Raw genomic sequence first — 56,749 nt, forward strand, 5'->3', positions numbered from 1 at the left:
CTGCCCCCGTGGTCGATGACGGCGCCGGGGAACACCTCCGGGGGGATGCAGTGGGCGAGGACCCGGGCGGCCTCGGCCACGTCCGCGACGGTGACGGCGCGTCCCTCGCGGAGCAGTTCGGCGGCCGCGTCGACGAGCGCCCGGCGGGTGCGCAGCTTCTGGTTGCGCCTGCCGTCCTGCGCGCCCCCCGCGCTCCCGGCACTCCCCTCCATGATGAGAGTCCCCTCTTGTCGTGAGAAACTTCTCTCATTACGGTAGCACTGTCTCATTACGGGGGCCGCGGGCTCTGCGAGGAGCGCGCGGCGTGACGAGAGAGGGGGCTCCCGACCATGGGCTCCATGACACCCGCCGACATGGAAGCGCTGATCCAGGCGCACATGAGCGCCGAGGAACGCGGTGATCCGGAGGGTTCGGTCGCCGTCTACACCGACGACATCGAGCACGACGTCGTCGGCGACCCGAACGGTCCCAAGCGCGGCATCCCGGCGGCGCTCGACTTCTACCGGCAGCTGTGCAAGGACTTCCGCGCCGAGAGCGAGGAGCGGACCCGCACCTACTATTCCGACGACGCCGTCACCATGGAGAACGTGATGACGGGCACCGTTCCGGGCTCCTTCCTGGGAATCCCGGGCGGCGGCCGCCGGATCGCCTTCCGGATCCTGCACGTCTTCGAGTTCCGCGACGGCCGGATCTCCCGGGAGAACGTGTGGCTGGACGGCGCCTCGGTGGCCGCCCAGCTGACGGCTCCCGCGTAGCACCCCGGCGCCGGCCGCCGCCCGTGCGGCCGGCGCCAACTCCCGCGCGTGCACGGCGCCATGACCTCACCTTCGCGGTGCCATTGGTCCCACCTCTGGTGGTTTACGCCATTCGCGCGCCTTGCCTTGACCGTCCCCGAACCCCCTCTTATGGTCGCGCTAACACAGGACGTCCGACGTCTCCTTTCCAGACCCCACGCTGGAGGTACCGTTGCGCGACGAGGCGAGCCACGCCCGCAGGACGTTCCTGAAACACACCGGTGCGCTGGGCGCGGCAGCCGCCCTGCCGTCCCTGGCGGCGTGCGGCCCCAGGTCCACGATCGACCTCGGCGGCGACGGCTCCGACCGCACCCTCACGGCCGTGATCGGCTACGGCAACGACGGCAGCTGGGACCCCACCCAGACGGCGTCCGCGTTCGCGATGGCCGCCAACAACCACATCTACGAGGGCCTGGCCGACACCGACCCGATCACCCGCGCCCCCTACCCGGCGCTGGCGACCCGGCTGCCCGCCGACGCGAAAGCCATCACCTGGCGGTTCACCCTGCGCCCGGGCGCCACCTTCCACGACGGCAGGCCGGTCACCGCCGACGACGTGGTCTTCGTCTTCGACCGGATCCTCGACCCGGGCACCCAGACCCTCGCCCAGGGCTTCTTCGCGAGCTGGCTCAGGGAGGCCCGCAAGGTCGACGCCCGGACCGTCGACCTGGTCCTCAGGTTCCCCTTCCCGGACGGGATCGCCCGCCTCACCCTCGCCAAGATCATGCCGGCGCACGTGTTCTCCCGGCCCGGCGCCTGGGACGACGCGGTCAGGGGACTGGCGATCGGCTCGGGACCGTACCGGCAGACCGGGCACCATCCGAAGTCGAACACCACCTTCGCCGCGTACGACCGCTACAACGGCCCCCGCGGACCCGCCTTCCGGAAGATGAACTGGCTGACGATCGTCGACGCCGCCTCGCGCGTGGCCAGGATCTCCGGGGGCGACGCCGGCGCCCAGATCTCCGACAACATCCCGTACGCCAACATCCCCCGCCTCGAACAGGGCGGGCTGTCGGTCGGCGGCGGCGCCGGGATGAACAACGCGTTCCTGATGTTCAACACCCGGCACAAACCCTTCGACGACGTCCGGGTCCGGCAGGCCCTGCACTACGCCATCGACAAGCGGAAGATCGTCGAGGTCGCCCTCAAGGGCCACGGAAAACCCGCGAGTTCGTTCCTGAACGAGACCAACCCCGCCTACCGGCCCGCGAAGACGGTCTACGACCACGACCCGGCGAAGGCACGGGCCCTGCTGAAGGCCGCCGGGGTCAGCGGCCTGCACGTGAACATCCTCGCCGTCAACGTGAGCTGGCTCGTCGACTGCCTGCCCACCATCAAGTCGTCCTGGGACGCGATCGGCGTCGCCACGACCCTGTCCCCCCAGGAGACCACGGCCGTGTTCACCAAGATGGACCAGAAGCAGGACTACCAGGTCGTCGCCGCCGTCTCGAACCCCAACCAGTTCGGCCTCGACGCCGACCTGATCATGCACTACAACTACGGCCCCGAGAACCTCTGGACGGGCTACGCGCGCTGGTCGGACAACGCTGTCGCGAAGCAGCTCTTCAAGGACATGGACGCGGCCACCCGCGAACCGGACCCGGACAAGAAGACGACGATGATCCAGGACTACATCGACGTCGTCGCCGAACAGGCGGTCCTCTACCCGGTCGTCCACAACGAGCTGATCACCGCCTGGGACCCGCGCAGGCTCACCGGCATAAGGGCCCAGCCCTACCCCGGCATCAACGTCCTCACCGCCAAGTGGGCCTGACGGCATGACCGCCGTCCTGCGCATCCTGCTGCGCCGCACCGCCCTGCTGGTGCCGCTGCTGCTCGGCATCGCCCTGTTCGTGTTCCTGGTGATGCGCTTCTCCGACGTCGACCCGGCGTCCGCGTTCTTCCAGGGCGCCAACCCCACCCCGCGACAGCTCCACGACTTCCGGGAGCGCAACGGCCTCCTCGACCCCCTGCCCCTGCGCTACGTCCGCTTCGTCGGCGGCCTGCTCCACGGCGACCTCGGCACCAGCGCGCTCACCCGCACCCCGGTCCTCGACCAGGTCCTCACCGCCCTGCCGCTCACCCTCCAGCTGACCTTCCTCGGCCTCGGCATCGCCGTCGTCCTGGCGCTGGCCGCAGGCGTCACCGCGGCCATCCACCGGGACCGGGCCGCCGACCAGGTCATCCGTGTCCTCTCCCTGGTCGGGGTCGCCGCCCCCGCCTTCTGGCTGGCGCTGCTGATGATCCAGTATCTGGCCGTCGACCGGGGCTGGTTCCCGTCCGGCGGCTACATCAACCCCGAGGACTCCGTCACCGGCTGGCTGCGGACCATGGCCCTGCCCGCCCTCGCGCTCTCCCTCCCGGTGGCCGCCCAGCTCACCCGGATCGTCCGCACCTCGGTGGTCGAGGAACTCGACAAGGACTACGTCCGCACCGCGATCGGCAGCGGCCTGCCGCCCCATGTCGTGGTCGGCCGCAACGTGCTCCGCAACGCTCTCGTGAACCCCCTGACCGTGCTCGGCCTGCGCGTCGGCTATCTCCTCGGCGGCGCCGTCGTCATCGAGACCGTCTTCGCCCTGCCCGGCATGGGCAAGCTGATGATCGACGCCGTCCAGAACGGCGACCCCGCCGTGGTCCAGGGCGTCGTCCTCACCACCGCGACCGGCTTCGTCGTCGTCAACCTCGTCATCGACATCCTCTGTCTGCTGGTCAACCCGCGCCTGAGGGAGGCCGCATGACGACGACCACCCGCGCCGCACTCTCCGCGGCCCTGGCCCGCCCCGGTGTACGCCTGCGCAGGCTGTCGCCGTCGTCGAAGGCGGCCCTCGTCTTCCTGGCCGTGGTCGTCCTGGCGGCCGCCCTCGCCCCCCTCCTCGCCCCCGCCGACCCCCTCGCGCAGCAGGCCCCCGCCGACGGCACCGGCCACCCCTCCGCCGGCCACTGGATGGGCCAGGACAGCCTCGGCCGGGACGTCCTCAGCCGGCTGATGTACGGCGCCCGCTGGTCCCTCGCGATCGGCCTCGGCGCGACCGCCCTGGCCCTGGTCGCCGGAGCCCTCCTGGGAGCCCTCGCGGCGACCTCCCGCAGGGCCGTCGACGAGACGCTGATGCGCTGCCTGGACGTGGTGATGGCGTTCCCCGGCATCGCCCTGGCCGCCGTCCTCGTGGCCGTCTTCGGCGGCGGGATCACGGTCCTGATCTGCGCGATCGCCTTCCTGTTCACCCCTCCGGTGGCCAGGGTGGTCCGGGCGAACGTCCTCGACCAGTACGGCGAGGACTACGTCACCGCGGAACGCGTGATCGGCGCCCGCACCCCGCACATCGTCGTCCGCCACGTGGCGGTCAACTGCCTCGCCCCCGTCCTCGTCTTCTGCACGGTCCAGGTCGCCGAGGCCATCGTCTTCGAGGCGTCCCTGTCCTTCATCGGCGCCGGCGTACGGCCCCCCGACCCGTCCTGGGGCAGCGTCATCGCGGACGGCAAGAACATGGTCCTGACGGGCGGCTGGTGGGCCACCCTCTTCCCCGGCCTGCTGATCCTCCTCACGGTCCTCTCCCTGAACATCCTCTCCGAGGGCGTCTCGGACGCGTGGGCGTCACCGGCGGGCAGGGAGGTGGAGCCGACGGAGCCCGCGGAGGTACTTGAGCCGGGGGAGGCCCTGGAGCTGCCTTCACTGACCGAAGCCGCCGAACGGCTACGGGCCCGTGCCCGCCCGCTGCCCTCCCATGAGGGACCACCGGTGCTCTCGGTGAAGAACCTTGCGATCGGCTTCACCGACCGCCACCGGGGCGTGAACATCGTCAATGGCATCAGCTTCGAGGTCCATCCCGCCGAAGTCCTGGGCCTGGTCGGGGAGTCCGGCTGTGGCAAGTCCCTGACGGCCCTGACAATCATGGGCCTGCAGCCGAAGACGGCGAGAGTGACGGGGCGGATCGATTTTCATCCCGGTGAGGTGACGCGCCCCAAAGGGGCGCGGGGCTGTACCGAATATGCGGCTACCGCCGCGCGGGCGCGATCAACCCCCACCGCCCCGCACCCGCCCATCGACCTGACCACCCCCCACCCCCGCCTCCTCGGCCACGAGATCGCGATGGTCTACCAGGACGCCCTGTCCTCCCTGAACCCCTCCATGACGGTCAACGCCCAGCTGAAGCAACTCACACGGCGCGGCGGCCACCGGCCACCCGCCGAGCTCCTCACCCTCGTCGGCCTCGACCCCACCCGCACGCTCCCCGCCTACCCCCACGAACTCTCCGGCGGCCAGCGCCAGCGCGTCCTCATCGCGATGGCCCTCTCCCGCGACCCCCGCCTGATCATCGCCGACGAACCGACCACCGCCCTAGACGTCACCGTCCAGGCCCAGGTGATGGAACTCCTCCTCCGCCTCCGCGAGGAACTCGGCTTCGCGCTGGTCCTCGTCTCCCACGACCTCGCTCTGGTCGCGGACGTCACCGACCGGGTGGTGGTGATGTACGGCGGCCAGATCGTCGAGTCCGGCGTCACCGCGGAGCTGGTGGGCGCCCCCACCCACCACTACACGCGCGGCCTGCTCGGCAGCGTGCTGTCGCTGGAGTCCGGGGCCGCGCGGCTCACCCAGATCAGGGGTGTGGTGCCGTCCCCCGCCGACTTCCCGGCGGGCTGCCGCTTCAGCGACCGCTGCCCGGCGGCGAGCGGGATCTGCCGTACGACACCACCGGCCCTCGTCGGCAGCCCCGTCCACACCGCGGCCTGCCACCACCCGGCCGTCGACCTGGCGGCCAGCACGGAGGCGGTGACATGAGCGCGGTGCAGCTGTCCGGCGTCCACGTGGTCCACCGGGCCCGCGGCGGGGGCCTGTTCGGCCGGGACCGGGTGTACGCGCTGACCGGCGCCGACCTCACCGTGGCGGCCGGTGAGACGGTCGGGGTGGTCGGTGAGTCGGGGTGCGGGAAGTCGACGCTGGCGAAGGTGCTGGTGGGGATTCAGCGGCCGACCGCCGGCACGGTCACCTTCCGCGGCCGGGACCTGTGGGCGATGACACCGGGCGAACGCCGGTCGGCCGTCGGCGCGAGCACCGGCATGGTCTTCCAGGACCCGTCTACGGCCCTCAACCGCCGGCTGCCGGTACGCCGTATCCTCCGCGACCCGCTGGACGTGCACGAGCGCGGCACGAAGGCCGAACGGGAGGACCGGGTAAGGGAGTTGATGAGCCTGGTCGGGCTGCCACGGGCCCTCGCCGAGGCCCTGCCCGGGCAGCTCTCCGGCGGCCAGCGGCAGCGCGTCGCGATCGCCCGGGCCCTCGCCCTGGACCCCGACCTGGTGGTGGCGGACGAACCGACCAGCGCGCTGGACGTCTCGGTCCGCGCCCAGATCCTCAACCTCCTGCTGGACCTGCGCGAACGCCTGGGCCTCGCCCTGGTCTTCGTCTCCCACGACATCCAGACGGTACGGCGGATGAGCGACCGGGTGATCACCATGTACCTGGGCCGGATCGTCGAGGACACCCCGGCCGCCGACGTCACCGACCACGCCCTGCACCCGTACACCCGGGCCCTGTTCTCGGCCACCCCGGGCCTGCTGAACCCGATCGACCCCATCCCGCTCACCGGTCCGGTCCCCTCGGCGACCCGGCCGCCGTCCGGGTGCCCGTTCCGCACCCGCTGCTGGCGGGCGGACGACGAGTGTGCCGTCCGCATGCCTGACTTCACGGCCGCGTCACGTCCCGGTCACCGCTACCGCTGTCACCATCCGTTGGAGGAGGACCAGCCGAGCCGCAGCCTGCCCAGGGAGACCAGATGACGCTTCCCACCCCGCTGACCGGTGTCGTACCGCCCGTCTGCACGCCCCTGACACCGGAACGCGAGGTGGACGTCCTCTCCCTGCGCAGGCTTGTCGACCATCTGACGGCGGCCGGTGTGGACGGCCTGTTCGTGCTCGGGTCGACATCGGAGGCGGCGTACCTGACGGACCGGCAGCGCAGGCTGGTCACGGAGACGGTGGTCTCGCAGGTGGCCGGGCGGCTCCCGGTCCTGGCGGGCGTCATCGACATGACGACCCCCCGGGTCCTGGACCACGTCACGTCCGTCACGACGGCGGGCGCGGACGCGGTCGTCGTCACCGCCCCCTTCTACACCCGCACCCACCCCGCCGAGATCGCCCGCCACTTCCGCCTGGTCGCCGGCCGGTCGCCGGTCCCGGTGATCGCCTACGACATCCCGGTCGCCGTCCACACCAAGCTCCCCGCCGACCTTGTTCTCGAACTGGCCGGCGCCGGGGTGCTGGCCGGGCTGAAGGACTCAAGCGGCGACCTGGCGGGCTTCCGCGAGGTCGTCACGGGCAGCAGGGGCCTGTCCGGCTTCAGCGCGCTGACGGGTTCCGAGCTGACCGTCGACTCGGCCCTCGCGCTGGGCGCCGACGGAGCGGTACCGGGCCTCGCCAACGTCGACCCGGACGGCTACGTCCGCCTCCACCGCCTCTGCCGCGCGGGCGACTGGGAGCGGGCGCGGGCGGAACAGGAGCGGCTGTGCGGTCTCTTCCGGATGACCGGCGTAGGGAACCCGGCCCGGATGGGCGGCAGCTCGGCGGCGCTGGGCGCGTTCAAGGCGGCGCTGCACCTGCGCGGGGTGATCGACTGCCCGGCCACCGCCGAGCCCCAGGTGCCGTTGTCGCAGGAGGAGACGGAGTGCGTGGCGAAGTACCTCGCGGGAGCGGGCCTGATGTAGCCGGGCAGAGGCCTTCCGGGGCCCCGGGACAGACTCCGGCCGAGTCTAGGCACGCAGCGCCACATCGGTGATGCGAAGCGTGAAATTCCCAGGGGCGGGGGAGCCAGGTGAGGTGAATGCGATGAACCTCCCCATCGGCTCCTGTGCCGTCGACACCCGTACCGGACGGCTGGGCATCGTCATGGGCCACGAGGGCCCCTACGTGCAGTTGCGGCCGTACGGGGGAGGACGGGAGTGGGACGCGCACCCGGACGCCGTACGCGTCGCCACCCAGGCCGAACGGCTCGGCGCGGCCACCGCCCACGCCAACGCCCGCAGCCGCGGCGAGGCCCCCTGAAGGTTCCCTTGCCTCCGTTGCCCGACGGCCCCCGCCGCCGGCAGGGCAGAATAGGGCCATGAGCCTGTTCCGCGACGACGGCATCGTGCTGCGCACCCAGAAGCTGGGTGAGGCGGACCGGATCATCACGATGCTCACCCGCGGACACGGCCGGGTACGGGCGGTGGCCCGTGGGGTGCGGCGGACCAAGTCGAAGTTCGGGGCCCGGCTGGAGCCGTTCTCCCATGTCGACGTGCAGTTCTTCGCCCGCGGGAGCGAGCTGGTCGGGCGCGGGCTGCCGTTGTGCACGCAGAGCGAGACCATCGCGCCGTACGGCGGCGGGATCGTCACCGACTACGCGCGGTACACCGCCGGCACGGCCATGCTGGAGACCGCCGAGCGGTTCACGGATCACGAGGGCGAGCCCGCGGTGCAGCAGTACCTGCTGCTGGTGGGGGCGCTCAGGACCCTGGCCCGCGGCGAGCACGCCCCGCATCTCGTCCTCGACGCCTTCCTGCTGCGCTCCCTCGCCGTCAACGGCTACGCGCCCAGCTTCGACGCCTGCGCCAGGTGCGGCATGCCCGGCCCGAACCGCTTCTTCTCGGTCGGCTCCGGCGGCACCGTCTGCGTCGACTGCCGGGTGCCCGGCAGCGTCGTACCCTCGCCGCAGACCCTGGTTCTGCTCGGCGCGCTGCTTACGGGAGACTGGGAGACCGCGGACGCGGCCGAGGCACGGTACGTCCGGGAGGGCAGCGGGCTGGTGTCCGCCTATCTGCACTGGCATCTGGAGCGCGGACTGCGCTCGCTCAGGTATGTAGAGAAGAGCTAGAGGGAGACGAGAAGCACATGGTCGTACGCGGGATCCTGGGGCGCCAGCGCCGCGAGTACAGGACGCCGGAGCCGCACCCGTCCGGCGCCCGCCCGCCGAAGCTCCCGGGCGAGCTGGTCCCGAACCACGTCGCCATCGTCATGGACGGCAACGGCCGCTGGGCGAAGGACCGCGGGCTGCCGCGCACCGAGGGGCACAAGGTCGGCGCCGAGCGCGTCCTCGACGTCCTCCAGGGCTCCATCGAGATCGGCGTCCGCAACATCTCCCTCTACGCCTTCTCCACCGAGAACTGGAAGCGCTCGCCCGAAGAGGTCCGCTTCCTGATGAACTTCAACCGCGACTTCATCCGCAAGACCCGCGACCAGCTCGACGAACTCGGCATCCGGGTGCGCTGGGCGGGCCGGATGCCCAGGATGTGGAAGTCGGTCGCCAAGGAACTCCTGGTCGCCCAGGAGCAGACCAAGGGCAACGACCTGCTCACCCTGTACTTCTGCATGAACTACGGCGGCCGGGCCGAGATCTCCGACGCGGTGCAGGCGATCGCCGAGGAGGTCAAGGCAGGCCGGCTCGACCCGTCGAAGATCAGCGAGAAGACCATCCAGAAGCACCTGTACTACGGGGACATGCCGGACGTGGACATGTTCCTGCGGCCCAGCGGCGAGCAGCGCACCTCCAACTACCTGCTCTGGCAGAGCGCTTACGCCGAGCTGGTCTTCCAGGACGTCCTGTGGCCCGACTTCGACCGCCGCGACCTGTGGCGGGCGTGCCTCGAATACGCCTCCCGCGACCGGCGGTTCGGCGGAGCCATCCCCAACGAGGAGCTGCTGGCCATGGAGGGCCGCACGGAGGAGAACCCCTCCGGCATCTGACGGTCACGCGCCGTTCACGAGGGCCGTCGAGGATGCGGAAGATCCATCCCCGGCCCCCCCCGGTCTCCCGCCTCTGGAACGGTCCTCATGAAGCGCGTCATCCCCGTCCTGACCCTCGGCGCCCTGCTCCTCACCGCGCTGCCGGCGCACGCCGCGGACGCCGGGCTCACCCACCGTGACAGCTACGGCACCAAGGCCGTGTACTCCCCCGGGCAGAACCCGCGCACCTACCAGCAGCCGCCCGCCGGTTACACCGCCGTCTTCACCGAGAACGTCTCCCGGCACGGTTCCCGCTCCGCGACGGACGGCGAGGACGGCGACATCGTCCTCGCGCTCTGGAACCAGGCCGAGGCCGACGGCCAACTCACCGCGCGCGGGAAGAAGTTCGGCCCGGACGTGCAGGCCCTCGAAGCGGCCATGAGCGCGATCGGGTACGGCAACCTCAGCGGCCGCGGCAAGGACGAACTCCGCGCGACGGCGGTCCGCCTGGAGAAGCGCCTGCCGTCCCTCTTCTCCGCCATCGCCGCGAACGGCGAGAAGATCGACGTCGTCAGCTCCGGCCAGGGCCGCGCGGTCGACAGCGGTACGGTCTTCTCCACCGCCCTCACCGACGCCGACCCGGCGCTGAAGTCCTCCCTCGGCACCGCGCGCGTCGACAAGAACCTCCTCTACTTCCACAAGTCGGCCGGCGGCGCCGACTACCAGAAGTGGCTGGCGAGCGACGAGCGCCTCGCCTCGACCCTGAAGGCGGTCACCGACCAGCCGGCCTCGCACCGGGCCGCTGCCCGCGTCCTGGGCAGGATCTTCAAGCCGGCGTTCGTGCAGCGCATCGTGAACGGCGAGTTCTCCACGACCGCCGACGACATCACCGCCGCCACCGCCGTCTACAACCTCTACGCCATCGCGCCCGCCATGAGCGAGGAGAGCCCGGACGGCAAGGGCTGGGACTTCGACCGCTACATCGCCCCGCGCGACGCGGCCTGGTTCGGCTACCTCAGCGACGCCGAGGACTTCTACGAGAAGGGCCCGAGCTTCTCGGACAGCGACATCACCTACAAGATGGCGGACGTCCTCCTCGACGACTTCTTCAAGCAGGCCGAGGCCAAGCGGGACGGCACCAGCACGCTGGGCGCGGAGCTCCGCTTCACCCACGCCGAGGAGATCATTCCGCTGGCCGCGCTGATGCAGCTGCCGGGCAGCGGGAAGGCGGCGACGCCGGGCGAGACGTACACGTACGCGAACAACGCGTGGCGCGGTGCCGAGGTCGCCTCCCTCGCCTCCAACATCCAGTGGGACGTCTTCAAGAAGGGCGACGACTACCTGGTGCGGATGCTCTACAACGAGAAGGAGATCCCCTTCAAGGCAGGCTGCAAGCCGATCTCGAAGCACAGCAGGTTCTACGACCTGAACGAACTGGAGCGCTGCTTCGGGAGGAGCTGACCGGCGCCGGCTGTAGCGCCCCTTCAGGGGCGCGGGGAACTGCGCGAGCAACCCCCACCGGCCCGCGGCCGAACACGACGGCTCACCCCGCGGCGCACCCCGCGCAGTCCGCACACGTACCGAAGATCTCCACGGTGTGCGCCACATTCACGTACCCGTGCTCGGCCGCGATGGCCTCCGCCCACTTCTCCACCGCCGGCCCCTCCACCTCCACCGCCTTGCCGCACACGCGGCAGACCAGGTGGTGGTGGTGTTCGCCGGTGGAGCAGCGGCGGTACACCGACTCGCCCTCGGACGTGCGCAGGACGTCGACCTCACCGGCGTCGGCCAGCGACTGCAGCGTGCGGTACACCGTGGTGAGGCCGACCGAGTCGCCCTTGTGCTTGAGCATGTCGTGCAGTTCCTGCGCGCTGCGGAACTCCTCGACCTCGTCCAGGGCCGCCGCCACGGCTGCCCGCTGGCGGGTCGAGCGGCCCTTCACGGGCGGTCCAGCGGTCGTCACCGGTTGCCTCCTCACATCACTGCCTCTGCCGGGCCATTGTGCCAGCCCAGATCGAGGGCAGTCAGACGCCGACCTCGTCGGCGGCCCCCCGGGTGGCCGGAATCGCGCACTCCGCCGGGTCCCCGGCGGGCCGGTGCGCGGCGGCCGCGCGGGCGCGTCGGCGGGCCAGCGGGGCGGCCAGCGCGGTCAGCAGGACGAACGCGGCGATGGTCAGCAGCACGATGGTCGCACCGGGCGGAACGTCCTGGTAGTACGAGGTCACCGTGCCGCTGATCGTCACGGTCACCCCCAGCGCCATCGCGATCGCGAGCGTCGCGGTGAAGCTCCGGGTCAGCTGCTGGGCGGCCGCCACCGGCACCACCATCAGCGCCGACACCAGGATCAGCCCGACGACCCGCATGGCCACGGTCACGGTGACCGCGGCCGTCACCGCCGTGAGCAGGTTCAGCGCCCGGACCGGCAGGCCGGTGACCCGGGCGAACTCCTCGTCCTGGCTGACCGCGAAGAGCTGCCGGCGCAGACCGAGGGTGACCACGACCACGAACGCGGCCAGGATCGAGATCGCGGTCACGTCGGACGGGGACACCGTCGAGAGCGAGCCGAACAGGTACGAGCTCAGGTTGGCGTTGGAGCCGCCCGGGGCGAGGTTCACGAACATCACGCCGCCGGCCATACCGCCGTAGAAGAGCATGGCGAGGGCGATGTCGCCGCGGGTCTTGCCGTACCAGCGGATCAGTTCCATGAGGACCGAGCCGAGTGCGGAGACCGCGGTGGCCATCCACACCGGCGAGGTGTTCAGCAGGAAGCCGAGGCCGACGCCGGTCATCGCGACGTGCCCGATGCCGTCGCCCATCAGGGGCTGGCGGCGCTGGACCAGGTAGATGCCGATCGCGGGGGCGGTGACGCCGACCAGGACGGCGGCGATGAGCGCCCGCTGCATGAAGGCGAAGTCGAGGAGTTCCATCAGCTCAGCAGTCCCGTGCGCAGTGGCGTGTGCTCGTGGGGGTGGACGTGGTCGTGGCCGGGGAGGGCGTGTTGGCCGACGGCGCGCGGGGGCGGGCCGTCGTGCAGGACGCAGCCGTCGCGGAGGACCACGGCCCGGTCGATCAGTGGCTCCAGCGGGCCCAGTTCGTGCAGGACGAGGAGGACCGTGGTGCCCTGGGCGACCTGTTCGCGCAGGGTGGCGGCCAGGATCTCCTGGCTGGCCAGGTCGACGCCCGCCATCGGCTCGTCCATGATCAGCAGTTCGGGCTCGGCCACCAGCGCGCGGGCGATCAGCACCCGCTGGTGCTGGCCGCCCGAGAGCGCCTCGACGTTGTCCCTGGCCCGGTCCGCCATGCCGACCAGCTCCAGGGCGTGCCGCACGGCCGCGCGGTCGGCCTTGCGGAAGAGGCCGAAGCGGGTGCGGGAGAGCCGGCCGGAGGAGACGATCTCGGTCACGGTCGCCGGGACCCCGCCGGCGGCGGTGGTGCGCTGCGGGACGTACCCGATGCGCCGCCAGTCCCGGAACGCCCTGCGCTCGGTGCCGAACAGTTCGATCTCGCCGGCGCTCAGCGGTACCTGCCCGATGACCGACCGGATCGCCGTCGACTTGCCGGAGCCGTTCGCGCCGAGCAGCGCGACCACCTCGCCGCGGTGCACGGTGAGGTCGATACCGCGCAGGACGGGGCGTGCGCCCAGTTCGGCGCGGACACCGCGCATCGCTATGACGGGCTCGCCGGTCGTCATCTCGTCGTCTCCCGTCATGCGGCGCCCAGTGCCTGCCGCAGGGCCTTGAGGTTGGCTTCCTGGACCGCGAAGTAGTCCTTGCCGCGGGACTTGGCCGTGATGCCCTCGATCGGGTCGAGGACGTCCGTCTTCAGTCCGGCGTCGGCGGCGATGGTCTTGGCGGTCTTGTCGCTGACGAGCGTCTCGTAGAACACGGTGGTGACGCCGTCGGCCTTGGCCATGGTCTCAAGGTCCTTGACGCGGGCCGCGCTCGGCTCCGACTCCGGGTCGAGGCCGTTGATGGCCTCCTCGGTCAGGCCGTAGCGCTCGGCGAGGTAGCCGAAGGCGGCGTGCGTGGTGATGAAGACCTTGGACCTGGTGTGCGCGAGGCCGTCCTTGAACTGGACGTCGAGCGCGTCCAGCTGCTTCACCAGGGCGGCGGTGTTCTTCTTGTAGTCGGCCGCGTGGTCCGGGTCGGCCTTCTCGAAGGCCTTGCCGACGCCCTCGGCGACCTGGGCGTAGCGCACCGGGTCGAGCCAGATGTGGGGGTCGAGGCCGGACAGCTCCTCGTTCTTGGAGGTGTCGTGCGAGGCGGCGTGCCCGCCGACCTCGTTGCCGTGCTTCTCCAGCGTCGTGAGGGAGGCGGCGTCGATCTTCGTCTTCAGCCCGGACTGGGCGACCGCGTCGTCCACGGAGGGCTGGAGGTTCTTCAGGTAGAGCACCGCGTCGGACTCCTGGAGCATCGCCGTCTGCCGGGCGCTGATCTCCAGGTCGTGCGGCTCCTGGCCGGGCTGGGTGAGACTGGTGACGTGGACGTGGCTGCCGCCGATCCGATCGGCGAGGTAGGCCATCGGGTAGAACGACGCGACGACGTCGAACTTGCCGGTCTGGGCCGCCGTGGCGTTGCCGCCGCAGGCAGTGAGGGTCGCTATGCCGAGTGCGGTGACGGTGGTCGCGGCGGCCGCGGGTATGAGGCCTCGTCGTACGTTCATGAGAGTCATTTTCAACAAATATGGAAACCGTTGTCAACAAGCTCGGGTGAGAGGCCGGTAAGCGATACCGATTTGGTTGAGGGGGAGCCCCCGCCGGTAACCTGAAGCATTCGCTCTGAAGCATTCTCGCTTCGTCGCCCGTCGTCGTAATGAAGAGAGCACCGTGGCCGCCGACAAGATCGACACCATCGTCAGCCTGAGCAAGCGCCGTGGCTTCGTATTCCCGTGCAGTGAGATCTACGGCGGCCAGAAGGCTGCCTGGGACTACGGACCGCTGGGTGTCGAGCTCAAGGAGAACCTGAAGCGCCAGTGGTGGCGCTACATGGTGACGTCGCGCGAGGACGTGGTCGGTATCGACTCGTCCGTCATCCTGGCCCCCGAGGTCTGGGTGGCCTCCGGTCACGTCGCCACCTTCACGGACCCGCTGACCGAGTGCACCGCCTGCCACAAGCGGTTCCGCGCGGACCACCTGGAGGAGGCCTACGAGGCCAAGCACGGCCGCCTCCCGGAGAACGGCCTGGCGGACGTGAACTGCCCGAACTGCGGCAACAAGGGCCAGTTCACCGAGCCCAAGCAGTTCTCGGGCCTGCTCTCCACCCACCTCGGCCCGACCCAGGACAGCGGCTCCGTCGCCTACCTGCGGCCCGAGACCGCGCAGGGCATCTTCACCAACTTCGCCCAGGTACAGACCACCTCGCGCCGCAAGCCGCCGTTCGGCATCGCGCAGATGGGCAAGTCCTTCCGCAACGAGATCACGCCCGGCAACTTCATCTTCCGCACCCGCGAGTTCGAGCAGATGGAGATGGAGTTCTTCGTCAAGCCGGGCGAGGACGAGAAGTGGCAGGAGTACTGGATGGAGCAGCGCTGGAACTGGTACACCGGCCTGGGCCTGCGCGAGGAGAACATGCGGTGGTACGAGCACCCGAAGGAGAAGCTCTCCCACTACTCCAAGCGCACCGCTGACATCGAGTACCGCTTCCAGTTCGGCGGCAACGAGTGGGGCGAGCTGGAAGGCGTCGCCAACCGCACCGACTACGACCTGAACGCCCACTCCAAGGCCTCCGGCCAGGACCTGGCCTACTACGACCAGGAGGCCCAGGAGCGCTGGACGCCGTACGTCATCGAGCCCGCGGCCGGTGTCGGCCGCGCGATGCTGGCGTTCCTGCTCGACGCCTACGTCGAGGACGAGGCGCCGAACGCCAAGGGCAAGATGGAGAAGCGCACGGTGCTCCGCCTGGACCACCGGCTGGCCCCGGTCAAGGTCGCGGTGCTCCCGCTGTCCCGCAACCCCGAGCTGTCCCCGAAGGCCAAGGGCCTCGCCCAGGCGCTGCGCGGGCACTGGAACATCGAGTTCGACGACGCCGGTGCGATCGGGCGCCGCTACCGCCGCCAGGACGAGATCGGTACGCCGTACTGCGTGACCGTCGACTTCGACACGCTCGAGGACAACGCCGTCACGGTGCGCGAGCGCGACTCGATGAAGCAGGAGCGGGTCTCTCTGGACCAGATCGAGGGTTACCTCGCCGGGCGCCTGCTGGGCTGCTAGGTCCGCGGTCCATACGCCTTGTCGCCCACCCTCCCATCCGACTCGGTCGGCTGGGAGGGTGGGCGTTCTGGTTCCCTACAGGTCCAGGTCCGCGTAGAGCGCCGCGTGGTCGGAGGCTTCCGTCGTCTTCGACTTCACGGTGTCGAAGTGCTCGATCCCCCTCGCGTAGATCCCGCGTGTCTCCAGACCGACGGACTGCACCTTCTCCCACAGCGCCGGCGGGAAGAGCAGGTAGTCGATCTTGTCGTGTTCGCTGCGGCACTCCCCGTGGGTGCCGGGCTTTCCGTGGTAGGTGCGGTGGCTCATCGCGTCCCGCAGGCCGGTGTCCCGCAGCACCTCGGCCGCTTCGCTGTCCGGTTCGTCGTTGAGGTCCCCCGCGACCATGACGCGGTCGGTGCGCTCCAGCGCCTCCCGGTAGATCTCCGCGACCCGCTTCGCCTGGGCCAGCCGCAGCTCGGGATCGTCGTGGAACTTGCTCTTGAGGTGGTTGCCGAGAATCACCAGGGGGGTCCCGTCGAGCTGGATCTCGAACTCGGGACAGTCCCGGCTGAACAGGTTCTTGTCGGGCTGCTCCGGGTCGGTGTCGAAGATGTGGGACCGCACCGAGGTGATGGGGTGGCGGCTGAGGATCCCGATGTCGATGCCCCGGGGATCGTTGCCGTCGATCAGCATGTCGTAGGGGTACGGCCGCCTGCCGAGCGTCTCGCCCAGGACCTGCGTGTTGAAGCGCTCCAGGGTGAGCCGGTCCTCGACCTCCACCGTGAGCAGGACGTCGGCGTCGATCTCCGCCACCACCCGGCCGGTGTTGTGCACCACGCTCATGTCGAGGTCGTCGTAGCCGAGTTCGGCCCAGCCGGTCCAGGAGCCGCGGCCGCCGGCGACGATCTCGATGTGCGGGTCGTTGTCCGGTCCGGACTTCTCGAACAGTCCGCTCGGCTTGCGCTCGAAGTCCTTGCCCGGACGCAGCTCGTTGATGAAGATCGCCGGCGGGTCCTTCGGGTTGCTGTCGTAGGCCTTGTACGCCTTGATGAGCGCGGCGATCTTCTTCTTGTCGTCCTCCCGGTACTCCGGCAGGTCGAGCAGGGTGACCAACTGGGCGAAGTCGTCGAGGACTTTCTCGCGCTCGGCAGGGTTGGAGAGCTGGAAGGCCGTGGGCCGGCGGAAGAGGTTCTCCATGTTGAAGGTGGCGATACGGATGCTCATCGAGGGCCTCCTCGGCGGCGCGAGTGCACCGCGCGGCCGACGGCAGGCGCCGCCTGGGACACTGCGCGCCGACAGCTCCATTCTCCGGGCCGGACCGGGACCTGTCGAACGGAGGACGGCCGCCGGTCGGCCCCTCGGCTCGGCCCGGGCCTCGCCGGAATGCCCGGCGGGCGGTTCAACGCCCTTGAAGAGACTTCACGTTGTCGCCGAAGGTCCAGTTCTTCGAGCCGTCCCAGTTGATCGACCAGGTCATCAGGCCCTTGAGGGAGGTGCCGTAGTGCTTCCAGGCCTGGGAGACCAGGGACGGTGACATGTAGCCGCCGCCCGCCCCGGACTGCGCGGGCAGGCCCGGGACCTGCTTGTCGTACGGCACCTTGACCGTGGTGCCCTGTACGACCAGCCCCTTGTTGAGGCAGTCGGTCTGCGCGGTGAAGCCGGCCACCGTGCCGGCCGAGTAGGAGTCGCCGGAGCAGCCGTACATGCTGCCGTTGTAGTACTGCATGTTGAGCCACCAGAGGCGGCCGTTGTCGGCGTACTTCTTGATGATCGGCAGGTAGGCGCCCCAGATCGAGCCGTAGGTGATGCTGCCCCCGGTGACGTACGCCGTCTCCGGGGCCATCGTGAGGCCGAAGTTGGACGGCATCTGGGCGAGGATCCCGTCGATGATGCGGACCAGGTTGGCCTGGGAGGTGGAGAGTTGGGTGATCGACCCGCTGCCCACCAGGCCGGTCTCGATGTCGATGTCGATGCCGTCGAAGTTGTACTTCTTCAGGATCGGGACGATCGTCGAGACGAACTTGTCGGCCACGGTGGAGGAGCTGAGGTCGATGCCCGCGGCCGCGCCGCCGATCGACAGCAGGATCGTCTGGCCGGAGGCCTTCGCCGCGCACATCTCCGCGGGCGTCGCCACCTTCACGCCCGTGTCCATGCCGTCCTCCCAGAGGGCCGTTCCGTCGGAACGGATCACGGGGAAGGCCGCGTTGATCACGTTGTAGCCGTGGGTGGCGATCGCGGAGTTGGTGATCGGGGTCCAGCCGAAGGGCGGGTGGACGCCGTTGGCGGAGCCGTCCCAGTTCTCCCAGTAGCCCTGGAGGACCTTTCCGGCGGGCCGTGACTTCACGGCGCAGGTGTCGGCGGCGGAGGCGGAGCCGGCGGCGGGGAGCTGGACGAGTGTCGCGGTCGCGAGCGCTGCGGCGAGCAGGGCGAGCGTGCGGCGGATCATGCGGGGCCTCCCGGTGGGGTCGGGGTGGGGCGCACGGGTGTCGTAGTCATGACAATGCTCGTGGTCCAGACCTCCCGTCAATAGGTCTGGACCAATCAGGGCAACTATGGAATGACAGATATTGAAATCTGTCAGCTGTCATGCAAGGGTGGAGCCATGACGACGCACACCCGCTCCCTCGGATCCACCGGCCCCCGGGTCTCCGCCCTCGGCCTCGGCTGCATGGGCATGTCCGCGCTGTACGGCGAGGCCGACCGCGCCGAGTCGATCGCCACCGTCCACGCCGCCCTCGACGCCGGCCTGACCCTGCTCGACACCGGCGACTTCTACGCCATGGGCCACAACGAGATGCTGATCGGGGAGGCCCTGCGCACCGCCCCCGCCGCCCTCCGGGAAAAGGCGCTGACCAGCGTCAAGTTCGGCGCCCTGCGCGACCCGGACGGCGGCTGGAACGCCTACGACGGCCGCCCGGCCGCCGTGAAGAACTTCGCCGCCTACTCCCTCCAGCGCCTCGGCGTCGACCACATCGACGTCTACCGGATCGCCCGCGTCGACCCGGACGTGCCGATCGAGGAGACGGTCGGCGCCATCGCCGAGCTGGTCGAGAAGGGGCACGTCCGGCACATCGGGCTGAGCGAGGCGAGCGTGTCGAACATCCGGCGGGCCGCCGCCACCGCGCCCATCTCGGACCTCCAGATCGAGTACGCGATCATCACCCGCGACATCGAGCGGGAGATCCTGCCGACCACCCGTGAGCTGGGCATCGGCATCACCGCGTACGGTGTGCTCTCCCGGGGTCTGATCTCGGGTCACTTCACCCGCGACCGGCAGCTCGGCGCGGGCGACTTCCGGGCCTTCTCACCGCGCTTCCAGGGCGAGAACCTCCAGCACAACCTCGACCTCGTCGAGGCGCTGCGCAAGATCGCGGACGAGAAGGGCGTGACCGTCGCGCAGATCGCCATCGCCTGGGTTCTCTCCCGCGGCGACGACATCGTGCCGCTCGTCGGCGCCCGCACCCGCGAGCGGCTCGCCGAGTCCCTGGGCGCGCTGGACGTCACCCTGGACGCGGCCGACCTGGCGGCGATCGAGGAGGCCGTACCGGCGGACGCGGCGGCGGGCACCCGCTACCCGGCCGCGCAGATGAGCCATCTCGGCACCGAGCACTGACCGCGGCGCCAGGTACCGTCTAGGCCATGGCAGCGACGTCCCCGACCCCGACCCCGGCCCTGACCGCCGAGCGCATCCTCGAGGCGACCGAGGAGGTGCTGCGCCGGCACGGCCCGGCCAAGGCCACCGTGGTGGACGTGGCGCGCGCGCTCGGTGTCAGCCACGGCAGTGTCTACCGGCACTTCCGGACCAAGGCGGCGCTGCGGGAAGCGGTGACGAAGAGGTGGCTGGACCGCACCTCGGCGCAGCTGTCCAGCATCGCGGCCGGGGCGGGGGACCCGGAGACCCGGCTGCGCGACTGGCTGCAGGCACTGTTCGACGCGAAGCGGCGCAAGGCCGGCGCCGACCCGGAGCTGTTCGCCACCTACATGGTGCTGGTCGACGAGAACGGCCCGGCGGTCACCGAGCACATCGCCGACCTGACCGGGCAGCTGACCGGGATCATCCGGGACGGGGCCGGGACCGGTGTCTTCACCGTGCCCGACCCCGCCGCCGCGGCCCGGACCGTCTTCCAGGCCACCGGCCGCTTCCACGACCCGGGCTATGCCCGCGAGTGGGTGCGGCCGGAGGCCGAGGCGGACTTCGGGTCGCTGGTGGAGCTGCTGCTGCGGGGCCTCAGCTCACGTTGACCGTCACGGTCGGGGAGTAGACCTTCTTGCCGACCGCCGAGACCCGCAGATGCTCGGCGCCGGGGTTGTTCAGCTTCGCGGTCAGCGAGTACGAGCTGCCGTTCTTGACCTTCGCGGTCGCCTTGAGCGGGATCCACTTGCCGCCCTTCTGGTGCTGGAGCACCAGGGGCCAGCCCACCCTGAGTCCACTGGTGCGGCCGGTGAAGGTCACCGGGTCACCGACGCCGACCGAGGTCTTGTCCGCCTTGATCGAGATCGAGGACATGGTGGAGGGGCTCGGCTTCGGGTTCGGCCTGGCGCTCATGCTGGGCGACGGGGCCGGTTTGGCCCCGGTGGCGAGGGCCCCGGCGGTACCGGCCGACAGCAGGGCCACGGAGAGCGCACCGGCGGCGAGGGCACGGGAGATCTGGCGCTGGGTGGTGTGCATGGACGTACTCCTGTCGAGTGACGGGGGGACTCGACAAGGGTTGGCCGGGTCGCGCCCGGCGGCGACCCGGGCGGCCTCGGAAGCGGGTGGGCGCCGCCCCTCGGTTCGGCAAAGTCCGCAGGTGGCGACGGGCGCTCTGACCTCGCGCTTCCGCCCCGGAGGCTCACCCGAACGGCGTAATGCGCGGCCTAGGCGGTGACCCGCCAGAAGTCCCGCATCAGCGGGGTCGGCGTCGGGCTCGTCATGGCCGTCTGGGTCATGAGGACCGTGACCGTACCGGTGGCCGGGACGATGTGCGCGGTGGTGCCGGTGCCGCCGACCCAGCCGTAGCGGCCGGGCACCGACCAGGGGTCGGCCGGGGTGACGTCGACCTGGCCGCCGTACCCCCAGCCCTGGCCCTCCAGGAAGAGGCAGGCGTTGTCGCGCTGGGCCGCCGTCAGGTGGTTGGTGGTCATGCGGCTGACCGAGGTGGGGGAGAGCAGGCGGCGGCCGTCCGGGGCGGCGCCGGCGTTCAGCAGCAGCCGGCCGAACGCCAGCCAGTCGTCGGCCGTGGCGACCAGGCCGCCGCCGCCCGAGTGGAAGCGCGGCAGGCGGCTCCACGCGCCGTCCGGGGTGTCCGTCAGGCGCAGGGAGCCGTCCTCGGCGGGGGCGTAGGAGGAGGTGAAGCGGTGCCGTTTCGACGCCGGCACCTCGAACGCCGTGTCCCGCATGCCCAGCGGCTCGAAGATCCGCTCCGCCAGGAAGTCGGGGAGCGTACGGCCCGACACCCGGGCGACCAGGATGCCCTGGAGATCGGACGAGGTGCCGTACAGCCAGGCCTCGCCCGGCTGGTGGAGCATCGGCACCCGGGAGAGCAGGTCCAGCCAGGTGTCCTGGTCCGGCCAGTCCTGGAGGGCGCGGCCGTCCCGCTGCACCGTGAACAGCGCCTGCACGGCGGGCAGGGCGAAGTCGTCGGGGAAACCCCAGCCGGTGCGGGAGCTGAGCAGGTCCTCGACGGTGACCGGGCGGTCCGCCGGCACCACGTCGTCGACGGGGCTCGCGGGCGTACGGACCACCATCGGCTTCGCCAGCTCCGGAAGCCACTCGGCCACCGGGTCGCCGAGCCCGATCCGGCCCTCCTCCACCAGCATCAGCACCGCGGCGGCGGTGATCGGCTTGGTGATCGACGCGATGCGGAAGACCGAGTCCCGGGCCATCGGGGCGGACCCCTCGACGCCGGTGTGCCCGACGGCCACCGCCTCGACGTCGGCGCCGCGGGCGACGAGCCCCACGGCTCCGGGGACGGTACCGGCATCGACATGGCGGCGCAGGGTGGCATGCAGCGGGGACACGGTCATCGGTCGTCCTTCCGGTGGGCGCGGTCTCGGGCAGTACGACTCCCGCGCCGCCGGAAAGTCATCGCGAGGGCTCGGCGCCCGCGGGATCCACCGTGGCCTGGTGGGCCTCGGCGAGATGCTCCTCCGCCTTCAGCCAGGGCAGGAACTGCGCGCCCTTGCGCCAGCCGCAGGTGTCGCATCGGATTGTCCGCTGCACACCCGTGCGCTGCACCCGGACCACGTGTTCCCGGCCGTGCTGGTCCCAGCGGCTGACCTTGCTCTCGTCGATCTGCGACATGACGCCTCCGGAGTCTGTGCCCGATCCGCTGTCCGGTACGTGTCGACGGCGGGCCGACGGCAAGGAGTGTGCAGCAAGACCAACATCAACGGGGATTTCTTCACCGGGTTTTAGCGAGGACGCCCCCGGAGTTCACACGGCGGACAAGGTGCCTTGTGCGCCTCCCCGTGCCAACCGCCGGATCATGAGCCGGACTTGGTGTAACGGTGGAAACCCTGGACAGGGCATTGACCCTGGCTCAAGATGAAAGCGACCTTGTGTGAAGCGGCCACCGGCACGGAGAGGCGATGCTGCCGGATCCTCAACGTTTCCTGGCCGTTGCCGGCCGCCGGATCGCCCGCGCCGAGGGCGCGGAGCAGGCCGTCCATGAGCTGTACCGCGTGACGGTCCCGGACCTGGCGGACGGGATGTTCGTCTACCTCGGCGACCGCCCGCCGGGCCGGTCCGAGCCGGAGCGCCTTCAGTTGGACGGGGTGCCCCCCGAACTCGGCGGCACCATGGGCGGAACGCCCCCGCCGTCGGCACCGGTGGCGCCCGACGGTGCGCTCGCCGCGCTCCTGCGGTGCGGCAGGGCGCGCGGCCGGGGCCCGGACGGCGTGGACGAGGCCCTCGGTGAACTCCTCGGGACGGGGGTCCGGCTCCCGCAGGGGAACCGGGTCCTGCTCGCCCCGCTGCGCGCCCCCGACGCCGTCGTGGGTGTGGCGGTGTTCCTGCGGCGCCCGGACCGAGAGGACTTCGTGGAGGACGACATCGCCCTGGCCGACGCACTGTCGGCGCAGACCGCGCTCGGCGTGCGCGAGGACACCCTCGGGTCCGGGCCGCCCGCCGCGCCCAAGGCCCCGGACGAGGACCGCCTGCGCTACGTCGGCGCGGCCACCCGGCGGATCGCCCGCGGCTTCGACACCGACGAGATCGTGCTCGGCCTGTGCCGGGCCGCCGTACCGACGTACTCCGACGCGGCCCTCGTCTACCTGCGCGACCCGCTGCCGGTCGGCGACGAACGGCCCGCCGGCCCGGCCGTGCTGCGGCTGCGCCGCACCGACCGCCTCAAGGGCCCCGGCGCCGAGGGCCTGGTCTGGCCCGCGGAGACGGTGGACGACGAGCAGGACGACCTGGACGCCTCCGACTGGAGCGAGGTGGTGCCCGGCGGCGCCCTCGCCGAGGTGCTCCGCGGGGTCCGGCCGGTGTTCGCCGACACCCCGCCGACCCGCGCCGCACTGGGCGAACTCGTCGGCGCGGACAGCGCGCTGAACGACTGGGTCGGCTCCCACGCGATCCTCGCCCCGCTGCGCGGCCGCCGCCGGGTCACCGGCGCGGTCGTCTTCCTGCGCCGGCCCGAGCGCCCGGCGTTCGAGCCCGCCGACCTCCTGGTCGCCGCCCAGCTCGCCACCCACACCGCGCTCGGCGTCGACAAGGCCGTCCTGTACAGCAGGGAGGCCTTCATCGCCGACCGGTTGCAGCGCGCGATGCTGCCGCACTCCCTGCCCCGGCCCACCGGCGTCCGGCTGGCGGTGCGCTACCTGCCCGCCGCCGAGACCGCCCGCGTCGGCGGCGACTGGTACGACGCGATCCCGCTGCCCGGCAGCCGGGTGGCGCTGGTCGTCGGCGACGTCATGGGCCACTCCATGACCTCGGCCGCCGTCATGGGCCAGCTGCGCACCACCGCGCTGACCCTGGCCGGCCTCGACCTGCCCCCGCAGGAGGTGCTGCACCACCTCGACGAACAGGCCCAGCGGCTCGGCACCGACCGCATGGCCACCTGCCTGTACGTCGTCTACGACCCCGTCTCGCACCGCATGACCATCGCCAACGCCGGCCATCCGCCGCCGATCCTGCTCTACCCGGGCGGCAAGACGGAGGTCCTCACGGTGCCGCCGGGCGCCCCGATCGGCGTCGGCGGCATCGACTTCGAGGCGGTCGAGCTGGACGCGCCCACCGGGGCCACCCTGCTCCTCTACACCGACGGCCTGGTCGAGTCCCGGCTGCGCGACGTGTGGACCGGCATCGAGCAACTGCGCGAACGGATCGCCGCCACCGCCCAGCTGACCGGGCCCGACCGGCCCCCGCCGCTGGAAGCCCTGTGCGACGAGGTGCTCGACATGCTCGGGCCGGGTGACCGCGACGACGACATCGCGCTGCTCGCCGCCCGCTTCGACGGCATCGCGCCGAGCGACGTGGCGTACTGGACCCTGGAGCCGGAGGTCGGCGCGCCCGGCCGGGCCCGCCGGCTCACCCGGCAGGCCCTGGCGGGCTGGGGCCTGGAGGACCTCACCGACACCGCCGAACTGCTGGTCAGCGAGATCGTCACCAACGCCGTACGGCACGCCTCCCGCCCGATCAGCCTGCGGCTGCTGCGCACGGACGTGCTGCGCTGCGAGGTCGGCGACGACGTGCCGCAGCTGCCGAGGCTGCGCCAGGCCAAGGCCACCGACGAACACGGCCGCGGGCTTTACCTGGTGCACCGGCTGGCGCGGCGCTGGGGTACGACCCGGCTGGGCACCGGCAAGATCGTGTGGTTCGAACTGGGCGGCAGTGGCGGCTGAGTGCGCCGCTGGGGGTGCCGCGATATGCCGTCCGGCGGCTGCGGCGCCGTTGTGGCTGGTCGCGCCCACGCGGCGGTAGCCGCATATCGGATACGGCCCCGCGCCCCTTACGGGGCGCTTTGCGGGGCGGTCAGTTCACGGTGCGGGGCAGGCGCAGGCTGAGCAGGCCGGTCACCACCGTCAGGCCCAGCTGGACCAGCAGGGTGATGATCAGGGCGTCCCGCACGCCCTGGTGCGGGACCAGGGAGAGGAACAGGGTGCCCAGGGTGGCCACGCCGAGGGCGAGCGCGGACTGCTGGGTGGTGACCATCACGCCGCTGCCCACCCCGGCCCGCGCGGGCGGCACCTCCGACATCACCAGCCGTAGTACGTTGGGGAGTTGCAGGGCCTGACCGGCACCGGCGATCGCGACCCCGGGCAGCAGCCCGGCGAAGTCCAGGTGCGGCCAGTCCCGCCGGGCGGCGAGCACGATGAGCACGATGCCGACCGCCTGGATCACGGACCCGGCGGTCACCACCCGGCTGCCGTACCGGGCGATCAGCCGCGGCCCGGCGAGCGAGACGAACAGGAAGACGACCGCCATCGGGGCGAGCGCCATCCCGGCCGGGACCGGACCCAGGTGCTCGCCGCTCTGCAGGGCCACGGCGATCACGAACATGAACCCGCTGAACCCGATCGAGAACGGCAGCATCAGCACCAGACCCCGGCGCAGCGAGGCGAGTTCGAACAGGCTCGGCGGCACCAGCGGCGTACGGCCCGCCCGGTCTGCGCGGCGCTCCACGGCGTAGAAGGCGACGGCCACGCCCGGGAACGCGGCCAGCGACAGCCAGGTCCACAGCGGCCAGCCCGCCGCCCGGCCCTCGGTGAGCGGGGCGAGCAGGGCGAGGAGAGAGGCGGCGAGGAGCACGGTTCCGGGGCCGTCGACGGGCTGGGGCTGCTGCGACTTCGTCTCCGGTACGAACCGGGCGCCGAGCACCAGCCCGACGACCACGACCGGCACGTTGACGAGGAACACCGAGCGCCAGCCGGTGCCCCAGATGTCGGCGGCGACCAGCACTCCGCCGAGTATCTGCCCGGCCACCATGGAGAGGCCGGCGGTGGCGCCGTACAGGCTCATGGCCCGGGCGCGGCGGCCGCCGCCGGTGGCGGCCTGGATGGTGGCGAGGACCTGCGGGAGCATCGCGGCGGACGCGGCGCCCTGGGCGACCCGGGCCGCCACCAGCGTCCAGGCGCTGGGCGCGAGTCCGCAGGCCAGCGAGGTCAGTCCGAACGCGGCCATGCCGCCGAGGAAGAGCCGGCGGCGCCCGAACAGGTCGCCGAGCCGGCCGCCGAGCACCAGCAGCACGGCGTAGGCGACGCCGTACCCGGCGACGACGAGTTCCAGGACCGCCTCGCCCGCGTGCAGGTCGGCGCCGATGGTGGGCAGGGCGACGTTGACGATGAAGAAGTCGATGAGGGGAAGGGCGGCGGCCAGCAGGACGGTGAACAGTCCGGGGCCGCCGAGCGCCGGTGGCGCGGCCGGGGACCGTACGTTCGCGGTGGTGACGGTTTCGGTCATGCACCGAGCCTGCGGCCTCCCTGAGACTGGTACCAGAGTCTCCTTCTCCTGGTAGTAGAAGTACCTGGCAACAGGATCGGCGACGCGGCAGGCTGGACACATGACGACCACGGCGCAAGAGACGACGCCCCTTCGGCAGCCGGCGGCCCCCGCCCCGGGCCGGGGTGCCGACATCCGGCGGCACGAGCTGGCCGCGTTCCTGCGCAGCCGCCGTGAGCGGATCACCCCGGAGGAGGTGGGCCTGCCGCGCGGCACCCGCCGCCGCACGCCCGGCCTGCGCCGCGAGGAGGTCGCCCAGCTCTCCGCGGTCGGCGTCACCTGGTACACCTGGCTCGAACAGGCCCGGGACATCCAGGTCTCCGTCCAGGTCCTGGACGCCCTCGCCCGCACCCTGCGGCTCGACGGCACCGAGCGCGCCCACCTCTTCCAGCTGGCCGAGGCCGTCGACCCGACCCCGGCCGCGAGCTGCACGGGCGTCACCCCGGCCCTGCACGAGATGCTCCGCGCCCTGGAACCCCTCCCGGCCTCCGTCCAGAACAGCCGTTACGACATCCTCGCCTACAACCGCACCTACGCCCGCCTGATGGGCGACCTCGACGCGGTGCCGCCCGAGGACCGCAACTGCATGATCCTCGTCTACACCAACCCCGAGTGGCGCCGCTCGATCGTGCACCTGGAGGAGACCCGCCGCCTGATGGCCGCGAAACTCCGCGGGTCCATGGCCGGCCATCTCGCCGAGCCGGCCTGGAAGATGCTGGTCAAGCGGCTGGCGGCGGAGTCCGCGGAGTTCCGCGAGAACTGGGAGCGCTACGAGGTGGTGGACCTGCGCGCCAGGACCAAGCAGTTCCTCAACCCGTACGTCGGCCTCCTCACCCTGGAACACACGGACCTGTTCCTGAACCCGGCGTCCGGGGCGCGGATGGTCACCTACGTCCCGGCGGACGACGACACGCGGGAGCGCCTGGAGCGGCTGCACGACCTGGCGCTGGTGGGGGCAGCGGCGCCGAACTCCTGACCGGTTCACGGGAATTCGTTCGCACAACTGAGTACGCGTACTCAGGACCGGGACGCAGTCCTGCCCCGACGATGCAGTAAGCGAGAGGAAACGACGACCGGCCACGGGGGAGACGACGATGGAAACCGGCCCGGCCCGCACCGTTGTCCGGCTGATGCTCACCAACCGCCTCTCGGTGGCCTACCTCGTCCTGGTCGCCGTCGTCATCGCCAAGGCCACCGTCGACTCCGACCACGCGGACGACCACGGTTCCGACTACGCCTGGCTCTGGCCGCCCCTGGTCACGTTCCCGGTGTTCCCGCTGCTCTCGGCGCTCGGCCGGACGGCCTGGCGTACGGACACCCCGAACTGGTTCTTCATCGGCACGGTCGTCGTCTCGGCGCTGCTCCAGTCGCTGGTCCTGGGCGCCCTGCGGCAGGCCGTCCTGGCCCGGCACCGCCGCTCGATCGCCTCCTGCTGACCGCGGCCCGCTGTCTCTGCGACAGGGCGGCCGTCAGATCCCGTCCGTCGCCGCTCCGCCGAGCAGCTCCCGGACGGCGGCGAACGCGGCCCGTACCGTCGTGGGGTCGGCGCCGGGGCGGGCGAGGGCGCTCATCGGGATGGGGGTGACGGCGGGCAGGCCGTCGTACCGGGTCAGGCCGTCCGGGGCCCCGCCGACCGCGGCGATGAGGGCGACGCCCTGCCCGGTGCGGGCGATGTCGAGGACCCCCGCGAGATAGCCGGCGTCGCCGACGACCGTGGCCGGCACGCCCTGCGCGGCGAGGGTGGCGATGGCCCGGCGGCGGATCGCACAGGGCTCCTCGATGGCGACCAGCGGCACGGGGGAGGGGGCGTCGGGCCGCCGCCAGCCGGGGGTCGCGTGCCAGGAGAGCGGAAGACCGCCGACGGGCGTGCCCTCGGTGGCGGCGGCCTCGGTGACGTACACCGCCACATCCACGCTGCCCCGCTCGACCGCCTCCACCAGCCGTGCGGAGCGGTCGATGCGGTACCGGACCCGGCAGCCGGGCCGTACCTCCTGGACGGCGGCGGTGAGCCGGGGCAGGAACTGGTCGGCCGCGTGCTCGGTGGAGCCGATGGTGACGGTGTCGCCGTCCGCGTCCAGCAGCACCCGCACGGCCTCGTCGTGGACGGCGAGGATGCGCCGGGCCTGTTCGAGCAGCAGGCGGCCCTCGGGGGTGAACCGGGTGCCGCGGCCCTCGCGTTCGACCACGGGGCGCCCCAGCGCCTTCTCCAGTTTGCGCACGTGCTGGCTCACCGCCGACTGGCTGAGGGCGAGCGCGCGGGCGGCCCGGTGGAAGCCGCCGCAGTCGGCGACCGCGGTCAGGCTGCGCAGGGCCACGATGTCGAGGACGGGTCGGGACATAGCGGTGACGGTAGCCGTTCCCCCGACCGATCGCGATCCCTGATCGATTTCGATGCGGAATCATCGTTGGACGCGTTCGGTCACCGCCGCTCATGATGGACGCATGTTCGCGACCGCCACGGCTGCCCTTCTGACGCAGCGCCGAGTCATCGACTTCGGCGTGGCGTGCAGCGCCCGCTGTCGCTGATTCCTCCGCGCGTACCCGCGCCCTTCCGCTGCCTCCACCGAACCCGCCCCGTGGCTGACACGTGCCGGTGACGGCCGCCTCTCCTCCCCCTTTTTTCTCTTCCCCCCTGCTCCGGAACGGAGTTGCCCCCTCATGCCCTTCTCCTGGGACGAACCCGAAGGCCTCGCCGCGCGCGGCACGCTGATCGTGCTGGCCGGCCGCGGTGAACACGGCGGTGTGTACGAGCGGTTCGGCCGCCGGCTGGCCTTCGACGCCTACCGCGTCCGCGCCCTCGGCGACCCGGCCGCCGACCCGGCGGTCCTCGACGAGGCCGCCAAACTCCTCGCCGACGAGTCGGTGCCCGGCCCCAGGGTCCTGGTCGGCTCGGACACCGGCGCCCGGTACGCCGTGGAGCTGGCCGCCGAGCCGGCCTCCGGCGCCGACGCGCTGATCCTGGCCGGACTGCCCACCGGCCCCTGGACGGCCGGCGGCTGGGAGGCCGAGATCGAGGCGCGCACCGCCTGCCCCACCCACCAGGCCCGGCTGACCGGCGACCCCGCGTTCCGGCGCGGAGCCCTCGACACCACACCCGACCTGCCGGAACTCCGCCTCGACCGGGTTCGGGTGCCGGTACTGGCCCTGCACGGCAAGGACGACACGGTCAGCCCCCTGGCGGCGGCCCGAGCGGCCTACGCGGGTTCCCCGGCCCACCTGGTGGAGTTCACCGGCGGCCGCCACGACGTCCTCAACGACGCCCTGCACCGCACGGCCGCCGCCACCGTCGTGCTGTTCCTGGAGCGCCTGCGTCTCTCGCCCGAGCTGCCCCTGATCGCGGAGGGCCTCGCATGAGCCGCCGGGTCCTGACCACCGCCGCCGAGCTGCACGACCTGCTCGGCTCCGACCGGCCGCCCGCCGTCCTCGACGTCCGCTGGGCACTGGGCGACCCGCACGGCCGCGACCACTACGCCGACGGGCACATCCCGGGCGCGGTCTACGTCGACCTCGACACCGAACTGGCCGCGCCGCCCTCGCCGCGGGACGGCCGCCATCCACTGCCCGACCCCGACGCCTTCCGGTCGGCGGTACGGCGCTGGGGCGTCCGCGAGGGGCAGGTCGTCGTGGTCCACGACGACCTGGGCAACACGGCGGCCGCACGGGCCTGGTGGCTGCTGCGGTACGCGGGCCTCACCGACGTCACGCTCCTCGACGGGGCGCTGGGCGCCTGGCGGGCGGCCGGGCTGCCGCTGGAGACCGGGATCCCGGCCGCTCCGGCGCCCGGAGACGTCGTACTCCGGGCGGGTGCGCTGCCCGTGACGGATGCCGACGGCGCCGCCGAACTCGCCGTGCAGGGGCTGCTGCTGGACGCGCGGGCCGGTGAACGGTACCGGGGCGAGGCCGAGCCGGTGGACCCGAGGGCCGGGCACATCCCGGGCGCGGTCTCCGCACCGACCGGCGAGAACCTCGCCGCCGACGGCACCTTCCTGGCGGCCGACGCGCTGCGCGAGCGGTTCGAGAAGGCGGGCGCGGGCGCGGCCACCCGGATCGGCGTCTACTGCGGCCCCGGGGTCCCCGCCGCCCACCAGATCGCGGCCCTGGAGATCGCCGGGTTCGAGGCGGTCCTGTTCCCCGGCTCCTGGTCGGCGTGGTCCGCGGATCCCGACCGCCCGGCCGCGACGGGACCGCTGCCGGCCGGACCGCTCTCCGTGGTGAGGGGTTCCGCCGTGAGGGGTTCCGCCGTGGGGGGTTCCTCATGACCACCGAATCGCTGAAGGCCGCCGTTCCCGCGCCGCAGGCCGCCCCCACGGCCGGGCGTGTCACGATCCGCGGCACCGTCCGGCAGGGCCGTCGGCCGACCGTGCCCCGTTCCGTGCGCCGCGCCGCCGGACCGGTCGGCCTGGTCCTGCTCTGGTTCCTGGCCTCCGCCACCGGCATCCTGCCGGAGTCCGTGCTGGCCTCCCCGGTGGACGTGCTCCGACAGGCCGTCGACCTCACCAAGGACGGCGAACTGCCCCGCGCCATCGCCGCGTCGGGCCGCCGGGCCGCCATCGGCTTCCTCATCGGCGCCGCGGTCGCCCTCGTCCTCTCCCTCCTCGCCGGGCTGTTCCGGCTCGGCGAGGACGTCATCGACTCCTCGATGGGCATGTTCCGGGCGATCCCCTGGGTCGGTCTGATCCCGCTGTTCATCGTCTGGTTCGGCATCGAGGAGACCCCGAAGATCGCCCTGGTCGCACTCGGCGTCACCTACCCCCTGTACTTCAACATCTACGGCGGCATCCGCTCCACGGACGCCCAGCTCGTCGAGGCCGCCCGCATGATGGGCCTCGGCCGGCTCGGCCTCGTCACGTACGTGATCCTGCCGAGCGCGCTGCCCGGTGCCCTCGTGGGACTCCGGTACGCCCTCTCGACGGCCTGGCTGGCCCTGGTCTTCGCCGAGCAGATCAACGCGGACGCGGGCCTCGGCTACCTGATGAGCAACGCCCAGCAGTACTTCCGCACGGATGTCATCGTGCTCTGCCTGGTCGTCTACGCCCTGCTCGGCCTGGCCTGCGACTTCGCCGTACGGATCCTGTCCCGCCGCCTGCTGACCTGGCGGGCCAACTTCGAGGGCGAGGCGTGAGCGTCATGGCCAACAGCGTGGAGATACGCGGGCTTTCCCGGGCCTTCGACGGCAACACCGTCCTGCACGACCTCGATCTCGACCTGCGTGAGGGCGAGTTCGTGGCCCTGCTCGGGCACAGCGGCTGCGGCAAGTCGACGCTGCTCAGGATCCTCGCCGGCCTCGACGACGAGATCGGCGGCGAGGTGACCGTGCCGGTGCGCCGCAGCGCCGCGTTCCAGTCGCCGCGGCTGCTGCCCTGGCTGAAGGTGTGGCGCAACGTCGTCCTCGGCCTGCCCGGCCGCCCCGACCGCGCGCTCGCCGCGAAGGCCCTGGACGAGGTGGGCATCGCCGACCGCGCCGGGGTGTGGCCGAAGACCCTCTCCGGCGGCCAGGCACAACGCGTCTCGCTGGCCCGCGCCCTGGTCCGGGAGCCCGAACTGCTGCTCCTCGACGAGCCGTTCGGCGCCCTCGACGCCCTCACCCGCGGCAAGGTCCAGCAACTCGTCGCCGAACTCTGGCAGTCGCACGGCTGCGCGGTCCTCCTCGTCACCCACGACGTGGAGGAGGCACTGCTGCTCGCCGACCGGGTGCTGGTGATGGACGGCGGCCGGATCGCCCACGAGCTCACCGTCGACCTGCCCCGCCCCCGCGACCTGACCACCCCCGACTTCGTCTCCCTGCGCGCCCGGCTGCTCGGCTGGCTCGGCGTCACCCGCACCCTGGAAGGAACCCCCTCGTGACACGCGGAACCCGCAGAATCGCCGCCACCGCCGCGCTGAGCGCCCTCGCCCTCCTGGCGCTGACCGCCTGCGGCGCGGACTCCTCGGCCGACGCCTCCTCCAAGGGGCAGGTCACCCTCACCATCGGCGACCAGGCCAAGACCCTGCAGACGATCGTCGCCGCCTCCGACGCCCTCAAGGGCGCCAAGTACAAGGTGAAGTGGGCCGAGTTCGAGGGCGCCGCCCCGCTCTACCAGGCCGTGCAGGCGGGCGCCGCCGACACCGGCTACTCCGCCGACCTGCCCGCCCTCCAGGCGCTCAGCGGCGGGGTGAAGCTGAAGAACATCGCCGCGCTCAAGAACGACGGCACGCACGTCGGCATCGTCGTCCGCAAGGACTCCGGCATCGACAGCGTCAAGGACCTCAAGGGCCAGAAGGTCGTCGTCTCCTCGGCCAAGGGCAGCGTCTCGGAGTACCTGCTGGCCAACGTGCTGAAGCAGAACGGGCTCAGCTACAAGGACGTCAAGGTGCAGTACCTGCTGCCGACCGACGCACAGGCCGCCTTCGCCTCCGGGAAGATCAATATCTGGGCGACCTTCGGCGTCTACCAGGCCGTCGGCCTGGAGCAGGGCGGCCGGCTGCTCGTCGACGGCGCGGACGGCCGGGTCAGCGGCATCGGCTTCGTCAACGCCTCCGACAAGGCCCTCGCGGACACCTCGAAGAAGGCCGCGCTGTCCGACTTCCTCAAGCGCCTCGGTACGGCCCTGAAGTGGACCAGCACCCACCAGGACGCGTACGCCAAGGCCATCGAGCAGCGCAACGGCGCCGACGCGACCGTCGCCAGGACCCTGGCCTCCGCCGCGTACAGCCAGGTGCTGCCGATCACCTCCGACGTGAACACGACCGTCCAGGGCGTCGCCGACCTCATGAACGGCATCGGCGTCCTCGACCCGAACGTCGACGTGGCGAAGTCCGCCGACACCTCTCTCCTCAAGTAGCCACGAGTCTTCTCAAGCAGCCCCGAGCAGTCACGGGAGTCTTCATGCCTGTCGAGTTCATCAGCGCCGTCCACACCGACGCCGGAGCCTCAGGACCCGCCGCCTCCAGCCGTACCGGCCTGGACGTCGACCACCTGCGCAGGTACGCCCGCGCCCTGGACGACGGCGGCTTCGACCACACCCTGGTCGCCTACCACTCGGCCTCCCCGGACGCCTTCCAGGTCGCCCAGTTCGTCGCCACCCACACCGAGCGCGTCCGCCCGATCCTCGCCCACCGCCCCGGCGTGATCTTCCCGACCCACGCGGCCCGCGCCCTCGCCACCCTCGACCAGATCAGCAACGGCCGCCTCACCCTCCACATCATCTCCGGCGGCAACGACGAGGAGCAGCGCCGCGAGGGCGACTACCTCGACAAGGCGGAACGGTACGAGCGTTCCGACGAGTACATCCAGATCCTCCGGAAGGTCTGGCAGGCCGACGGCCCGGTCTCGCACCACGGCAAGTACTTCACCTTCGAGGGCTACTACTCGGACGTGAAGCCGGTGCACGGGCTGGTCCCGATCTCCGTCGGCGGCTCCTCCCAGGACGCCTACCGGGTCGGCGGCCAGCAGGGCGACATCTTCGGGCTGTGGGGCGAGCCGCTGAAGGAGACGGCGGAGCAGATCGCCGCCGTCAACGCGATCGCCGACGCGGCCGCCCGCCCGCACCCCCGGATCTGGGTCTCCTTCCGCCCGATCATCGCGCCCACCGAGGAACTCGCCTGGGAGAAGGCGCACCGCACCCTCGGCGTCCTCAAGGACCAGGCCCGCAACACCGAGCTGCTGCGCCACTACCGCACCGCCGGCCGCCCGGCGAACGTCGGCTCCCAGCGGCTGCTCGACATCGCCGAGCGCGGTGAGGTCCACGACCGCTGCCTGTGGACCGCCCCCGCCGTCGCCACCAACGCGGCCGGCGCCTCCACCGCCCTCGTCGGCACCCCCGAGACGGTCGCCCAGGCGCTCCTCGACTACGTCGACATCGGCTGCGACCTGCTGTCGATCCGCGGCTACGACCCGCTCAACGACGCCATCGACTACGCCCGGCACATCCTCCCCCTGGTCCGCCAGGAACTGGCCCACCGCGCCGCCACCGCCCCCGCCGCCTGAATCCCCCCGTCGACTCTGCGAGTACCCCATGGAGACCCCGTGTTGTTGCCCCGCGCCCTGCGCGCGCCCGCCGCCCTGCTCACCGCCCTCCTGCTGCCCTTCGCCGCAGCCTGCGGCGGCAGCGCCCAGGCCGACTCCGAGCACGACGTCACCCTCCGGGTCGGCGCCACCGGCTGGAAGGTCGAGGAGGCGGTCCTGAAGTTCGCCCACCTCGACGACACCCCCTACAAGGTGAAGTGGAGCGTGTTCCAGGGCGGAGACCAGCAGCTCCAGGCCGTCCGCGCGAACGCCCTCGACCTCGCCTCCTCCAGCGAGATCCCGCCGGTCTTCTCGGCCGCCGACGGCAGACCGAACTTCAAGGTCGTCGCCGTCCAGCGGGGCTCGACCCTCAACCAGGAGGTCGTCGTACCCAAGGGCTCGAAGGTGACCGACATCGCGGGCCTGAAGGGCAAGAAGGTCGGCTACGTCAAGAACACCACCGCCCACTACTTCCTCTACGAACTGCTGAAGCAGGCGGGCCTGACCTGGTCCGACGTCGACGCCAAGCCCCTCCTCCCCAACGACGGCCTGGCCGCCCTCAACGGCGGTTCCATCGACGCCTTCGCCTCCTACGGCACCTCGGTCATCACCGCACACCAGCAGGGCGCCACCACCGTCGGCTCCGGCGCCGACATCCTGTCCGGCAACTTCCTCTGGTCCGCCCGCGACAGCGTCCTGAAGAACTCCGCCGAGAAGGCCGCGGCCGCCGACCTGATCGCCCGGATCACCAAGGCGTACGCATACGTCCGCGACGGCCGCGAAGCCGACTTCGCCAAGGTCGTCGCCCAGAACACCCACCAGCCGGTCGCCCAGGCCGAACAGGACCTGACCGCCCAGCAGAAGCAACGCCCCACCCAGGCCCGCACGGTCGACGACACGGCGATCGCCTCCCAGCAGAAGGTGGCCGACGCCTTCACCGAACTCGGCGCCCTTCCCTCCCACCTGGACGTGAAGTCGTTCTGGACCACCGCCCTCAACGCCGACCTGAGGAAGGCCCTGTGACCGTCGAGACCGTGGACCGCATAGCCGAACTGGCCGCCGGCTACGACCACTCCGCCGCCTTCCCCGCCGAGTCCCTGAAACTGGTCCACGAGGCGGGCTGGCTCACCGCGACCATCGGCCGGCAGTACGACGGCCGGGGCGCCGGCGTCGAGGAGACGGCCCGCATCCTGCACACCATCGGCCGGGGCGACCCGTCCGTCGCCCTCATCACGGCGATGACCCTGGCCACCCACGCCCGCCAGGCGGCCCGCCCGCACTGGCCGGAGGCGCTGTACGCGCGCGTGCTGAAGGAGTCCGCGGAGCGCCCGGTTCTCGTCAACCACGCGCGCGTGGAGCCCGAACTGGGCTCCCCGGCCCGGGGCGGCCTCCCGGCCACCCTCGCCCGCCGCACCCCGGACGGCTGGTCGATCAGCGGCACGAAGAGGTTCGTGACCGGTGCGGAGGGCCTGGACTGGTTCCTGGTGTGGGCGACGACCGACGAACCGGAGCCGAGGGTGGGCACCTTCCTGGTGCCGGGCGACTCACCCGGCATCGAGGTCACCGGCCGCTGGGACCAGCTGGGCCTGCGGGCGAGCGGCAGCCACGACGTGACGTTCCGGGCCGTCGAGGTGGCGTACGAGCACGTCATCGGCATCGGCCCGCACGGCCCCGCCGCCGAGCAGGACAACCGCGCGGGCGCCGCCCTGCACCTCCCCCTCGCCGCGCTGTACCTGGGCGTGGCCAGGGCGGCGCAGGCCTTCTTCCACACGTTCGCGCACACGCGCGTGCCCGCCAACCTCGGCCACCCGGTGGCCCGCACAGAACGCTTCCGCAGGACGGCCGGCGAGATCGAGGTCCTGCTGACGGCCGCCGACCAGCTGGTGTTCGACGGGGCCGCCCGGGTCGACGCGGCCGAGCCGTCGTACACCCCCGAACAGGCCCTCGGCGCGCGCGTGCTGGCCGACCGGCACGCGGTACGGGCGGTCGAACTGGCCGTACGCCTGCTCGGCAACCCCGGCCTGGCCCGCGGCAACCCCCTGGAGCGGCACTTCCGCGACATCCAGTGCGCGCCGGTGCACGCACCCCAGGAGGACATCACCTTGCTGGCGATCGGAACGAAGGCCCTGACCCCGTGACCACCGCAGACACCACCACCACGACCACGACCGCCCCCGCCCGGCTGCTCGGCCTGCTCGCCCGCGACCTGCCGCCCGACCGGCTGGCCACCGACCCCCGCACGCTGGCCGCACACGCCACCGACCGCTCCGGCACCCACCCCGAAGGGCTGCCGCTCGCCGTCGTACACGCCCGGCGCACCGAGGACGTGACGGTGACCCTGCGGCACGCGCACGCGCTGCGGGTGCCGGTGGTTCCCCGGGGCGCGGGCACCGGCCTGTCGGGCGGGGCGACGGCCGGTGAGGGCTCCCTGGTCCTGGACCTGTCCGGGATGAACCGCATCCTCGAACTGTCCCCGGAGGACCAGCTCGCGGTCGTCGAACCGGGCGTGATCACCGCGGAGCTGGACCGAGCGGCGGCCGCCCGCGGACTGCGCTACGCACCCGACCCGGCCAGTGCCGCCCTGTCCACGATCGGCGGGAACATCGCCACCAACGCGGGCGGCCTGCGCTGCGCCAAGTACGGCGTGACGAGGGACAGCGTGCTGGGCCTGGAGGCGGTCCTCGCGGACGGCACGGTGGTCGCCACCGGCCGCCGTACCGTCAAGGGCGTCACCGGCTACGACCTCACCGGGCTGCTGACCGGTTCGGAGGGCACCCTCGCGGTGATCACCTCGGCGACGCTGCGGCTGCGCCCGCTGCCCGCGGCCACGGCGACACTGGCCGCGTACTTCGACACCTTCGAGGCGGCGGCCCAGGCGTCGTACGCGATCGCGCGGGCCGGGGTGGTCCCGGCCCTCGCGGAACTGCTCGACGGACCGGTCCTGGCGGCCGTCGACCCGGCCCTGCGCGAGCGCGGTGCCGCCCTGCTGATCGTGCAGTGCGACGGCGCCGGGGCGGCCGCCGAGGCGAGGACCGTGGCGGACGTCCTGACCCCCCTGGCCACGAGCGTGCGGACCACCACCGATCCCGCCGAGGCGGAAGCCCTGCTGTCCGCCCGCCGCCAGGCCCTCCCCGCCCTGGAACGCCTCGGCCGCCCCCTCATCGAGGACATCGCGGTACCCCGCTCCCGGCTCGCCGAGGCGGCCGCCGAGATCCGCGCGATCTCGGCCCGCCACAGGACACCGGTCTTCACCATCGCCCACGCGGCCGACGGCAACCTGCACCCGATCATCGTGGTCGACCCGGCCCTGGACCGGCTGCCGGACGCGGCCTGGGAGACGGCGGGCGAGATCTTCGCCCTGGCCCTGCGCCTGGGCGGCACCCTCACCGGGGAACACGGCGTCGGCGTCCTCAAGCGCCAGTGGGTAGCCGACGAACTCGGCCCGGCCGCCCACGCGTTGCAACGCCGCCTGAAGAGGGCCTTCGACCCCCACGGAATCCTCAACCCGGGCAAGGGCCTGTGAGCGCCCTTCCCGCGTGTCAGGTGAGGTCGAGGGCCAGGCGGGCGCGGATGATGAGGTTCTGCGCGTCCGCGCCGAACACGGCCGACTCCCGCAGGGTGCGCCAGACCTTGAGGCCGGTCGGAAAGAGCCCGTCAAGCCCGAAGTCCTCCGGAGGCCGCTCGGCACCGAAGTGCGTGAGGGACGGGACCTGCGGCTCGCGTACGCGCAGCCGGTCGACGCCGGCCTCCACGGCGAACGCCTCGACTGCCCGGAGACAGGCCGCCTCGATCTCGCCGTGATCGCTGACGGTGTCCTCGGCGCCGGTGTAGTGCCCGTGTTCGTCGCGGTCGGCGGGGTCGTACTTGGTCACGCGGTAGACGTAGGGGAGTGGCACCCCCCTATCTTCCAGCACGGCCCTGACACCGCTTCAGGGCAACACCTCTAGACGCGCTCCGCGGTCCCCACGGCCGAGCGGATCTCCGGTGACTCCAGCCGCTCCGCGGCGCGCTCGGCGGTCGCGCGGGCCCAGCGGCCGTTCGTGACGGCGCCGAGGAGCAGGACCGCGAGGCCGCAGCCCGCGAGGATCCACCAGCCGGGGCGGGCCGCGGACACGAACGTGCCGGCGTACGACGACGAGCCGATCCCGGAGGCCAGCACCGCGCCGATCACCGCGACGCCCAGGGTCTGGCCCAGCTGGCGGCTGGTGGAGGCGACCGCGGCGGCCACACCCGCCTGGGTCCTGGGCATGCCCGACACCGCCGTGTTGGTGATCGGGGCGTTCACGAAGCCGAAGCCGATGCCGAACAGGACGTAGCCGAGGAAGAGGGTGGTGTCCGAGGTCTCCGCCTGGAACGCGGCGAACAGGACCGCGCTGGCGGTCATCGCGGCCCCGGCGATCACCAGCGGCAGGCGCGGTCCCCGGCTGCCGACCAGGCGGCCCGCCAGCGGGGCGCACAGGAACATCGGGACCGCCATCGGCAGCATCCACAGGCCCGCGTGCAGGGCGTCCAGTCCGCGCACGTTCTGCAGGTAGAGCGTGGACAGGAACAGGAAGCCGCCGAGCGAGGCGAACGCGCTGATCGCGGTCACGGTCGCGCCGCTGAACGGCGCCGAGCGGAAGAAGCGCAGGTCGATCAGGGGTTCATCGCGCCTCGGCTCGTACCAGAGGAGGCCCAGCAGAGCGGCGAGGGCGATCGCAGCGAAGGGGAGGACTGTGCCCGCGCCCGCCGTCGGCGCCTCGATGATCGCGTATGTGAGGGACCCGAACAGGGCGATGACCAGGACCTGGCCGACCGGGTCGGGGCGGCGGGCCTTCGGCGCCCGGGACTCCGGCACGAAGCGCAGCGTCAGCAGCACGGCCGCGAGGCCCACCGGGATGTTGACCCAGAAGATCGCCCGCCAGCCCACCGACTCCACCAGCAGGCCGCCGACCAGCGGGCCGGCGGCCATGGATATGCCGACCACCGCACCCCACACCCCGATCGCCCGGGCCCGCTCACGCGGGTCGGTGAAGGTGTTGGTGATGATCGACATGGCGACGGGGTTGAGCATCGAACCGCCCACCGCCTGGACCATGCGGAACGCGATCAGCGAGTCGAGGTTCGGCGCCAGGGAGCAGAGCAGCGAGCCGACCGAGAAGACGACCAGGCCCGTCATGAAGACCTTCTTGCGGCCGACCCGGTCGCCCGTCGACCCCGCGAGCATCAGCAGCGAGGCCAGGACCAGTGTGTACGCGTCGATGGTCCACTGCAGACCCGCCGTCGAGGCGTGCAGCTCGCGCTGCATGGACGGCAGTCCGACGTTGAGGGCGGTCGTGTCGAGGCTCACGATCAGCAGGCTCATGCAGCAGATGGCAAGGACGAGCATGCGTCGGCGGGGGCTCAGCTCGGGCATGGCCCCCATCGTACGCCCACTTCGATAGTGCGTCTAACTAATGAGTGATACATGATCGTGACGGGCGGTGCGGGAGGGGCGGTTGTCCACAGGTACGACCAGCGCCGGACGAGCACCGCGCCGCGTACGGGACAATGGGGGAATGCCCGAGCCCACGTCGCCCCTCCAGATCGGCCCGCACACCGTCCGCCCGCCGGTCGTCCTCGCCCCCATGGCGGGGATCACCAACGCGCCCTTCCGGACCCTGTGCCGGCACTTCGCCGAAGGCGAAGCCTTCGCCGGAGGCGAAGCAAAGGTTGGGGCCAGCGGGGGCAAGGGGCTGTTCGTCAGCGAGATGATCACGACCCGGGCGCTGGTCGAGCGCAACGAGAAGACCATGCAGCTGATCCGCTTCGACGAGAGCGAGCAGCCCCGGTCCATCCAGCTGTACGGCGTCGACCCGGCCACCGTCGGCAAGGCCGTCCGCATGATCGCGGAGGAGGGCCTGGCCGACCACATCGACCTGAACTTCGGCTGCCCGGTCCCGAAGGTCACCAGGAAGGGCGGCGGATCCGCCCTCCCGTACAAGCGGAACCTGCTGCGCGCCATCCTGCGCGAGGCGGTGAGCGGCGCCGGTGACCTCCCGGTCACCATGAAGATGCGCAAGGGCATCGACGACGACCACATCACCTACCTCGACGCCGGCCGGATCGCCGTCGAGGAGGGCGTGACCTCGATCGCCCTGCACGGCCGCACCGCCGCCCAGCACTACGGCGGCACCGCCGACTGGGAGGCCATCGCCCGCCTGAAGGAGCACGTCCCGGAGATCCCCGTCCTCGGCAACGGCGACATCTGGTCGGCGGAGGACGCGCTCAGGATGGTGCGGGAGACGGGCTGCGACGGAGTGGTCGTAGGCCGCGGCTGCCTGGGGCGGCCGTGGCTCTTCGCCGACCTGGTCGCCGCCTTCGAGGGCCGTACGGAAGACGTCCTGAAGCCCTCGCTCCGCGAGGTCGCCGACATCATGGTCCGGCACGCCGGCCTGCTCGGCGAGTGGCTCGGCGACGAGTCCAAGGGAGTGGTCGACTTCCGCAAGCACGTCGCCTGGTACCTCAAGGGCTTCGCGGTCGGCAGCGAGATGCGCAAGCGCCTCGCCATCACGTCCTCGCTCGCCGAACTCCGCGCCGGCCTGGACGAACTGGACCTCGACCAGGCCTGGCCGGCCGGCGCCGACGGGCCCCGCGGCCGTACGTCCGGCAACAACCGGGTGGTGCTGCCGGACGGCTGGCTGAAGGACCCGTACGACTGCGCGGGTATCGGCGAGGACGCCGAACTGGATTCGTCCGGCGGCTGAGCCGACACCCGCGGCGGCCGGTGGGGCTAGTTGGTCTTCGGGTGCGGGGTGGAGCCGTACGCCGTCAGGAACTTGTCGCGGAAGGCGCTCATCTTCCACACCGGGGCGTTGTGCGCCGGGCGCAGACCGTCGGTCCAGTTCCAGGAGTCGATCGCGTCAAGGACCTTCGGGTCCTTGGCAACTATCGAGATCGGCACGTCACGGCTGGCGTGGTTGCCGCTGACCCGGGCGATCGGCTGGTGGTCGCCGAGGAAGACGAGCACCGTGTTGTCGTTGCCGTAGCGCTCCAGCCACTCGGTGAGCGCGGTCACCGAGTACTGGACGGACTTGCCGTACTCCTGGCGGGACTTGGTGGTGTCGGCGATGACGTCGGAGGCCTTGTTGCCGGCCTTCTGGATGGCGTTGAAGATCGAGCCGTCGCCCAGCTGGTCCCACGGCACCATCTTCGGGATCGGCGCCCACGGCTGGTGGCTGGAGGTCAGGATCACGAACGACATCCGGGACTTGCCGTCGGCCGGCTTCTTGCTGTGCACCCGGTCCTGGAACTGCTGGAGCGCGTACTGGTCGGGCATCGTCGACCAGCTGAACTTCGGTCCCTTGTAGCCGAGCTGGAAGGCGTTGTAGACCTTGTCGAGGCCGTAGTAGCTCTGCTCCGGCCAGCCCTTCTGGATACCCGGCATCACACCGACCGTGTCGAAGTCACCGGTCTTCTGGAACGCCTTGGTGATGCTGAGGTGGTCGCTGGCCATGACGGTCCGGTAGCGCTGCTGATTGCTGACCCACAGACCCGACATGGTCGTGGAGTGCCCGAGCCAGCTGCTGCCGCCGTAGGTCGCCGACGTCAGCCAGCCGCTCTTCGCGTGGAAGCCGGCCTTCGCGAGCGCCTGGGTCCGGACGGCGAGCGTGTTGTCGACGCCGGGTGCCTCGATCGGGTCCTCGATGGCGCTGCGGCCGTAGCTCTCGATGAACGTGAAGACCACGTCCTTGCCGCGCAGGCTGGTCAGCAGCTGGTCGGGCGGGGTGTTCCCGAAGGCGTCCACCTTGGCGACCTTCTGGAACTCCGCCTCGTCGTGCAGGGTGTCCTTCACCTGACGTGCCTTGATCTCCAGCGTGTTCGCGGTGCTGTCGGCGGCCAGCGGCACGCCGCCGGCGAGCTGGACACCGAAGGAGGAGCAGGTGATCCAGACGACACCGGCGATCAGCGTGCCGCGGGTGGCCCGCCCCGGATGCCGGGCCAGCAGATTGCTCAGCCGGACCGTCGCCAGCGCGAGCAGCACGAACAGCAGCAGCACGAGGACGACGGCACCGACGCTGACGGCGAGGGTGGCCGTCCGGCCCAGCGTGTCCTCCAGATACGACTCCGCGTCGCCGAGCAGGCTCCAGTCCAGGATGGCGTTGAAGCTCCGGCCCAGGTACTGCTTGAACCCCATGTCGAGGGCGTTGACCAGGGTCAGCGCGCCGAGCACGACGCCGAACACCGAGGCCAGCACGATCCGGGGCCGCCGGGGCAGCGCCAGCGCGACGGCGGCCGCGATGATCCCCTCGGACGGCAGCCGCACGAACTTCGCGGGCCCCAGGTCGACGACGGTGTTCGGCATCACCAGCGCCGCGATCACGAGCGCCGCACACAGCACGGTGACGCCGATCGACAGCACGTTGGCAGCGGTGGGATGCGCGTCCCGCCAGCCCTCCCGCCGCTCCCGAACCCGCCCACTCCAGGCGGCCCAGCCGCGACGACGGGGGCGGGGGGCGCCCTCCGGGACGGGGGCGACCTCGGGAGCGCTTTCGGAATCGGGGCCGGGCCGGGAGTCGTCTGCGGCGGCGGCTTCGGGCGCGGGCCCGGGATCGGCCTCGGCCTCGGCGGTGGCTTCGGTCTCGGGTCCGGGGTCGGTCTCCGGTCCAGAATCGGCTTCGGCGGCGGCTTCGGTCTCGGCGATGGCCTCGGGCTTCGGTCCGGCGGCGGCCTCGGCGGCGGCTTCGGTCTCGGCGGGGGCTTCGGGCGCGGGTCCGGGGTCGGCTTCGTCGGCGGCTATGGACTCGGCCTCGTTGGCGGCCTCGGCGGCTATGGGCTCGGCTTCGGTCTCGGTGGCGGCTTCGGGTGCGGCGTCGCTCGGCTCGATGACGGGTGCGGCTTCGTCGGCAGCAGGCTCAGGAGCGCCGGGCGCCTCGGAAGCCCCTTCCTCCCGCTCGGACGTCGGGACTTCGGACTCCTCCGGCGGGATTTCGCGTTCGGTCGGCCCGGACGGCGTGTCCGATGGCTGGCGAATGCTCGTGTGCTGAGACAACCCGGAGGTCCTTCCGTGCGAGACCCGTGAAACGGAGGGCGGGCCGGCGCTCGGAGGCCGAACCCGCCACAATTCCGTACGGCTCTCTTTAGGCCCGTGCTCAGGCCATTCGGCAAACACCGGGCAAACACATCGCCCCTTCGGGGAGCGCGGACAAGCGCTCCGTCAGGGGCGCGGGGCTGTGTCAATTTGCGGCTCCGCCGCGTGGGCGCGACCAGCCCCCACCGGCCCGCACCCGAAACGCGACCCCCTACGCACCCCCCACCGCAGTGAGCAGCGCCAGCGGAGCCGCCGCCGACCGCGACTCCCGCACGCACGCATGCGGATACGGCACCGGCTCCGGATGTGAGTCCCTGCCGTACCCGGCCAGCACCTCCGGCAGCCGGTGGCCGCCCGCCGTCGCCGCGTCCACCAGCCCGTGCGCCACGGCCCGGGCCTCGTCGTGCAGCCCGTACCGGGCCAGCCCCAGCGCGATCAGCGCGTTGTCGTGCGGCCACACCGACCCGCGGTGGTACGACAGCGGGTGGTACGCCGCCTGCCCCGCGGCCAGCGTCCGCACCCCCCACCCCGAGAAGAAGTCCGGCTCCAGCAACCGCCGCCCGACCACCTCCCCGTACTCCTTGTCCAGCAGCCCGGACCACAGCAGATGCCCGGCGTCCGAGGCGAGCGCGTCGACCTGCCGCCCCTCCCCGTCAAGGGCCAGCGCGGGGAAAGCGGCCTCCCGCATCCAGAAGTCCTGCTGGAACCGGTCCCGCAGATCACCGGCGGCCTGTTCGAGCAGCGCCGCGTACGTCTCGTCGGCCCACACCGTCCGCGCCAGCCACGCCGTCCGGCGCAGCGCGTCGTACGCGTACCCCTGCGCCCCCGCGGCCATCACGGTCCCCAGCGGCCGGCTGCCGTCGGCGGAGCAGATCGCGCCGGGGGAGTCCTTCCAGTTCTGGTTGGCGAGGCCGCCCTTGTCCGCGCGGTAGACGAGGTAGCCGCGCGAGGTCAGCCCGCCGTGGTCGAGCATCCAGCCGACGGCCGCGCGCGCGTTGCGCTCCAGCCGCCGGGCCATCGCCGCGTCCCCGGTCTGATCGACATACGCGCCCAGCAGGATCAGGAACAGAGGTGTCGCGTCGACCGACCCGTAGTAACGCCCGTACGGCACCTGCCCGAAGTGGGCCAGCTCGCCGTGCCGTACCTCGTGGACGATCTTCCCCGGCTGGGCCACGGAGTGCGCGCCGGTCTCGGTGGCCTGGGTGGCGGCGAGGGCGGGGAGGGTGGCGGCGGCCAGGTGCGGGCGGTAGGGCAGGGCGAAGAGGGAGGTGAGGAGGGCGTCGCGGCCGAGCAGGGTGAGGAACCAAGGGGCCCCGGCCGCCGGGACCTTGAGCTCCTCGCCGTCCGGGCCGGTGGCCGGCACCTGGAGGGTGGCAAGGTCGGAGAGACCGCGGGCGCAGGCCGCCGCCAGCTCCGGCCAGCCCGTCGGAAAGGCCACGCCCTCCACGAACTCACCCTCCAGCGAGAGGAGTTGTTCGTTCAGCGCGGCCGGGTCGCGGGGCACCCGCAGCGCCCGCCGGTCGCCGTGCGGGCGTGCCATCACCCGTACCAGCAGTTCGGTGGTGCCGTGCGGTTCGAGTTCCAGCGTCCACACCATCCGCCGGGCGCCGGTCCCGGTCTCCTCCACGCCGTCGGGGGCGGGCTCGGCGGTGATCGTCGTAAAGGACCGCCACTCGCCCCGGCGGTAGCCGAACTCCAGCCCGTCGTCGAGGACCTGGCGGGAGCGGACGGCGCCGGCCTTGGTGTAGGTGCGGTGGTCGGCGCGGAGTTCGAACTGGTCGGTGAAGTCGGCGTCGGCGGTGATCGCGAGCCGGATCGTGGTCGGCACCGGGCGGTTGCTGGTGACCCGCAGGGACTCGACGAACGAGCCGTCGCCGACGGCCTGTTCACGGAAGAGCGTGTGTGCGGGCGGTTCCTGGCGGCCGCCGCGCGGGACCAGCACACAGCGCGTGCCGTCCCCGTCGCCGACCGGGGTGAGTGCCTCGGGCAGCGCCCCGTCGACCGTCAGCTGCCAGCGGCTGAGGTGCCGGGCGTCCCGTACGAATAACCCGTCCGGGGAACCGCCGCCCCTTACGCCGCTGATGTCGCCACGGTCGTCCACGGCCGCGAACGTCGCGCCGTGCACGAGCAGATGATGCCGGTCCGTCATCCCCGGTCCCCTCCTTTGTCCATCGGGTCGAACGTGAGGTGTCCACCGAAGACACCTGGTTTTGTCAGCTCTTGTCCAGATTTTGACGTTCGTTGTGTAGCTCTTCGCGCAGTGCGCCGTGCGCTGCGGCGTTCCGCTGGTGGTGCAGGTCCAGCGCGAGCGCCGCGGTCCAGCCGAACCCGGTCGCGCCGCACGCCGCCCCGGTGAACGGGTCGACGTACTCGGCGAAATCGCTCGCGTCGGCCGTCCGTACGACCGCCTCGGCGAGCGCGTCGGCCCGCTCCCGCTCGCCGTGCTCGCGCAGCCCCCGCTCCAGCAGCCAGCCGGTGTTGAACCAGGCGGGCCCGCGCCAGTAGCGGTGCGGGTCGAAGGCCTCGCCGAGCAGGTCGTAACTGGGCACCAGGCGGGTGCCGGTGCCGAAGTGCGGGCCGTCCAGCGTGCGGACGAGCGCGGCCGTGATCTCCCGCGGCAGCTCGGGCAGGAGCAGCGGGACCAGCCCGGAGACCCCGCGCTCGGGGATCAGCGCGCCGCCCGCGCCGCCCGCGCCGCCCTGGCCGTCCGCGCCGCCCCGCAGGTCCCGGCAGAGGAAGATCTCCCTCTCCGGGTCCCACAGCCGGTCCACCAGCGCCGCCGTGAGCCGCTCCGCCCGGGTGTGCCGGGCGGTGCCGGTCGCGCCCAGCTCTTCCGCGATCCGGGCGAGGGCGTGCTCGGAGGCGATGAGCAGCGCGTTGAAGGAAGGGTCCTCGACGGCGAAGTCCCTGGTCCGGTCGGTGTATCCGGCGTCCCGGTAGTCGGCTGCCAGCCGCACGTACCGCCCGTAGTCCAGGTCCGTCGGCCGGTCCTCGGCGGCGCCGTGGTCCAGGTCGGCCCGGCGGAAGGAACGCGCCGGGGCCGGGGTGACCCGGGCCAGGGGGGCGTCCCAGCAGGGGCTGTTGTCCATGCCCTGCTCCCAGGGGTGGACGACGGACGCCAGACCGCCGCCGCCAAGGTCGCGCCGGTGCAGCAGATAGCGGTGCCAGGCGGCGAGCCGCGGGTAGACACCGGCCAGGAAGCCGCGCGCCCGCGACAGCCCCGGGTCGGCGAGGTGCACCAGCCAGGCCGCCAGCGCATGCACCGGTGGCTGCACGATCCCGGAGGTCTGTACGGTGCGCGGGGCGCCCGCAGCGCGCCCCGCGGTCGAGGAGCGCCAGAAGTCGGGGCTCGGGAAGTACGCGTCGAGGGGCACGGAGGGGTTGAACACGATGTGCGGGATCCGCCCGTCGCCCCACTGGGCGGCCAGCAGGGTCTCCAGCTCCGTCTGCGCCCGCAGGGGCGAGAGGTGCCTGAGGCCGATCGCGATGAATGCCGAGTCCCACGACCACTGGTGCGGATACAGGCCCCGGGAGGGCACGGTGGAGCTGCCGGTCCAGTTGTCTTCGAGCACCCGTGCGGCTCTGACGTGCAGGGACCTTCCTCCGGCCGCGCCCGTGGCGGCGGCGGGGCCGGAGCCGGTGGCGCGAGCGGACGGCGGATCGTATGCAATACCGCGATCGAGCGCATGGGTGGTGAGCTGGGCAGTGCGATCCACTCGGGACTCCCCGAAGACGTCCGGCCGGCCGGGTTTGGCAGTGGCTACCGTAGGGTTACGTCTATTTAACACGCAAAACTCAATATGTAATGCAAGCTTGAGAAACACAAGGGGGTGCGCATGACCGGACGTCCCGGGAGGACCGGCAAGGGCGGCGGGCAGGCGAGCGCCGGCGATCTGCTCGAACTGGTGCGCAACGGACGGGCCGTGACGCGCGGAGCACTCCAGCAGGCCACCGGACTCTCCCGCGCGACCGTCGGCCACCGCCTGGACCGCCTGTTCCGCGCGGGCTGGCTGCGCGAGGGCGCCGGCGGCCCGGTCGACTCCCCGCTGGGCGGACGCCCCTCCATCACCCTCGAGTTCGACGACTCCCACGCGGTCGTCCTCGCCGCCGACCTGGAGACCCGCCACGCCCGCGCCGCCGTGCTCTCGCTCACCGGCGAGCTCCTCGCCGAGCACTCGGGCACGCTGGTCATCCAGGACGGCCCGGACGCCGTGCTGGCCGAACTCGGCCGCTGGTTCGCCGAGTTGCTGGAGAAGGCGGGCCACCGCGCGACGGAGGTGTGCGGGATCGGCCTCGCGGTGCCGGGCCCGGTCGACATGGACACCGGCCGGGTGGTCCAGCCGCCGATCATGCCGGGCTGGGACGGCTACGACATAAGGGGCCGGCTGGCCAGGGCGTTCACCGAGCACACGGGCGGGCCGGCCGTCCCGGTCCTGGTGGACAACGACGCGAACCTGCTGGCGTACGGCGAGCAGCGCACGGGATACCCGGACTGCTCGGCGTTCGTCCTGGTCAAGGTCTCGACGGGTATCGGCGCCGGGGTCGTGGTGGACGGCTCCATCTACCGGGGCATCGACGGCGGTGCCGGGGACATCGGCCACATACGGGTGGGCGCGGAGGCGCAGTGCCGGTGCGGTTCGTACGGCTGCCTCGCCGCCGTCGCGAGCGGCGGCGCCGTGGCCCGGCGGCTGGCGGAGGCCGGGGTGCCGGCGGCGTCGGGGTCGGACGTGCGCGACCTGCTCGCCTCGGGCCACCCGGAGGCGGCCGCCCTGGCGCGGGAGGCCGGCCGGCTGGTCGGCGACGTGCTGGCGACGGTCGTGACCCTGCTCAACCCGGGCGTCCTGATGATCGCGGGCGACCTGGCGGGCACCCCGTTCCTCACCGGCGTCCGCGAACTGCTCTACCAGCGGGCGCTGCCCCGCTCCACCGCTCATCTGGACGTCGTGACGTCACGACTGGGGGAGCGGGCCGGGCTGATCGGGGCCGGCGCGCTGGTCGTGGAGCACCTGTACGCGCCGGAGCGGGCGGAGGAGCGGTTGCTGGCGCTGGGCGTGTGACCGGCGCGTTTCCAGCGGGTTCTGGTGTCCGCGGCCGTGTCCGCATGGTGAACTCCGGCGGTCTGTGGCAGCGTGATTCTCGCCACCCTTGATAAGGGTTGCGCTCAGATGAGCGGATCATGGGCGACTGCACTTCTCCAAGGGGTGGCACTGGGTGCCACCCCTTGATCGTTCATCGATCGAAATCAGACGTGCATGATGTCTGCTCACCTGAGCGGAAAGGTGTGGTGTTGAGCGGTCTTGCGTTCAAGAAGTGAAAACACTGGCCGGTCTTCGCTTGCCAAGCTTTGACTTTCGATCCGGTGGCGGACGACTGGTTACGGGCGCATGACACGCAAGTAGACGTACCCAGGCGCCTTCGATCTGGGTATGTTCCTGGCCGTCAGGGCAGCCACCGAGTCCTCGAGGGAGTCGAGACCCGTGTCGGAAAACAAAGATCCCCACGAGGTGAAGTTCGTTTACGACTTCACCGAGGGAAACAAGGACCTCAAGGACCTCCTGGGTGGCAAGGGCGCGAACCTCGCCGAGATGACCAACCTGGGTCTCCCCGTTCCCCCGGGCTTCACCATCACGACGGAAGCCTGCAAGGTCTACCTCGACAGCGGCGAGGAACCGGTGGCACTGCGTGACGAGGTGAGTGCGCACCTCGACGCGCTGGAGCAGCGGATGGGCAAGAAGCTCGGCCAGGCCGACGACCCGCTCCTGGTCTCGGTCCGCTCCGGCGCCAAGTTCTCCATGCCCGGCATGATGGACACGGTCCTGAACATCGGCCTCTCCGACAAGTCGGTGCAGGGCCTCGCCAAGCAGGCCGGCGACGACCGCTTCGCCTGGGACTCCTACCGCCGCCTCATCCAGATGTTCGGCAAGACGGTCCTCGGCGTGGACGGCGAGCTCTTCGAGGAGGCGCTGGACGCGGCGAAGGAGGCCAAGAAGGTCACCGTCGACACCGACCTGGAGGCCGCCGACCTCAAGAAGCTGGTCACCAGGTTCAAGAAGATCGTCAAGACCGAGGCCGGCCGGGACTTCCCGCAGGACCCGCGCGAGCAGATGGACCTCGCCATCAAGGCGGTCTTCGAGTCCTGGAACACCGACCGCGCCAAGCTCTACCGCCGCCAGGAGCGCATCCCCGGCGACCTCGGCACCGCGGTCAACGTCTGCTCGATGGTCTTCGGCAACCTCGGCCCCGACTCCGGCACCGGCGTCGCCTTCACCCGCGACCCCGCCTCCGGTCACCAGGGCGTCTACGGCGACTACCTCCAGAACGCCCAGGGCGAGGACGTGGTCGCGGGCATCCGCAACACGGTCCCGCTGGCGGAGCTGGAGAACATCGACAAGAAGTCGTACGACCAGCTGATGCAGATCATGGAGACGCTGGAGAACCACTACAAGGACCTCTGCGACATCGAGTTCACGATCGAGCGCGGCCAGCTGTGGATGCTCCAGACCCGCGTCGGCAAGCGCACGGCGGGCGCGGCCTTCCGTATCGCGACCCAGCTGGTCGACCAGGGCCTGATCGACGAGACCGAGGCCCTCCAGCGCGTCACCGGCGCCCAGCTCGCCCAGCTGATGTTCCCCCGCTTCGACGAGCAGGCGAAGGCCCAGCAGGTCGGCCGCGGCATCGCGGCCTCGCCCGGCGCGGCGGTGGGCAAGGCGGTCTTCGACTCGTACACGGCCGTCAAGTGGTCCCGCTCCGGCGAGAAGGTCATCCTGGTCCGCCGCGAGACGAACCCGGACGACCTGGACGGCATGATCGCCGCCGAGGGCATCCTGACCTCCCGGGGCGGCAAGACCTCCCACGCGGCCGTCGTCGCCCGCGGCATGGGCAAGACGTGCGTGTGCGGCGCGGAGGAGCTCGAGGTCGACACGAAGCGCCGCCGCATGACGGTCCCCGGCGGCCACGTGGTCGAGGAGGGCGACGTCATCTCCATCGACGGCTCGTCGGGCAAGGTCTACCTGGGCGAGGTACCCGTCGTACCCTCCCCGGTCGTCGAGTACTTCGAGGGCCGCATGCACGCGGGCGCCCAGGACGCCGGCGAACTGGTCGAGGCGGTCCACCGCATCATGGCGTTCGCGGACCGCAAGCGCCGCCTGCGGGTGCGCGCCAACGCCGACAACGCCGAGGACGCCCTGCGCGCCCGCCGCTTCGGCGCCCAGGGCATCGGCCTGTGCCGCACCGAGCACATGTTCCTCGGCGACCGCCGCGAACTGGTGGAACGCCTGATCCTGGCCGACACGGAGGAAGACCGAGAGGAGTCCTTGCGGGCCCTCCTCCCCCTCCAGAAGAAGGACTTCGTCGAACTCCTCTCGGCGATGGACGGCCTCCCGGTCACGGTCCGCCTCCTAGACCCCCCGCTCCACGAGTTCCTCCCGGACATCACGGAACTCTCCGTCCGCGTGGCCCTCGCCGAGTCCCGCCAGGAACCCCACGAGAACGAACTCCGCCTCCTCCAGGCCGTCCACCGCCTGCACGAGCAGAACCCGATGCTGGGCCTGCGCGGCGTACGCCTGGGCCTGGTCATCCCCGGCCTGTTCACGATGCAGGTCCGCGCCATCGCCGAGGCCGCCGCGGAACGCAAGAACGCGAAGGGCGACCCCCGTGCGGAGATCATGATCCCGCTGGTCGGCACGGTCCAGGAGCTGGAGATCGTCCGCGAGGAGGCCGACCAGGTCATCGCCGAGGTGGAAGCGGCGACGGGCACCAGCCTCAAACTCTCGATCGGCACGATGATCGAGCTCCCGCGGGCGGCCCTGACGGCCGGCCAGATCGCCGAAGCGGCGGAGTTCTTCTCCTTCGGCACGAACGACCTGACCCAGACGGTCTGGGGCTTCAGCCGCGACGACGTCGAAGCCTCCTTCTTCACGGCCTACCTGGAGAAGGGCATCTTCGGGGTCTCCCCCTTCGAGACGATCGACCGGGACGGCGTCGGCTCCCTGGTGGCGGCAGCGGCGAAGGCCGGCCGCGCCACCCGCCCCGACCTGAAACTGGGCGTCTGCGGCGAACACGGCGGCGACCCGGAGTCGGTCCACTTCTTCCACGAGGTAGGCCTGGACTACGTCTCCTGCAGCCCGTTCCGCATCCCGGTGGCCCGCCTGGAAGCGGGCCGGGCGGCGACCCAGTCGACGGGCAGCGACCACCGCTGAGGCGCTTGAGGCGCTGCCTTCGAACCCCGGGTCCGCCGTCCGTCCCCGACCCTCAAGACCGATGGACGGCGGCCCCGGCACGCAAGAAGAGGGGCGGCACCCTGTGCGGGGGTGCCGCCCCTCCGTGCATTGCCGTTGAACCCGCGTGACGCCGCTGTGCCCTCGTCGTGCCCTCCGGGTGCGGCTGGGCCCCGTCACGCCCTGTGGCGGAACCGAGCAGGTTTGCCGGCGCAGTTCAGCGCAGCAGCACGGCGGCCTCCGCACGGAGCCGTGCGGCTCGGCCGGAGCACCGGGGCGCAAGGTTTTCACAAGGTCCGTGGCACACCGTCTGGTGTGCCACGCGGAACGCCGCTGAGCGGAGCCATCGGCGAACTCGGTGTCCGCGGGCACGGGACGAGTCGGGCCTCCGGCCCACTGCCTGTCCCACCCCACCGTGACATCTCTTCAACAGAAAGAGGGAGACATGCGCATGCCGTTCCTCAAGCGGACTCTCGCCATGGCGTTCGCCATGGCTGCCGGCGCGGCCGTCTTCTCTGCCACGCCCGCCAGCGCCAGTACCTACAACGGATGCGTGTACCCCCGCGTCTGCTTCTACCTCACCGACAGCGACTGGAACGCGGGCTCGCCCACCGCCGCCTATCAGGACGTCACCAGCTACTACCAAACCCTCGGCTCGAAGAGCAAGGGCGCCAACTACGTGTATAACACCCGCAACGACGACCGGGCCTACCTGCGGTACCTGTACGGCGGAGACACGTACTACACCTGCCTGGCGCCGAACGAAGGGGTCTACTTCTCCTCTTCCTTCACGGTGACCGGCATCGAGATCCAGACGGCGTCCAGCTGCTGACAACAGCGCGCTGCGTGGGCCCCGGCGCCGGGAGGCATCGGGGCCCGCATGTCCGGCCGGCTGGTCCACGCGGCCACCGACGCGGCACGGTGTGTCCAGGCGAGCGGGGGTACCGCCACCGGGCTCGCCGTCGCGGCCGTGCCGGTGAGGACGGGCCCGTCAGAGCAGTCCCAGGTCGCCGAGTTCCTTGTACAGGTCGGCGCGTGCGGAATCGGAACCCGGGCCGGAGCCGGAGCCGGAGCCGGAACCGGGGCCGGGCTGTGGGGTGTTGTCGCCGGCCGGGGTTCGGGGGGTGATGGCGGCGGTGGCCGGTCGTGGTGCGCGGCGGTCGCGGAAGAGCCAGGCTCCGGCCAGGCCCCCGAGCAGCCCGCCGAGGTGGCCGAGCCAGCTCACGCCCGGTGTGCCGGGTACGGCCACGGTGAGGAGGTAGGCGAAGGACGCGCCCATGACGATCCCGACCAGCGTGTCGATCAGGTGCCGGTCGAAGAGTCCTCGTACGACGACGTAGCCGAAGTATCCGAAGATCAGGCCGCTGGCGCCGACCGTCGCGACGTTGCCGTGCTCGAAGAACCAGACCACCAGGCCGCTGCTCAGCGCGATCAGCAGGGTCAGTCCGAGGAACCGCACCACCCCTCGGTAGGCGGCGAGGAACCCGAAGACGAACAGGGGGCCCGAGTTGCTCTCGATGTGCGCCCAGCTCCAGTGCAGCAGCGGCGCGACCAGGATGTCGGGCAGTGTGCCGACGTCGCCGGAGACCACCGCGTAGTCCCGTGCGAGGGCGTAGTGGTCGGCCCAGTTGGCCAGTTGCACGAGCCAGACGACCGCGAGCAGGCCGAACATCACGAAGAACGCCTTCCGCGCCTCCGCGATCATCTGCTCGGGACTCATCGGTACCAGGCCGGTCCGGTTCCTTTTCGGCGCATCCATGGCAGGCTCCCCCTCGAACGGATGTCGCGTCCCCACCACGGCGCACTCTACGGCAGCCCGGTGAGAGGACCCGGGGTGCTGTCACGCGGCCACCGGGCCGGTTCCGCCCACAGGTCCGCCGGTACGACGCCGACGGAGCGGCCGTGCTCGTCGAGCAGGCGGCCGAGGAGTTTGTCCTGGCGCAGGGTGACGACCCGGTCCGCGATGTCGAGGGTCGGGTGGGTCGTCGCCAGGTGGGTCTCCAGGCGCAGGATGTCGCTGACCGAGTGCAGGCTGGCCTGGAGGATGAGGTTCTGGGGGCCGCTGATGGCGGCGCAGTTGCGGGTTTCGGGCAGGCGGATGAGGGACTGGCCGACCTCGGGGAGGTCGGCGGGCGGCACCCTGGCCCAGAAGGTGACGGCGACCGGCCAGCCGCCGAGGGGGCGGGCGAAGTCGCAGCGGAAGCGGAGGAGGCCGTGGCGGGTGAGGGCCTCGACGCGGCGTTTGGCGGTGGACAGGCTGACGTCGAGGTCCCGTGCCAGGGTCTGGTAGGGCGCCCGGCCGTCGTGGGCGAGGCGGACGGCGAGGGCGCGGTCGAAGGCGGTGAGCTGCCGCTGGGCGGTCCGCCGGGCGGCGGCGGCCGTCGTCCGGGCCGGGGGCGGGGCCGTCAGCCGGGCGCGTTGGGCCGGGGCCAGGGCGGCGATGCGCCAGCGGCCGCCCTCGGTGAACATGTGGGTGACGATCCGGGACCGTACGGCGGTGATGCCCGGCAGGTGGGGGAGCAGGTCGAGGGTGTAGCGGGACAGGGCCGGCAGGTCGCGGGTGGCGACGGTGGCGAGGATGTCGTGGCCCGAGGCCGTCCGCTCGATCGTCACCATGTGGGGGTGGGCGCCCAGGGCCCCGGCGACCCGGGCCGTGCTTCCCGGAGCGCAGTCGATCACGACGTACGCCACGCAGATCTGCTCCAGCAGGCGCGGGCCGGGGGAGAAGCCGACCCAGGCCGTGCCCTGCGCGGAGAGGCGGTGGAAGCGGCGGGCCACCGTGACCGGGTCGACGCCCAGGGCGCGGCCGAGCTCGGTCCAGGAGGCCCGCGGGCTGAGCTGCAGCGCGTTGACCAGCGCCAGCTCGTCCTCGCTCAGCAGAGCCGGTACGGCCGGAACGGCGGCAGCATCCTGCGTCTTCCCGCTCTCAGAGCCGGAATCCTGCGTTTCGGAGCCGTCGTGCGCCACTCTCCCATTGTGTACTTCGAGGGGCCCGCACCCCGCGGGCGCAGTCGTGAGGAAGGGCCGGATCATGGCGTTCGCCGACTACCAGAACGAGATCTACCTCGACGGGCTGCGCGGCGTGGTGCCGCGGTTCCCGATGACGTACGACGATCTGGAGCCGCTGGCCCAGGCCGCGATGCCCGCATCGGTGCGCTCGTACGTCGCGGGCGGCGCCGGCGACGAGCGGACGCAGCGGGCCAATGTCGGCGCGTTCGAGCGCTGGGGGCTGGTGCCGCGCATGCTGGTGGGGGCCACGGAGCGGGATCTGTCCGTCGACCTGTTCGGGATGCGGCTGCCCTCGCCGCTGTTCATGGCCCCGGTCGGGGTGATCGGGCTGTGCGCGCAGGACGGGCACGGTGACCTCGCCGTCGCCCGCGCCGCCGCCCGTACCGGCGTACCGATGGTCGCCTCCACGCTGACCGTGGATCCGCTGGAGCAGGTGGCCGGCGAGTTCGGCGCCACCCCGGGGTTCTTCCAGCTCTACACCCCCACCGACCGGGAGCTGGCCGAGAGCCTGGTGCACCGGGCCGAGAAGGCAGGGTTCAAGGGGATCGTGGTCACCCTGGACACCTGGATCACCGGCTGGCGGCCGCGCGACCTGAGCGTCAGCAACTTCCCGCAGCTGCGCGGGAACTGCCTGGCCAACTACACCAGCGACCCCGTCTTCCGCGCCCGTCTCGGCAAGAACCCGGAGGACGACCCGCAGGCCACCGTCGCGCTCTGGGCGGGGATCTTCGGCAACCCGCTCACCTGGAACGACCTGCCCTGGCTGCGGTCGATCACCGACCTGCCGCTGATCCTCAAGGGCGTCTGCCACCCCGAGGACGTACGCCGTGCCAAGGACGCCGGGGTGGACGGCGTCTACTGCTCCAACCACGGCGGCCGCCAGGCCAACGGCGGCCTGCCCGCCCTCGACGCGCTGCCGGAGGTGGTCGAGGCCGCCGACGGCCTGCCCGTCCTGTTCGACTCCGGTGTCCGGACGGGAGCCGACATCGTCAAGGCGGTCGCACTGGGCGCCACCGCCGTGGGCGTCGGCCGTCCTTACGCGTACGGTCTCGCCCACGGCGGTGAGGCCGGCCTCGTCCACATCCTGCGGGCGCTGCTCGCCGAGGCCGACCTGATCATGGCCGTCGACGGCTACCCGACGCTCGCCGACCTCACCCCGGAGGCGCTCCGGCGGGTCCTCTGACCGGAACGGCCGTGCTGTCGGTCGGTCGGCCGGTCAGTCGGTGCCGGCCGTGACCTGCTCCCAGCGGGCGTACTCGTCCATCAGCTCGGCGAAGCGGCCGCGCACCATCTCCAGGCCGGCGGTGGCCACCGCCAGGTGCAGCGGGGGCGCGTCGGTGCCGGTCACGTCGGCGACGGCCGCCATGGACTTCACCAGGTTGCCGCGCACCGCCTGCTCGGAGAACTCGGCCATGGTGGCGTAGGCGGGCGCGTAGTCCGGGATGGAGGTGGCGGGGAGCTTCGCGTTGCCCTCGAAGCCGGTGTCGAAGCCCGCCGGTTCGACCAGGGTGACGTGGATACCGAGCGGGGCGAGCTCCAGGGCCAGGCCCTCCGTCAGGTTCTGCACGGCGCTCTTGGAGGCGCAGTACACGGCCATCGTGGGCAGGCTGACGTGGCCGCCCATGGAGCCGATGTTGAGGATGTGGCCCGAGCGGCGCTCCCGCATGTGCGGGAGGACGGCCTGGATCACCTGGACCAGGCCCACCACGTTGGTCTCCAGCTGGTCGCGCAGCTGGTCGGGGCTGATCTCCTCGACGGCGCCGACCTGGCCGTAGCCGGCCGCGTTGACCAGGGCGTCGACGGCGCCGAAACGGTCGACGGTCGCCTTGACGGCCTGCTCGACGCTCGCGGTGTCGGTGACGTCGAGGCGGGTGACCAGGACGTTGCCGAGGCCGGCGAAGGCCGGGTTGGCCTTGGCGGTGTCACGCATGGTGGCCGCCACGTTCCAGCCGCGTGCGGCGTACTCGAAGGTGAGTGCCTCTCCCATGCCGGTGGAGGCGCCGGTGATCAGAACGGTCTTGCTCATGATGCTCTCTCTCGTGTTCTCGTGCTCTCGTGCACTCGTGTGCCGCGGCCCCCCGCTAAACAGAATCGACAAAACATGTATAGCACGCCCAGTCGGTATGGTGTGCCTATGACCGTCACCCGAGGGGACACCCACCGCCGCGAGCAGGTGCTCGCGGCGGCGCTCACCGTTTTCGCCACGTTCGGCTATCGCAAGACGTCGATGGACGCGGTGGCCCGGGCCGCCGACATCTCCCGCCCCGGCCTGTACTTCCTCTTCTCCGGCAAGGAGGAGCTGTTCCGCGAGACCATGCGGCAGGAGCTGGACCGGGCGCTGGCGGACGTCCGTACGGCACTGGCCGCGCCCGGCGCGGACCTCGGCGCACGCC

49 protein-coding genes and 2 pseudogenes (1 of these 51 running past the window's edge) are annotated in these 56,749 nt (G+C 71.7%); 31 read left to right on the forward strand and 20 right to left on the reverse strand.

Annotated features, from left to right (window positions below; all coding sequences use genetic code 11):
- A pseudogene (locus tag KVT45_RS39145) lies at positions 1-212 on the reverse strand (hypothetical protein); the annotation flags it as partial.
- 126 nt (positions 213-338) lie between these two features.
- Here KVT45_RS39145 and KVT45_RS39150 point away from each other — a divergent pair.
- The 10 genes from KVT45_RS39150 to KVT45_RS39195 all read left to right on the forward strand — a co-directional run bounded on the left by KVT45_RS39150 (position 339) and on the right by KVT45_RS39195 (position 10,949).
- A complete protein-coding gene (locus tag KVT45_RS39150) occupies positions 339-755 on the forward strand; it encodes a nuclear transport factor 2 family protein (RefSeq protein WP_254648012.1) in 417 nt (138 codons plus the stop codon).
- A 211-nt stretch (positions 756-966) separates the two neighbouring features.
- Entirely contained in the window at positions 967-2,571 is a 1,605-nt protein-coding gene (locus KVT45_RS39155; RefSeq protein WP_254648013.1) for an ABC transporter substrate-binding protein, read from the forward strand.
- A gap of 4 nt (positions 2,572-2,575) precedes the next feature.
- Positions 2,576-3,535: an ABC transporter permease gene (locus tag KVT45_RS39160; RefSeq protein WP_217554081.1), complete on the forward strand. Its 960-nt coding sequence runs from the start codon at positions 2,576-2,578 to the stop codon at positions 3,533-3,535.
- Positions 3,532-5,574 (forward strand): dipeptide/oligopeptide/nickel ABC transporter permease/ATP-binding protein, encoded by a 2,043-nt coding sequence (locus tag KVT45_RS39165; protein WP_217554083.1) that lies wholly within the window; start codon positions 3,532-3,534, stop codon positions 5,572-5,574. The genes KVT45_RS39160 and KVT45_RS39165 overlap by 4 nt, the downstream gene beginning before the upstream one ends.
- Entirely contained in the window at positions 5,571-6,572 is a 1,002-nt protein-coding gene (locus KVT45_RS39170) for an ABC transporter ATP-binding protein (protein WP_217554084.1), read from the forward strand. Before KVT45_RS39165 ends, KVT45_RS39170 begins: the two co-directional genes overlap by 4 nt.
- On the forward strand, positions 6,569-7,495 hold the full coding sequence (locus KVT45_RS39175; RefSeq protein WP_217554085.1) for a dihydrodipicolinate synthase family protein: 927 nt from the start codon (positions 6,569-6,571) through the stop codon (positions 7,493-7,495). The genes KVT45_RS39170 and KVT45_RS39175 overlap by 4 nt, the downstream gene beginning before the upstream one ends.
- A 121-nt stretch (positions 7,496-7,616) precedes the next feature.
- Positions 7,617-7,832, forward strand: a complete 216-nt coding sequence (locus KVT45_RS39180) for a hypothetical protein (protein WP_089106840.1) — start codon at positions 7,617-7,619, stop codon at positions 7,830-7,832.
- A gap of 58 nt (positions 7,833-7,890) precedes the next feature.
- Complete coding sequence (gene recO / locus KVT45_RS39185; protein WP_217554086.1) at positions 7,891-8,640, forward strand: DNA repair protein RecO; 750 nt, start codon at positions 7,891-7,893, stop codon at positions 8,638-8,640.
- Between the two features lie 17 nt (positions 8,641-8,657).
- Positions 8,658-9,509 (forward strand): isoprenyl transferase, encoded by an 852-nt coding sequence (locus tag KVT45_RS39190; protein ID WP_217554087.1) that lies wholly within the window; start codon positions 8,658-8,660, stop codon positions 9,507-9,509.
- 87 nt (positions 9,510-9,596) lie between these two features.
- On the forward strand, positions 9,597-10,949 hold the full coding sequence (locus KVT45_RS39195; protein ID WP_217554088.1) for a histidine-type phosphatase: 1,353 nt from the start codon (positions 9,597-9,599) through the stop codon (positions 10,947-10,949).
- 82 nt (positions 10,950-11,031) lie between these two features.
- Here the strand turns inward: KVT45_RS39195 and KVT45_RS39200 are convergent, their stop codons facing one another.
- The 4 genes from KVT45_RS39200 to KVT45_RS39215 all read right to left on the reverse strand — a co-directional run bounded on the left by KVT45_RS39200 (position 11,032) and on the right by KVT45_RS39215 (position 14,150).
- Entirely contained in the window at positions 11,032-11,451 is a 420-nt protein-coding gene (locus KVT45_RS39200) for a Fur family transcriptional regulator (RefSeq protein WP_217554089.1), read from the reverse strand.
- Between the two features lie 61 nt (positions 11,452-11,512).
- Positions 11,513-12,415: a metal ABC transporter permease gene (locus KVT45_RS39205; RefSeq protein WP_217554090.1), complete on the reverse strand. Its 903-nt coding sequence runs from the start codon at positions 12,413-12,415 to the stop codon at positions 11,513-11,515.
- Entirely contained in the window at positions 12,415-13,197 is a 783-nt protein-coding gene (locus KVT45_RS39210; protein ID WP_217554091.1) for a metal ABC transporter ATP-binding protein, read from the reverse strand. The genes KVT45_RS39205 and KVT45_RS39210 overlap by 1 nt, the downstream gene beginning before the upstream one ends.
- The gene (locus KVT45_RS39215; protein ID WP_217554092.1) at positions 13,194-14,150 is read right to left on the reverse strand and encodes a metal ABC transporter substrate-binding protein; all 957 of its coding nucleotides are present in this window, start codon (positions 14,148-14,150) and stop codon (positions 13,194-13,196) included. The genes KVT45_RS39210 and KVT45_RS39215 overlap by 4 nt, the downstream gene beginning before the upstream one ends.
- Positions 14,151-14,313: 163 nt before the next feature.
- Between KVT45_RS39215 and KVT45_RS39220 the strand changes: the two genes are divergently transcribed.
- Positions 14,314-15,696, forward strand: coding sequence for a glycine--tRNA ligase (locus KVT45_RS39220; RefSeq protein ID WP_217554093.1), 1,383 nt, complete (start codon positions 14,314-14,316; stop codon positions 15,694-15,696).
- A 75-nt stretch (positions 15,697-15,771) separates the two neighbouring features.
- Here the strand turns inward: KVT45_RS39220 and KVT45_RS39225 are convergent, their stop codons facing one another.
- Both KVT45_RS39225 and KVT45_RS39230 read right to left on the reverse strand, forming a co-directional pair.
- On the reverse strand, positions 15,772-16,899 hold the full coding sequence (locus tag KVT45_RS39225) for an endonuclease/exonuclease/phosphatase family protein (protein ID WP_217554094.1): 1,128 nt from the start codon (positions 16,897-16,899) through the stop codon (positions 15,772-15,774).
- A 175-nt stretch (positions 16,900-17,074) separates the two neighbouring features.
- Entirely contained in the window at positions 17,075-18,121 is a 1,047-nt protein-coding gene (locus tag KVT45_RS39230) for a chitinase (protein ID WP_217554095.1), read from the reverse strand.
- Between the two features lie 156 nt (positions 18,122-18,277).
- Here KVT45_RS39230 and KVT45_RS39235 point away from each other — a divergent pair, with 156 nt between their 5' ends.
- Both KVT45_RS39235 and KVT45_RS39240 read left to right on the forward strand, forming a co-directional pair.
- Positions 18,278-19,288, forward strand: coding sequence for an aldo/keto reductase (locus KVT45_RS39235; RefSeq protein WP_217554096.1), 1,011 nt, complete (start codon positions 18,278-18,280; stop codon positions 19,286-19,288).
- 26 nt (positions 19,289-19,314) lie between these two features.
- Complete coding sequence (locus tag KVT45_RS39240) at positions 19,315-19,917, forward strand: TetR family transcriptional regulator (protein WP_217554097.1); 603 nt, start codon at positions 19,315-19,317, stop codon at positions 19,915-19,917.
- On the opposite strand, the gene KVT45_RS39245 is transcribed toward KVT45_RS39240, so the two are convergent.
- From KVT45_RS39245 to KVT45_RS39255, 3 genes are all read right to left on the reverse strand, one after another.
- The gene (locus tag KVT45_RS39245; protein ID WP_217554098.1) at positions 19,904-20,344 is read right to left on the reverse strand and encodes a hypothetical protein; all 441 of its coding nucleotides are present in this window, start codon (positions 20,342-20,344) and stop codon (positions 19,904-19,906) included. The two genes, KVT45_RS39240 and KVT45_RS39245, sit on opposite strands and share 14 nt — an antisense overlap.
- Positions 20,345-20,532: 188 nt before the next feature.
- On the reverse strand, positions 20,533-21,675 hold the full coding sequence (locus tag KVT45_RS39250) for a serine hydrolase (RefSeq protein WP_217554158.1): 1,143 nt from the start codon (positions 21,673-21,675) through the stop codon (positions 20,533-20,535).
- 64 nt (positions 21,676-21,739) lie between these two features.
- Positions 21,740-21,958: a hypothetical protein gene (locus KVT45_RS39255; protein ID WP_217554099.1), complete on the reverse strand. Its 219-nt coding sequence runs from the start codon at positions 21,956-21,958 to the stop codon at positions 21,740-21,742.
- Between the two features lie 287 nt (positions 21,959-22,245).
- Between KVT45_RS39255 and KVT45_RS39260 the strand changes: the two genes are divergently transcribed.
- The gene (locus KVT45_RS39260) at positions 22,246-24,501 is read left to right on the forward strand and encodes a SpoIIE family protein phosphatase (RefSeq protein WP_368857562.1); all 2,256 of its coding nucleotides are present in this window, start codon (positions 22,246-22,248) and stop codon (positions 24,499-24,501) included.
- A 130-nt stretch (positions 24,502-24,631) separates the two neighbouring features.
- Here KVT45_RS39260 and KVT45_RS39265 read toward each other — a convergent pair whose 3' ends face one another.
- On the reverse strand, positions 24,632-26,059 hold the full coding sequence (locus tag KVT45_RS39265) for an MFS transporter (protein ID WP_217554100.1): 1,428 nt from the start codon (positions 26,057-26,059) through the stop codon (positions 24,632-24,634).
- Positions 26,060-26,159: 100 nt separating this feature from the next.
- Between KVT45_RS39265 and KVT45_RS39270 the strand changes: the two genes are divergently transcribed.
- Both KVT45_RS39270 and KVT45_RS39275 read left to right on the forward strand, forming a co-directional pair.
- On the forward strand, positions 26,160-27,074 hold the full coding sequence (locus KVT45_RS39270) for a helix-turn-helix transcriptional regulator (protein WP_217554101.1): 915 nt from the start codon (positions 26,160-26,162) through the stop codon (positions 27,072-27,074).
- 118 nt (positions 27,075-27,192) lie between these two features.
- Positions 27,193-27,534, forward strand: a complete 342-nt coding sequence (locus KVT45_RS39275; protein ID WP_217554102.1) for an SCO4225 family membrane protein — start codon at positions 27,193-27,195, stop codon at positions 27,532-27,534.
- Between the two features lie 33 nt (positions 27,535-27,567).
- On the opposite strand, the gene KVT45_RS39280 is transcribed toward KVT45_RS39275, so the two are convergent.
- On the reverse strand, positions 27,568-28,437 hold the full coding sequence (locus tag KVT45_RS39280) for a LysR family transcriptional regulator (protein WP_217554103.1): 870 nt from the start codon (positions 28,435-28,437) through the stop codon (positions 27,568-27,570).
- A gap of 319 nt (positions 28,438-28,756) precedes the next feature.
- Here KVT45_RS39280 and KVT45_RS39285 point away from each other — a divergent pair, with 319 nt between their 5' ends.
- Genes KVT45_RS39285 through KVT45_RS39325 form a run of 9 tightly spaced genes read left to right on the forward strand, consistent with a single transcriptional unit; the run spans position 28,757 to position 37,605 of the window.
- A complete protein-coding gene (locus KVT45_RS39285; protein WP_217554104.1) occupies positions 28,757-29,452 on the forward strand; it encodes an alpha/beta hydrolase in 696 nt (231 codons plus the stop codon).
- Positions 29,449-30,357: a sulfurtransferase gene (locus KVT45_RS39290; RefSeq protein WP_217554106.1), complete on the forward strand. Its 909-nt coding sequence runs from the start codon at positions 29,449-29,451 to the stop codon at positions 30,355-30,357. The genes KVT45_RS39285 and KVT45_RS39290 overlap by 4 nt, the downstream gene beginning before the upstream one ends.
- Complete coding sequence (locus KVT45_RS39295; RefSeq protein WP_217554107.1) at positions 30,354-31,220, forward strand: ABC transporter permease; 867 nt, start codon at positions 30,354-30,356, stop codon at positions 31,218-31,220. Before KVT45_RS39290 ends, KVT45_RS39295 begins: the two co-directional genes overlap by 4 nt.
- 5 nt (positions 31,221-31,225) lie before the next feature.
- Entirely contained in the window at positions 31,226-31,942 is a 717-nt protein-coding gene (locus KVT45_RS39300; RefSeq protein ID WP_217554108.1) for an ABC transporter ATP-binding protein, read from the forward strand.
- Positions 31,939-32,919: an ABC transporter substrate-binding protein gene (locus KVT45_RS39305; protein WP_217554109.1), complete on the forward strand. Its 981-nt coding sequence runs from the start codon at positions 31,939-31,941 to the stop codon at positions 32,917-32,919. Before KVT45_RS39300 ends, KVT45_RS39305 begins: the two co-directional genes overlap by 4 nt.
- Before the next feature lie 44 nt (positions 32,920-32,963).
- The gene (locus KVT45_RS39310) at positions 32,964-34,064 is read left to right on the forward strand and encodes an LLM class flavin-dependent oxidoreductase (protein WP_217554110.1); all 1,101 of its coding nucleotides are present in this window, start codon (positions 32,964-32,966) and stop codon (positions 34,062-34,064) included.
- A gap of 39 nt (positions 34,065-34,103) precedes the next feature.
- Positions 34,104-35,105, forward strand: coding sequence for an ABC transporter substrate-binding protein (locus tag KVT45_RS39315; protein ID WP_217554112.1), 1,002 nt, complete (start codon positions 34,104-34,106; stop codon positions 35,103-35,105).
- The gene (locus KVT45_RS39320; RefSeq protein ID WP_308311001.1) at positions 35,102-36,220 is read left to right on the forward strand and encodes an acyl-CoA dehydrogenase family protein; all 1,119 of its coding nucleotides are present in this window, start codon (positions 35,102-35,104) and stop codon (positions 36,218-36,220) included. The genes KVT45_RS39315 and KVT45_RS39320 overlap by 4 nt, the downstream gene beginning before the upstream one ends.
- Positions 36,217-37,605: an FAD-binding oxidoreductase gene (locus tag KVT45_RS39325; protein ID WP_217554113.1), complete on the forward strand. Its 1,389-nt coding sequence runs from the start codon at positions 36,217-36,219 to the stop codon at positions 37,603-37,605. The genes KVT45_RS39320 and KVT45_RS39325 overlap by 4 nt, the downstream gene beginning before the upstream one ends.
- A gap of 16 nt (positions 37,606-37,621) precedes the next feature.
- On the opposite strand, the pseudogene KVT45_RS39330 reads toward KVT45_RS39325, so the two are convergent.
- A pseudogene (locus tag KVT45_RS39330) lies at positions 37,622-37,717 on the reverse strand (transcriptional regulator); the annotation flags it as partial.
- A gap of 308 nt (positions 37,718-38,025) precedes the next feature.
- Positions 38,026-39,477: an MFS transporter gene (locus KVT45_RS39335; RefSeq protein WP_217554114.1), complete on the reverse strand. Its 1,452-nt coding sequence runs from the start codon at positions 39,475-39,477 to the stop codon at positions 38,026-38,028.
- Positions 39,478-39,619: 142 nt separating this feature from the next.
- On the opposite strand from KVT45_RS39335, the gene dusB reads away from it, so the two are divergent.
- Positions 39,620-40,807, forward strand: coding sequence for a tRNA dihydrouridine synthase DusB (gene dusB, locus KVT45_RS39340; RefSeq protein WP_217554115.1), 1,188 nt, complete (start codon positions 39,620-39,622; stop codon positions 40,805-40,807).
- A 26-nt stretch (positions 40,808-40,833) separates the two neighbouring features.
- Here the strand turns inward: dusB and KVT45_RS39345 are convergent, their stop codons facing one another.
- From KVT45_RS39345 to KVT45_RS39355, 3 genes are all read right to left on the reverse strand, one after another.
- A complete protein-coding gene (locus KVT45_RS39345; protein ID WP_308311008.1) occupies positions 40,834-42,405 on the reverse strand; it encodes a sulfatase-like hydrolase/transferase in 1,572 nt (523 codons plus the stop codon).
- A 937-nt stretch (positions 42,406-43,342) separates the two neighbouring features.
- Complete coding sequence (locus KVT45_RS39350) at positions 43,343-45,280, reverse strand: glycogen debranching N-terminal domain-containing protein (protein ID WP_217554116.1); 1,938 nt, start codon at positions 45,278-45,280, stop codon at positions 43,343-43,345.
- 64 nt (positions 45,281-45,344) lie between these two features.
- Positions 45,345-46,847, reverse strand: coding sequence for a hypothetical protein (locus tag KVT45_RS39355; RefSeq protein WP_308311002.1), 1,503 nt, complete (start codon positions 46,845-46,847; stop codon positions 45,345-45,347).
- A 120-nt stretch (positions 46,848-46,967) separates the two neighbouring features.
- Here KVT45_RS39355 and KVT45_RS39360 point away from each other — a divergent pair, with 120 nt between their 5' ends.
- The 3 genes from KVT45_RS39360 to KVT45_RS39370 all read left to right on the forward strand — a co-directional run bounded on the left by KVT45_RS39360 (position 46,968) and on the right by KVT45_RS39370 (position 52,179).
- Positions 46,968-48,188 carry an ROK family transcriptional regulator gene (locus tag KVT45_RS39360; protein ID WP_217554117.1) on the forward strand — a complete coding sequence of 407 codons (1,221 nt, stop codon included), beginning with the start codon at positions 46,968-46,970 and terminating at the stop codon, positions 48,186-48,188.
- A 420-nt stretch (positions 48,189-48,608) separates the two neighbouring features.
- Positions 48,609-51,329, forward strand: coding sequence for a pyruvate, phosphate dikinase (ppdK, locus tag KVT45_RS39365; protein WP_217554118.1), 2,721 nt, complete (start codon positions 48,609-48,611; stop codon positions 51,327-51,329).
- A 463-nt stretch (positions 51,330-51,792) separates the two neighbouring features.
- Positions 51,793-52,179 (forward strand): hypothetical protein, encoded by a 387-nt coding sequence (locus KVT45_RS39370; protein WP_217554119.1) that lies wholly within the window; start codon positions 51,793-51,795, stop codon positions 52,177-52,179.
- A gap of 159 nt (positions 52,180-52,338) precedes the next feature.
- Here KVT45_RS39370 and KVT45_RS39375 read toward each other — a convergent pair whose 3' ends face one another.
- Together KVT45_RS39375 and KVT45_RS39380 are read right to left on the reverse strand one after the other, a co-directional pair.
- Positions 52,339-53,106 (reverse strand): rhomboid family intramembrane serine protease, encoded by a 768-nt coding sequence (locus tag KVT45_RS39375; RefSeq protein WP_254648017.1) that lies wholly within the window; start codon positions 53,104-53,106, stop codon positions 52,339-52,341.
- Between the two features lie 47 nt (positions 53,107-53,153).
- The gene (locus KVT45_RS39380) at positions 53,154-54,314 is read right to left on the reverse strand and encodes an Lrp/AsnC family transcriptional regulator (protein ID WP_308311003.1); all 1,161 of its coding nucleotides are present in this window, start codon (positions 54,312-54,314) and stop codon (positions 53,154-53,156) included.
- Positions 54,315-54,378: 64 nt separating this feature from the next.
- Here KVT45_RS39380 and KVT45_RS39385 point away from each other — a divergent pair, with 64 nt between their 5' ends.
- Entirely contained in the window at positions 54,379-55,539 is a 1,161-nt protein-coding gene (locus KVT45_RS39385; RefSeq protein WP_217554122.1) for a lactate 2-monooxygenase, read from the forward strand.
- A 33-nt stretch (positions 55,540-55,572) separates the two neighbouring features.
- On the opposite strand, the gene KVT45_RS39390 is transcribed toward KVT45_RS39385, so the two are convergent.
- Positions 55,573-56,382: an SDR family NAD(P)-dependent oxidoreductase gene (locus KVT45_RS39390; RefSeq protein WP_217554123.1), complete on the reverse strand. Its 810-nt coding sequence runs from the start codon at positions 56,380-56,382 to the stop codon at positions 55,573-55,575.
- A 108-nt stretch (positions 56,383-56,490) separates the two neighbouring features.
- Between KVT45_RS39390 and KVT45_RS39395 the strand changes: the two genes are divergently transcribed.
- Positions 56,491-56,749: the start of a TetR/AcrR family transcriptional regulator gene (locus KVT45_RS39395; RefSeq protein ID WP_254648018.1), read on the forward strand. It continues 308 nt past the right edge of the window; 259 of the gene's 567 nt are visible here — the first part of the coding sequence; the start codon lies at positions 56,491-56,493; the stop codon falls past the right edge of the window.

The organism is Streptomyces sp. GbtcB6 (assembly GCF_019091475.1).
In the GTDB taxonomy this organism is placed as follows: domain Bacteria; phylum Actinomycetota; class Actinomycetes; order Streptomycetales; family Streptomycetaceae; genus Streptomyces; species Streptomyces hyaluromycini.

Excerpts from the sequence above, each read along its gene's own strand:
- KVT45_RS39190 (WP_217554087.1), top strand. The coding sequence starts at position 8,658 with ATGGTCGTACGCGGGATCCTGGGGCGCCAGCGCCGCGAGTACAGGACG.
- KVT45_RS39270 (WP_217554101.1), top strand. The coding sequence starts at position 26,160 with ATGACGACCACGGCGCAAGAGACGACGCCCCTTCGGCAGCCGGCGGCC.
- KVT45_RS39280 (WP_217554103.1), bottom strand. The coding sequence starts at position 28,437 with ATGTCCCGACCCGTCCTCGACATCGTGGCCCTGCGCAGCCTGACCGCG.
- KVT45_RS39260 (WP_368857562.1), top strand. The coding sequence starts at position 22,246 with ATGCTGCCGGATCCTCAACGTTTCCTGGCCGTTGCCGGCCGCCGGATC.
- KVT45_RS39385 (WP_217554122.1), top strand. The coding sequence starts at position 54,379 with ATGGCGTTCGCCGACTACCAGAACGAGATCTACCTCGACGGGCTGCGC.
- KVT45_RS39375 (WP_254648017.1), bottom strand. The coding sequence starts at position 53,106 with ATGGATGCGCCGAAAAGGAACCGGACCGGCCTGGTACCGATGAGTCCC.
- KVT45_RS39225 (WP_217554094.1), bottom strand. The coding sequence starts at position 16,899 with ATGAGCATCCGTATCGCCACCTTCAACATGGAGAACCTCTTCCGCCGG.
- KVT45_RS39310 (WP_217554110.1), top strand. The coding sequence starts at position 32,964 with ATGCCTGTCGAGTTCATCAGCGCCGTCCACACCGACGCCGGAGCCTCA.
- KVT45_RS39240 (WP_217554097.1), top strand. The coding sequence starts at position 19,315 with ATGGCAGCGACGTCCCCGACCCCGACCCCGGCCCTGACCGCCGAGCGC.
- dusB (WP_217554115.1), top strand. The coding sequence starts at position 39,620 with ATGCCCGAGCCCACGTCGCCCCTCCAGATCGGCCCGCACACCGTCCGC.
- KVT45_RS39290 (WP_217554106.1), top strand. The coding sequence starts at position 29,449 with ATGAGCCGCCGGGTCCTGACCACCGCCGCCGAGCTGCACGACCTGCTC.
- KVT45_RS39180 (WP_089106840.1), top strand. The coding sequence starts at position 7,617 with ATGAACCTCCCCATCGGCTCCTGTGCCGTCGACACCCGTACCGGACGG.
- KVT45_RS39230 (WP_217554095.1), bottom strand. The coding sequence starts at position 18,121 with ATGATCCGCCGCACGCTCGCCCTGCTCGCCGCAGCGCTCGCGACCGCG.
- KVT45_RS39195 (WP_217554088.1), top strand. The coding sequence starts at position 9,597 with ATGAAGCGCGTCATCCCCGTCCTGACCCTCGGCGCCCTGCTCCTCACC.
- KVT45_RS39160 (WP_217554081.1), top strand. The coding sequence starts at position 2,576 with ATGACCGCCGTCCTGCGCATCCTGCTGCGCCGCACCGCCCTGCTGGTG.
- KVT45_RS39335 (WP_217554114.1), bottom strand. The coding sequence starts at position 39,477 with ATGCCCGAGCTGAGCCCCCGCCGACGCATGCTCGTCCTTGCCATCTGC.
- KVT45_RS39235 (WP_217554096.1), top strand. The coding sequence starts at position 18,278 with ATGACGACGCACACCCGCTCCCTCGGATCCACCGGCCCCCGGGTCTCC.
- KVT45_RS39300 (WP_217554108.1), top strand. The coding sequence starts at position 31,226 with ATGGCCAACAGCGTGGAGATACGCGGGCTTTCCCGGGCCTTCGACGGC.
- KVT45_RS39350 (WP_217554116.1), bottom strand. The coding sequence starts at position 45,280 with ATGACGGACCGGCATCATCTGCTCGTGCACGGCGCGACGTTCGCGGCC.
- KVT45_RS39345 (WP_308311008.1), bottom strand. The coding sequence starts at position 42,405 with ATGCCGAACACCGTCGTCGACCTGGGGCCCGCGAAGTTCGTGCGGCTG.
- KVT45_RS39165 (WP_217554083.1), top strand. The coding sequence starts at position 3,532 with ATGACGACGACCACCCGCGCCGCACTCTCCGCGGCCCTGGCCCGCCCC.
- KVT45_RS39265 (WP_217554100.1), bottom strand. The coding sequence starts at position 26,059 with ATGACCGAAACCGTCACCACCGCGAACGTACGGTCCCCGGCCGCGCCA.
- KVT45_RS39390 (WP_217554123.1), bottom strand. The coding sequence starts at position 56,382 with ATGAGCAAGACCGTTCTGATCACCGGCGCCTCCACCGGCATGGGAGAG.
- KVT45_RS39210 (WP_217554091.1), bottom strand. The coding sequence starts at position 13,197 with ATGACGGGAGACGACGAGATGACGACCGGCGAGCCCGTCATAGCGATG.
- KVT45_RS39170 (WP_217554084.1), top strand. The coding sequence starts at position 5,571 with ATGAGCGCGGTGCAGCTGTCCGGCGTCCACGTGGTCCACCGGGCCCGC.
- KVT45_RS39150 (WP_254648012.1), top strand. The coding sequence starts at position 339 with ATGACACCCGCCGACATGGAAGCGCTGATCCAGGCGCACATGAGCGCC.
- KVT45_RS39360 (WP_217554117.1), top strand. The coding sequence starts at position 46,968 with ATGACCGGACGTCCCGGGAGGACCGGCAAGGGCGGCGGGCAGGCGAGC.
- KVT45_RS39295 (WP_217554107.1), top strand. The coding sequence starts at position 30,354 with ATGACCACCGAATCGCTGAAGGCCGCCGTTCCCGCGCCGCAGGCCGCC.
- KVT45_RS39245 (WP_217554098.1), bottom strand. The coding sequence starts at position 20,344 with ATGCACACCACCCAGCGCCAGATCTCCCGTGCCCTCGCCGCCGGTGCG.
- KVT45_RS39175 (WP_217554085.1), top strand. The coding sequence starts at position 6,569 with ATGACGCTTCCCACCCCGCTGACCGGTGTCGTACCGCCCGTCTGCACG.
- KVT45_RS39275 (WP_217554102.1), top strand. The coding sequence starts at position 27,193 with ATGGAAACCGGCCCGGCCCGCACCGTTGTCCGGCTGATGCTCACCAAC.
- KVT45_RS39205 (WP_217554090.1), bottom strand. The coding sequence starts at position 12,415 with ATGGAACTCCTCGACTTCGCCTTCATGCAGCGGGCGCTCATCGCCGCC.
- KVT45_RS39370 (WP_217554119.1), top strand. The coding sequence starts at position 51,793 with ATGCGCATGCCGTTCCTCAAGCGGACTCTCGCCATGGCGTTCGCCATG.
- recO (WP_217554086.1), top strand. The coding sequence starts at position 7,891 with ATGAGCCTGTTCCGCGACGACGGCATCGTGCTGCGCACCCAGAAGCTG.
- KVT45_RS39285 (WP_217554104.1), top strand. The coding sequence starts at position 28,757 with ATGCCCTTCTCCTGGGACGAACCCGAAGGCCTCGCCGCGCGCGGCACG.
- KVT45_RS39255 (WP_217554099.1), bottom strand. The coding sequence starts at position 21,958 with ATGTCGCAGATCGACGAGAGCAAGGTCAGCCGCTGGGACCAGCACGGC.
- KVT45_RS39215 (WP_217554092.1), bottom strand. The coding sequence starts at position 14,150 with ATGAACGTACGACGAGGCCTCATACCCGCGGCCGCCGCGACCACCGTC.